This is a genomic window from Herbaspirillum seropedicae (assembly GCF_001040945.1).
Lineage (GTDB): Bacteria > Pseudomonadota > Gammaproteobacteria > Burkholderiales > Burkholderiaceae_D > Herbaspirillum > Herbaspirillum seropedicae.
The window spans coordinates 1761636-1817990 of sequence record NZ_CP011930.1; the positions used below are offsets into that span (position 1 = coordinate 1761636).

Sequence of the window (56355 nt, forward strand, 5' to 3'; positions counted from 1 at the left end):
GCCTGATGTTCGTTCTGTTCAACGCGCTGGTCGATGCGGCCTGCGCCTTTCTTGATCCGCGAGGCCGCGCATGAGTACCTTGTCGTCTTCCCTGCCGCTGCTGGAGCAGGCTGGCCCACGGCGCTGGAGCGCGGGGCAGTGGAGCGGGCTGGTCTTGCTGCTGCTGGTGGCCGGCTTTGCCTTGCTGGGGCCGCTTGTCATCGATACCGATCCGGCCCGCCAGCAACTGGCGCGCTACCTGGAAACGCCCAGCCTGGCCGAGCCGCTGGGCTTCGATCAGCTGGGGCGCAGCATGCTGGCGCGGCTGGCGCATGGGGCGCGGCTGTCCTTGTCGCTGGCGCTGCTGAGCGTGCTCTCGGCGGCCATCCCGGGCAGCCTCATCGGCCTGCTGGCGGCCTGGTGCGGCGGCTGGACCGAGCGCGTGCTGGCGGCGCTGGCCGATGCCGTGCTGGCCTTGCCGGGGCTGTTGCTGGTGCTGCTGCTGGCCGCCTTTGCACCGGGGGGATTCTGGCCCTTGTACGTGGGCATCTCGCTGGCGCTGTGGGTGGAGTATTTCCGCGTGGTCCGGGCGGCCAGCCGCATCCTGCTGGCCAGTCCGCAGGTGGAAGCGTCGCGCCTGCTGGGCTTCGGCGCGCTCTATATCGTCCGCTGCCATCTCTTGCCGGCCTTGCTGCCGCGCCTGTTGACGCTGGTGCGCTTCGGCCTGGCCGGTGCGGTGCTGGCGATGTCGGCGCTGGGCTTCGTCGGCGTCGGCCTGCAGCCGCCCACGCCGGAACTGGGCGTGATGATGATCGAACTGTTGCCGTATTACCGCGAGGCCCCGTGGCTGGTGGCCTCGCCGGTGCTGGTGCTATTCCTTGGCTTGCTGGGTCTGCTGCTGCTGTCGTCGCAAGGGGAGGCCGCATGAACGCTTCCCTGCCACTGGACGCCCTGCGCGTCGAGGACCTCACCGTCTGGCATGGCCAGCAACCACTGGTGGGCGGCGTCAGCTTTGCCGTCCCTGTCGGCGGCGTGCTGAGCTTGCTGGGCGAGAGCGGTTCGGGCAAGTCGCTGCTGGCCCAGGCCATCATGGGTAATCTGCCGGCCAGCCTGCGCGCCACCGGTTCCATTTCCCTGGCGGGTCAGTACAGTGACGCCGCCGATGGCCGCAGCCGCCAGAGCGGCTGGGGACGACGCATTGCCTTGCTGCCGCAGGAGCCCTGGCTGGCGCTGGACCCGACCATGACCGTGGCGCGCCAGGTCGCCGAGACCTATGAGCTGGTGAGCCAGAGCGCGCCTGACCAGCAGAACGAGAGCCTGCGCCGTGCGCGCAGCCAGGCCGCTGCCTCGGCCCGACGCGCCCTGGCCAGCCTGGGCCTGGAAGCCGCCGCCGACAAGTATCCCTTCATGATCTCGGGCGGCATGGCCCAGCGCGTCGCCTTCCTGGCCACCCATGCGGCCGGGGCGCCGCTGATGATCATCGACGAACCTACAAAGGGACTGGACGTGGATCGCCGCGGCGAAGTGCTGGCCCTGTTGCAGGCCGCACAGGCTGAGGGCGTGAGCCTGTTGTGCATCACCCATGATGTCTGGCTGGCGCGCGCCCTGGGTGGGCAACTGGCGGTGCTGCAAGACGGCGCGATGGTCGAGCAGGGCAGTGCAGAGGCGCTGCTGGCGCAGCCGCGACATGCCTACACGCGCCGCCTGCTGGGCGCCGATCCGGCATGCTGGCCGCTGCCCGAGGTACGTACACCCCGCGCGGATGCCGCTGTCATCGCCGAGTTGCGCGAGATCAGCAAGTCCTTCGGCGAGCAGGCCTTGTTCGCGGGCGTCAGCGCCCGTCTCCATGCCGGTGAGGTGGTGGCCGTCAGCGGTCCCAGCGGTTCGGGCAAGACCAGTCTGGGCAACATCCTGCTGGGCCTGCTGCAACCGGATAGCGGCCAGGTCCTCCGGGCGCCGGGCTTGCCGCGCACGGCCTTCCAGAAGATCTACCAGGACCCGGCCGCCGCGTTCGCGCCGAGCATTCCGCTGCGGCGCTCCCTGCAGGATCTGGTGCGCCTGCATGGTCTGCCGTGGCAGGAACTGGAAGCCTTGCTGGAGCGCATGCGCATCGCCCCGGCGCTGCTGGATCGCCTGCCGCGCCAGGTCTCGGGCGGCGAGCTGCAACGCATTGCGCTGGCGCGGGTGCTGTTGATGAAGCCGGCGCTGATCTTTGCCGACGAACCGACCTCGCGACTGGATCCGCTGACCCAGCAGGAAGTGATGGCGTTACTGGTGGAGCAGGCCAGGGCGGTGGGCAGCGCGGTACTGCTGGTGACGCACGATGCCGACATCGTGCGCTGCGTGGCCGACCGTCGCCTGACGCTGTCGCCGGCGGGCCAGTCCCAGTCCCAACCCGCCCACTGAATGCGCGGGTCTCAGGCGTCGGGGGCGGGCAGGGGCAGGTCGGCGTCTTGAGCCTCTTCACCCTGCATGAGCAGGGTGGCCCAGCGTCCCTGGGTCGAATCGAGCCCGTCGGGCAGGATCATGTAGGACAGGCTCTGCAGCCCGCAATACTGCTCCAGGTAGGCGCGCGCATGGTTCATGCGGTTGCGCAGCTGGGTGATGGTGTCATGGCCGCCAGGCTGCACCGGCAGGAATTCGTAGACCACTTCCGGATGGAGGAATTCGGTCAGGTGCAGGATCACCTGTTCCAGGTCCGGCGCGTCGGCGGTGAATTCATGGTGGGCCGGCACGTCTTCGTTGCGAAGCTGATATCGGATAAGGCAACGCATGGCTCACCTGACGGTCAAGTAATCGGACGGCGCTCCCGATGCGGCCTGGAGCGAGCTCTTTGCGGCATCCTCTGTGGCTTTCTGCGCTGGCGCTGCCGCGCTGGCAAAGGGACGTTGCACGGCGCGGTCGCGCCCTTCTTCCTTGGCGCGATACAGGGCGCCGTCGGCGCTGTCGATCAGTTCGCGCGGTTCGATCAGCAAGGACTTGCCGCTGGCCAGGCTGGCCACGCCCACGCTGATGGTCACCACGCCCATGGGGCTGCGTTCATGGGCGATCTCCAGCCCGCGCACGGCCTGCACCACCCGGTGGGCCAAGCCCTGGGCGCTGCCGGGATGGCAGTTGGGCAGGATCACGGCGAATTCCTCGCCGCCATAGCGCGCCACGATATCGCCCTGGCGGCGCGCCACCGTGCTGATGGCGGCGGCCACCTGGCGCAGGCAGACGTCGCCGGCAGCGTGGCCGTAGGTGTCATTGAACTGCTTGAAATGGTCCACGTCGATCATCATCAGGCTCAGCGATTCGCCGGTACGGTTCAGGCGCGCCAGCTCGGCGGCCAGGGCGGCGTCGAAGTAGCGGCGATTGAAGACGTCGGTCAGCCCGTCCTTCTGCGATTGCGCTTCCAGCGTGCGGTACAGGCTTTCCAGTTCCTGGCGTGCGGCAATGGCCTGCGCTTCGGCACGTTCGCGTCCCGCCACCAGCACTACCAGCCGCTTGCCGCCAAAGCAGATCACCGCCAGCAGCAGCACCACGCCAATGCCGCGCACCCAGACGTGGCGGCTCCAGTCTTCCAGGATGTCATCCTTGGCCAGCGCGACGACGGTGAAGATGGGATAGGCCTCGCCTTGCTGGAAGCAACTGATGCGCTCCACGCCATCGCGCTCGGAACGCATCGCGAAGGAGCCCCGCCGGGCCTGTTCCATATGCTTGCGCAGGGCCTCCGACATGGCCGGGCTGCGGTCGGTCATGTCCGCCAGCAGTGGACGACGCAGGATCAGCGAGCCCCCGGTCAGACCGAACAGGATGACGCCATGAGGGCCGATGTTGAATTGTTCGTAGTAGCGCTGAAAATACGCCAGGTCGATCTCTGCCACGATGACCCCGGCAAAGCTGCCATCGACGTGATTGATGCGGCGGCTGACGGTGAGGGTGCGCTGACCGGTGACGTGGCTGCGCATGGGCTGGCCGATGAAGGGGCGGTCGCTGCGGCGGTGCTGGTGGTACTGGAAATAGTCATCCTGCACCGGCGAGCCCGTTTGCACCATGCGTTGCTGCGAGCTGGCCACGGTGCGGCCCTGTTCGTCCACCACGGTCAGTTGCGCCAGTTGCGGCAGGCTGGCCACGCTGCGGATCATGAAGTCGTGGGTGCGGATGCGGGCGCTGGCGCTGCGGTCTTCGTGGTCCAGGTGTTCCTGCACGGTTTCCAGGACGATGTCGGCTTCCTTGATGGACTGCTCGGCATGCTGGATCAGCGCCAGCGCCACGTTGGAGGCATCGGTGGTCGATTCGGACAGGGCCACTTCGCGGGCGCGCCAGGCCGTCCAGGCTTCCAGCAGCAGGATCACAACGCAGACGACGACCACGAACAGCAGTGCTGTGCGCGATGTATGTGTCTTGCCGTGTTGTGCCATGTTGATGTCCCCGAAAGCGCACTTGACCCCAGTGCGCATTCTTCCCAATCGGCATCCGGCTGTCTATCAGGGAAAGCCTGAAACGTGCCGCTATTGCCCTGTTGCAAGCCCTCGGGGCGGGCTGTGGACGGGCTCAGTCGTAACGGCGGTTGAACAGGATGTTGAGGCCATTGATGGTACCCGCGCGGGCCACTACCGACCAGCGCCGCGAAATCTGCCAGGTGGCCTTGGCCACGCTGGCCGCGCCTTGCAGGCTCTGTTCGTAGCCCAGCGTGATTTTTTCGGTGATGGCCTTGCCCAGGTTGACGACCTGGTCATTGGTCAGGCCCGATTCGCTGGAGCCGATGCTGAACTGGTCCAGCCCGATATCCTTGGCGATGCGTTTGCCGCCCATGTTGCCCACCAACGCCAGCGCCTGGCTGCTGGCCGTGCGCTGGCCAATGCTGGAGTTGTCGGTGCCATGGCCGAACATCATCCAGGACAGTTTCTCGTCATCCGGCACATTGGGTTCGGACACCAGCTGCACGCGCGGCTGGTTGGCGTTGCCGGTGACCGAGACGCCGGCCTCGACGTCCTGGTTGCGGCGCATGGCCAGGATGTTGATGTTGGGATTGGCGATGGGCCCCTGGAAGTTGATGATGCCGCGCTCGATGTTGAGCTTGGTGCCAAAGGCTTCGTAGCTGCCTTCGGCCACATTGATGGTGCCGCTGGCGCGCATGGGGGAGAGCGGTTCGCTGCGCACGGCCATCTCGCCGCGCAGGCGCAGGTCCGCGCCGCTGCCGCGGAAGCGGAAGTCATTGCCCAGGTCCACGGCGATATTGATGAAGGGCGCGAACTTGCTGGCCGGCTTTTCGGTGGCGGCTTCCAGCCGCTGCTTCGAAGACGCCTGGCCACCCACCTGGTTCTTGCCGCTGCGGCTGATGATGACCACGTCATCCCCCAGCTTGGGCGCGCTGCTCTTGGGCAGGTCGAACAGGGCGTGGTCTACCGTGAACTTGCCATCCACATGCAACTGTTCGTTGACGTTGCTGATCTTGCCCTGGCCCGAGAGCATCAGGCGGCGGTCGGGACTGGCGAACAGTTCCAGCTGCTCGGCCGTGAGGGTGGCGTTGAGGTCAGGGTTGTCGGCGCCCAGCTGGATCTTGCCGCCGGCGCGCAGGGTCCCCCGGCCGCCATGGAATTCGATCTGGCGCAGGTCGATGACATTGCTGTCCATCACGATGCGCACGATGCCATCCTTCAACTGGATGCCCTGGTCGAACTGCGTCACGGCCAGGTCGTCGCCATTGACCGCGCCCGAGAGCTTGGGCTGGGCCAGCGTGCCGGCCACGTTCAGGTCGGCGCTGAGCTTGCCGTTCAGGCTCACCTGCGGACCGATCAGGTCACCGATGCGCTTGAGTTCAGGCAGCTCCAGGCGCGCGTTCAACGCCAGTGGCGATCCATCGGCCAGGGTCAGCAGCTGGTCGACCCGTTGCAGACCGATCTGTCCGCCCAGCGCCAGGGTGCCGATGCGGCTGGCGTCCACGCGTCCGCTCAGGCGCATCTGCTCGCCCTGGAAATCGCTGCGCAGCTTCAGTTCGGACAGCCCCAGCGTGGCCTCGCCATTGCTGGTGACGAGCCGCAGGTCGCCGGACTGGCGGGCGATCTGGACATAGCCGCGGGCGCTTTCGGCCAGCGAGAAATCCCAGTCGCTGTCGAGCACCAGATCGGTCTTCATCGGCGGCGCGGCGGCGCCCAGTTGTTGCGCCAGTTCCAGCAGCCGGCCGACGTCGAGGGCGCGCACCTCCCCGGCCGAGGCGATACGGCCTTGTCGCCACGACAGATGCCTGAGGTCGAGCGCGGTGCGGTCGATCTCGATGCGGGTGCTGCCGGCCTCTACGGCCTCGGGCGAGGCCTGCAGCGCCAGCGGGTGCAGCATGGCGATGCGCGGGAAGCCGTCGTTGCTGAGCTGGTCGATGCTGCCGTTCCAGCCATACTGGCCGCGGGTCTTTTCGGTGACCTGGCCATGCGCCGCCAAGGTCAGCGCCAGCGGACGGTTGAGCAGCTTGCCGTTGGCTTTCAGGCTCAGGCTGTGCTTGGCGTAGGTGCCATCGAGCTTCACCGCCAATTGCGCCAGCTCGGCCTGCGGCCCGCTGTAGCCATCGCCTTCCAGCGTCAGCGCCAGGCGGTTCTCGGGCGAGGCCACGCCGGCGGCGAGATTGCTGTGGATTTCCGCCTGTCCGGCCAGGTGCTGCAGCTTGTGCGGACCGAAGCCCAGTTGTTCGGCCTGATAGCTGGCCTGCAGGCTGGGGCGCTGGCGCGTGCCGCCAAGCTGGCCGTCCAGGCGCAACAGGCCCGACAGGCCATAGCCCAGGCGCGCCAGCTGGGGCGCATCGATCTTGAGCTTGAGCTTGTCATTGGCCGCGCCAAAGCTGCCGTTCAGATCCAGCGTATTGCCGGCCACCTGCAGATGGGCCTGGCTGGGCAGCAGGCGCATGCCGGCCAGGTCGATGTCGCCGCGTCCGGCCATGGGCAGGTCGCCATAGCTGCTGTCGTGGATGGTAAAGCCCAGCTTGAGCCGCAGTTCCGGCGAGAGCAGGCCGGCGGCGTTGAAGTCCAGGTTGATGCGAGCCGGTATCGCTGCCACGGTCTTGCCACCGCGTCGCGCGCTTGCTGCTGTCGGCGCGGTGACGGTCTGCAGCACGGCGGTCGGATCGAAGTCCACCAGACGGCCTTTGAAGGCATAGTCCATCGCGCCCACGGTCTTCATGCTGCCGGCGGCTTCCAGGCGCGACTTGCCGGCGGTCAGGCTGGCCTCGCGCAACTCCACTGTGTCAGCACGCAGGGTGCTGTCCAGATGCAGCCGCAGGGCGCTGTCTTGCAGCGTCAGCAGGAGCTGCCGGGCATCCGGGCCGAGTGTGGCCTCCACTGGGCCGGACAGGCGCGTGGGGCGAACCTGGTGATGGATCTGGCTGAGATCGAGCTCGCTGACGCGCAGCGCCAGGCGTCCGGCCATCGGCGTGGGCTGGGCGGGGTCCTGGCTGCCGGGCTGGAATTGGCCTGCGCCTTCGATACGGCCATTGCGGGGCAGCCGGATCTCCAGGCGCGTCAGGGCTTGCTGTTGCAGGTCCAGCTGCAGGTCGGCGCTGGCCGAGAGCAGCGGCAGCAGTTGCTGGTCCAGGCTGCCGGGACGGGCGTTGTTGATTTCTATCCGCCCGGCCACTTTCAGCGGCGCGTCGGCCGCCTGTCCGGCTGACGGGGCAAGGTCGGCGCGCACGCTGAGGTCGGCGGCGGGGGCGGTGGCGTGGAAGGCTTGTGGATTGAGATGCTGCAGGTCCACCCGGGCGCGTTTGAGCGGCACCGCGGCAAAGGGGGTGGCGATGATATCGGCGTCGCCCTTGAGCTTGTCGCCGCTGGCCTTGAGGGCCACGCCCAGTTCCTGCAGGGAGCCTGAAAGCTGCGCTGCCAGCTGGTATTGTTCCTTGAACTCGCCATGCTGGTAGACCCCGCCCAGCTCCAGTCCACCGCCGATGTCAAAGGGCGCCTTGCCGTTCAGGTGCACCAGCGCCGTGGCCTGGCCATAGGGTGTGACCAGGCTGTCGAGCACCAGCGTGTGCTGCACACCGTCGGAGCTGCCATGCAGGCGCAGCTTGCTGAGCTCAGTGGTGGACGTACCTTGGGTGAGGCTGAACTTGTCCAGGCTGATCTCGCCGATCTCCAGGGCCAGCGGCAGCGACAGCGAGGCCGGCAGGCTGCTGGGTTCGCTGGGCGAGGGTTGCTGGTTCAATTGCACTGTGCCGGCGCGCAGGTAGGCAAGGCTGAAACGGCGTTTGAGCAGCGACAGGCGCCAGCTGGCATCGAGCCGGTCGATATCGAGGATGCGTTGGCCATCCTGGTAATGCACGGCGCGCAGGTGCAGGCCGTCGGCCACGGTGCCGCCCAGCAACTGGCCGGAGAGCTTGCCTCCCAGCGTCTTGACGGCAGTATTCCAGAGCAGCCGGGCGCCGCTTTCGGTCTGGGTCGCGTAGAGCGCAGCGCCGGCCAGCGCCAGCACCATCACGGCCACGCTTGCGCCGCTCCAGGCGGCGATGCGGCCCGCGCGCCCGCGGCGGCGCGTATCGGGTCTGCCCGCTGGGCCCGAAGGGGGCGTGGAGGACGGCTGGGGCTGGGGTGGGGCTGCTGGCTGGTCGCTCATGCGTGTTGGTCGCTGTCTATCGTTTGTACCGTCGGTTTGTATCGTCGATATCTTTTATATCGTTATATCGCTATATCGTTTTTGGCTTGCTGGCCACGGTGTCCTGCCGGTTCTGGACGCTTGCGCTAGAAAGCGATCCCCAGCGAGATGTGAGGTCGGATCTGGCGTTTCTGGATGCCATAGGCCAGGTCCAGGTTGAGGGTGCCGACCGGACTGCGCCAGCGCGCGCCCGTGCCCACGCCATGATAGAAGGTCTTGTTGCTCCAGTTGTCCGCCGCCGCGCCCATGTCATAGAACACGGCAGCGCCCCAGTTCTCGCTGAACCAGCGCTGGTATTCGGTACTGCCCACGGCCAGGTACTTGGTGGGATAGACGGTGCCGTTCTGCTCATTGCCGATGCTCTGGTAGCTGTAGCCGCGCACCGAATCGTTGCCGCCGGTACGGAACAGCAGTGAGGCCGGCACCGAGCCGGCCCGGCCTGCCGTGAAGACGCCGCCCAGCTCGGCGCGCAAGACCACGATATCGCGCTTGCCGACCGGCACGAACTGCTTGAAGCGTCCATACAGGCGGCTGAAGCTCTGGTCGGTCAGCACCCCCTTGAGGGCCAGGCCGGCTTCCAGCGTCAGGAGGTTGCCGTGGCGGGGGAAAATGGGATTGTCCACATTGCGGCGCGACCAGGCAAAGCCCGGCACCAGCGCGCGGTGCTTGCCCGGGGTGACGATGGTGTTGGCCGGCAGGGTCACGCCGTTTTCCTGCACCAGCTCATCGCGGTAATAGGTCAGCGAATAGGTGGTGTCGTAGTTATCGCTGTTGCGGGCGCGCTTGAGGCCGACCTGCTGGGTGCGCAGGTCGATGCCTTCCAGCGTGGTGCGGTCGTACGCGGTATTGATGCTGTTGACGAAGGCCTTGCTGTCCGGCGGCATGGCCAGCGACAGCAGGCCGTACTGGCGCTTCTGCTCCAGCCGCAGCTGGCTGTCGAAGACATAGGCGCGGTTGAACACGTTGTAATGCGAATAGCGCCCTTCGGCCTGGGCCCCGGTATCGGTGCCATAGCCCACGCCGGTGCGGATGCGCTGGGTGGGGAACTCGGTGACCTGCACCTTCACCGGGGTCTGGTCGGGATGGGCGGGGTCGTCGTCGATGGCAACGATGGCGTTGGAGAAGTAGGGCGTGTTCTGGATCTGCCGTTGCAGCGCCAGGAGCCGGTCCACATCATAGGGCTCGCCTACGATCAGTGGACTGACGTTGCGGATGATCGATTCGGGGTAGCGCCTGGTGCCGGTGATCTGCAGCGCACCCAGGGTAAAGGCCGGACCGCTGTCATAGCGCACGCTCAGATCGGCCTGCTGCGCCTGCGGGGCGATGCGGGCTTCGGAGTCGGCGATGCGGGCGGCGGCGTATTTCTTCTGTTGCAGCGTTGCCAGGCCGGCATTCTTGGCCTTGTCCCAGTCCTGCTGGCGGAAGGGTTCGCCGGGGCTGAGCGACCAGTCGGTGCGCAACTGCGCCACGCGCGCCGCATCCTGGCTGGCGGCGCTGCCGGTGACGCTGATCTCGGCCGATTCGACCAGGGTGCGCGGGCCGGGATCGACGGTGACCGTGATGCGCCGCACGCCGTCCTTGCCGGCGGCGCTCTCTTCGCTGACCTTGGTCACGGGCGTGAAATAGCCTTCGGTGGCGGTCAGGTCGCGCACCTGCTCGCCGGCGGTGTCCATCATGAACTTCAGTTGCTCGTCGCTGATGTCGTCGCGGTCCTGGTAGCGGGACAAGTCAAGGAAGTCCTTGAGCAGCGACTGCACCGGCTTGGGCGCTTCGATATCCACCTGGTAGGCGGCAATAGCGGGTTCTGCGGCGCACCAGAGGAGGGTGATGGCCAGGCTGCGGGTCCATTTCATGGAATCATTGCGTCATTGTGATCGGTTCAGGCGGCCGGCCCGGCGGTGGGCATTCGGGTAGGATGAGGGCTAGGCGGCACGCGCCACCAAGCCTGACCCGTGTGCGCTGCCGATAGTTCCTGGCCACGCCGCGTCGCCGGCGGGTTCTTGCGGGCGCGTCGCAGTCAACGCCGCGCCAGCCGCCTGGGTTGCAAGCGCGTATTGTAATGCGCCGGACGTGCTTGCCGAACCGATGATTGCATTTCAGTCATGCCTCATGGCGCAGATTCAAGGAGAGTAGTGTGAGCAGTGCGAGCAATGTGAGTATTGATGCGTATTCGGAAAAGGCCAGCTGCGAGCGCCTGCTGTGGGTGCATCGCTGGACCGACAAGCTGTTGAGTTTCCGTACCACCCGGCCGGCCGGCTATCGGTTCACGGCCGGCCAGTTCGCGCGCCTGGGCCTGGAGATCGATGGCCAGGTCGTCTCGCGCGCCTATTCGATCACTTCCGCCGAGCATGAAGACGTGCTGGAGTACTACGCCATCATCGTGCCGGGCGGGCAGTTCACCAGCCGCCTGGACGCCTTGCAGCCGGGCGACCCGGTCTGGGTCGAAAAGCTCAGCTACGGCTTCATGACGGCTGACCGCTTCAGCGACGGGCGGCAGCTCTGGATGCTGGCCACCGGCACCGGGCTGGGGCCTTATGTGTCCATCCTGCAGCAGCCGGAAGTCTGGCAGCGCTTCGAGGATCTGGTGCTGGTGCATGGGGTGCGTCAGTGCGCCGAACTGGCCTATGCCGACAAGTTCGCGCAATTGCGCCAGCAGGCCGCCGCCCAAGGCTGGCCAGCGCGCCTGCACAGCTTGCGCTGCGTCACCCGCGAAGAGGTCCTGCCGTCCTCGCCGGGGCTACTGGCCGGACGCATCACCGACCTGTTGCGCGGCGGTCAGCTGGAGCAGGCCGCCGGCCTGTCGCTGACCGTGGATGACGCCCGCGTCATGGCCTGCGGCAATCCCGAGATGGTCACCGAAGTGCGGGAACTGTTGCGGCAGCGCGGCATGAGTCCTTTGCGTCGCGCCGGCGGCGGCCAGTTCGTCACCGAAGACTATTGGTGAGGTGCTCCCCGGCGACGGTTGGCGTAGGATAGGGCTTAACAAAGGTAAATGTCGGACTTGTTGAAAAGAATAGGGCCATATTTTTCGGCTTCCATGAAGAAAGAAGGCAGACTCAAGAAAAGCGGCGATGGTCATATCGAAATAATTCGATTTTTAGGTCATATATCGACGTTTTCTTCCAGTTCTGCGCTGAATTTCTCTATCACGTCTGGATAGATTTTTTTTCGATGCCGTCAGGGTATCGGAGATGGGGGAGCCGACATCGACGCAGCCAAGTCGAGGGCCATTGAGCCGAGGCGATAGAGGGGTGGGCAGCTCCGGCCGACGGCAGCCAACTGTCCGTTAATTGAACCATTTGGGGGTAGCATGAATTTGAAGAAAGTCCTGCACGTGGCCATCGCAGATGACCACCCTATCGTGCTGGGCGCGTTACGCAATGAGCTGGCTCGCTTGCCTGAGATCCGCATCGATCTCGAGGTCGATACCGGCGAAGACCTGATCAATGCACTCAAGCGTACACCGTGCGAGATTGTCATCACCGACTTCGCCATGCCCAACGAGGAAAGCGATGAGTCCGATGGTTTTGCACTGGTCAAGCGGATCAAGGCCGAGCATCCATCCACCAAGCTCATCGTCTATACCGCGATGAACAATGGCGCCGTGATCCGCAGGCTGTACCGGATGGGGGTGTTCGCCGTGATCAACAAGCGCGAGAAGCCCGACGAGCTCATCAATGCCTGCCTGGCCACGCAGAGCAGCAAGCAGTTGTACTTTCCCGTTTCGCTGCGAGGCGAACTGGAGATGAGCTGGGCCCAGGGGGACGGTTTCGCCGCCACCCGCGAGCTGACCCAGAGCGAGCTGGAAGTGGTGCGCCTGTTCGTGGAAGGGCAGTCGCTGGGCGAGATCTGCGTACGCCTCTCGCGCACGCCCAGCACCATCAGCACCCACAAGAACAATGCCATGCGCAAGCTGGGGCTGAGCTCCGATGCCGAGCTGATCAAGTATGCCTTCTCGACGGGCATGATCAACTGAGCGCAAGAAGGGGGGCGGCGAGTCGGCCCCCGCTTGGTGGTTCGCGCTCGGCTAGTCGTTGGCTACCCGGACTGGATCACGTTCCTTGAGCCACAGACCAAATTCCTTCATCACCTTGACGACAGGCTCCAGGCGCTTGCCGTCTTCGGTGACTTCATATTCCACCCTGACAGGCGAGGTCGGATACACCGTGCGTTTTACCAGGCCAGCATTTTCGAGCGCACGCAGATCCAGGGTCAGCATCCTTTGGGAAATGCCCGGCACATCGCGCCGCAGATCGTTGAACCGCTTCGGGCCTTCCAGGAGATAGGAGACCAGCAACAGCCGCCAACGCCCGCCCAGCAAGCGCATCGACTCTTCGACGGAGCAACCGCTCATGTTTTCTTTCATGACATCTCCAGCGACGGCCAGGATCAAGCGAGTACAAAACGTATGAAAATCTACAAATTTCGGTATAAAAAATGTACCTAGACGACATTATAGTGCCTTCTATATTTTCTATACCGAATCATTAAAATAGTTCGAATCGTCTCAACCCGGAAGGGGAAGCCTCCTCAACGTTATCTGGAGATTGTCTATGAAGCTTTATTACATCCCGGCCGCCTGTTCGCTGTCGCCGCACATCGTCATCAACGAACTGGGGCTGGACGTCGAACTCGTGAAGGTGGACTACAAGACCCACCAGACCGAAGACGGTCGCGACTTCCGCACGCTCAGCCCGTTCGGTTACGTGCCGTTGCTGGAACTGAAGGATGGCACCTTGCTGCGCGAGGGCCCGGCCATTGTCCAGTATCTGGCCGACCTGAAGCCGGACGCCAAGCTCGCCCCGGCCAACGGCACCCTTGAGCGCTACCGCTTGCAGGAGTGGTTGAGTTTCCTGACGTCGGAAATTCACAAAGGCTTCATTCCGCTGCTCTATGCGCGATTGTCCGGCGCCTACGGCCTGGAGACGGTCAAGCCGAAGCTGGAGCAGCGCTACGCCTGGCTCGATGAGCAATTGGCGGGTCGCGACTACCTGATGGGGGACTACACGGTGGCCGACGCCTACCTGTACGCCCTCACGCAATGGGGGCAGGCCGAATGGCTGGTGCCGACCTACCAGGCCAACATCCATTTCGACGGACTGGTCAATCTCAAGGCCTGGTATCTCCGCATGCGTGAGCGGCCCGCCGTACGCAAGGCGCTCGATGCGGAGGAATTGAAGTAAATCCTTGGAGCGGGCGGAGGGGGCGAGGTGGAGTGTTGGCGGTGCGCGCATCTGCCAATTGGATTTCCTTCCTCGCCCCCTGTTTAAAGTAAAGGCAGCAGAGCAGGAGGCCCCAGGAAGACGCGCAAAAACAAAAAGCCCGGTCGCAAGGACCGGGCTTTTCATTTGATTCTTTGGGGTGGCTGATGGGACTCGAACCCACGACGACAGGAATCACAATCCTGGACTCTACCAACTGAGCTACAGCCACCGTCGACTGTCAGACAGACTTAAGTCCGTCATCAAGTAAGCAAAAGATTATACAAAGACTTGCAGAGAATGGCAACAAAATTTCGATGCAAACAAGAAAGTCCCTCTGGCACGGCCTTCCCGGCAGCCTCAACCACCGCCTTGCGGCTGCAGCGCCTGTACCGGCGGATCGAGCTTGAGCAAACCTCGGAAGGCGTTTTCCAGCGTGGATCGGCTGGCGGTCGTAAAGCCGGCCAGCGAGCCGCTCGCGGCCCCGGTCTGCAATTGTCCTGCTTCCAGCAGGCGCTGCAATTGCCGGGTGACCGCCTGTCCGGTATCGATGATGTCCGGCGTTTCGCCCACCAGGCTTTTGCAGACGCTTTCGATGGCGGGCCGCACGAAGGGGTAGTGGGTACAGCCCAGCACCAGCGTATCGGCGCCCTGTTCCAGCAGCGGCGCCAGATAGCGCTCCAGCAGTTGCACCGTGGCCGGGGAATGCAGTTCGCCTTTCTCGATCAGGTCCACCAGGCCCACGCAGGCCTGGGGCAGGTAGCGCACCTGGTATTGCGCTTGCATCTGCGCCTGCAGCAGCGCAAAGCGCTGGCTGGCCAGCGTGCTGCGCGTGGCCAGCACACCGACGGTGCGGCTGCGGGTCAACTGCGCGGCAGGTTTCAGTCCCGGCTCGATGCCCACCACCAGCAGTTGCGGCCAGCGTGTGCGGATGGCCTGGATCGCGGCTGCGGTAGCGGTATTGCAGGCCACCACCAGCGCCTTGACCCGCTGTTCCAGCAGGAAGGAGGCGATGGCCAGCGAGCGCTCGACGATCTGCGCTTCGGTCTTGTCGCCATAGGGCGCATAGCCTGAGTCGGCGAAGTAGAGCAGCTGTTCCCGGGGCAGGGCGGCATGGATATGCCGCAGCACCGACAGGCCGCCGATGCCGGAATCGAAAATGCCGATCGCGGCATCTGCTGCGGTCGGCATGGGGCTGCTGCTGTCGGACCTCACTGCAGAAGGCGTACGGAGCTGCTTGACGGCTTCATCCATGGTGCTGCGTAGGCTCCTGCGGTGAGTCGGCCTGGATCAGGCCGTGGTGACGGGGATCTTGGACAGGGACACGCTCTGGGCGATCTTTTCCTTCCATTCGGCCGGCCCGGTGTTGTGCACCGAGACGCCATTGGCGTCCACTGCCACGGTCACGGGCATGTCCTTGACGTCGAACTCGTAGATCGCTTCCATGCCCAGGTCGGCAAAGCCCAGCACCTTGGCCGACTTGATCGCCTTGGAGACCAGGTAGGCCGAACCACCGACGGCCATCAGGTAGGCCGACTTGTGCTTCTTGATCGCCTCGATGGCGGCCGGGCCGCGCTCGGACTTGCCGATCATGGAGATCAGGCCGGTCTGTTCCAGCATCATGTCGGTGAACTTGTCCATGCGGGTCGCCGTGGTCGGGCCAGCCGGGCCCACCACTTCGTCGCGCACCGGATCGACCGGGCCGACGTAGTAGATCACGCGGTTGGTGAAGTCCACCGGCAGCTTCTCGCCCTTGGCCAGCATGTCCTGGATGCGCTTGTGGGCGGCATCGCGGCCGGTCAGCATCTTGCCGTTCAAGAGCAGGGTCTGGCCCGGCTTCCAGGAGGCGACTTCTTCCTTGGTCAGGGTGTCCAGGTTGACGCGCTTGGACTTCTCGGTGTCGGCCACCCAGTGCACTTCCGGCCAATCCGACAGCGACGGCGGTTCCATGTAGGCCGGGCCGGAACCATCCAGCACGAAGTGGCCGTGACGGGTCGCGGCACAGTTGGGGATCATCGCCACCGGCTTGGAGGCCGCATGGGTCGGATGCATCATGATCTTCACGTCCAGCACGGTGGTCAGGCCGCCCAGGCCCTGTGCGCCGATGCCCAGGGCATTGACCTTCTCATAGAGCTCGATACGCAGTTCCTCGGTCTTGTTCTGCGGGCCGCGCTTCAAGAGCTCGTACATGTCGATGTCTTCCATCAGCACTTCCTTGGCCATCAGCATGGCCTTCTCGGCCGTGCCGCCGATACCGATGCCCAGCATGCCCGGCGGGCACCAGCCGGCGCCCATGGTGGGCACGGTCTTCAGGACCCAGTCCACCAGGTTGTCGGAGGGGTTCAACATGACGAACTTGGTCTTGTTCTCGGAGCCGCCGCCCTTGGCCGCGATCTGCACGTCCACGGTATTGCCCGGCACCAGTTCCATGTGGATCACGGCCGGGGTGTTGTCCTTGGTGTTCTTGCGCTCGAACTGCGGGTCGGCCACGATGGAGGCGCGCAGCACGTTGTCCGGGTGCGAGTAGCCACGGCGCACGCCTTCGTTGACGGCGTCGGCGATCGAGCCCGAGAAGCCTTCGAAGCGCACGCCCATGCCGATCTTCAGGAAGACGTTGACGATGCCGGTGTCCTGGCAGATCGGACGCTTGCCCTCGGCGCACATGCGCGAGTTGGTCAGGATCTGGGCGATGGCGTCCTTGGCGGCCGGGCTCTGCTCGGTCTCGTAGGCGCGGGCCAGATGTTGGATGTAGTCGGCCGGGTGGTAGTAGCTGATGTACTGCAGCGCAGCGGCTACGGATTCGATGAGATCGTCTTGCTTGATGATGGTCATGGCTGGTTCTCTCGGGTTTGGATGAGGCGGGATCGGTACTTAATGCTTCTCTGAGGGCTTGTCGGAAGGTTCGTCGCCGTGCGCGCCGGGATGGATCATCAGGCGGTCGCAATAGGCAATGGCCATGGCCGAGAACAGGAAGGCGATATGGATGCCGGTCTGCGCGATGAGCGTCTTGGCGTCGTACAGGTTGGCGTTGATGAAGGTCTTGAGCAGATGGATCGAGGAGATGCCGATGATGGCCGTGGCCAGCTTGACCTTGAGCACCGAGGCATTCACATGCGAGAGCCATTCGGGCTGGTCGGGGTGGCCTTCCAGGTTCATGCGCGAGACGAAGGTTTCGTAGCCGCCCACGATGACCATGATCAGCAGGTTGGAAATCATCACCACGTCGATCAGCGCCAGCACCACCAGCATGATGGTCTGTTCATTGAGCTTTTCAGGACGGATCGCGCCCGGAATGGCCACGGCATCCAGGATGTGATCCAGCGAACTGGCGTTGCCCATGGCCGCGCCGATCAGATCCACCAGCTCCACCCAGAAGTGGTAGACGTAGACGCATTGCGCCAGGATCAGGCCCAGGTACAGCGGCAACTGCAGCCAGCGGCTCATGAAAATCAGGTTGGGCAGGATGCCGATCTTGCGGGGAGGCTTGGGGGCCTGGGGCGACGGGGTTTTCATGGGTCTCTGGAGTACGCTTGATTCTGCCGGATGGGAGCGAGATCCGATTCTGCTGCCGCGCAAAAGCGCAACGGCAAGCCGCGGATTTGGGGGCGTATTTTACACGCCCTTGGCCACAATCCGGCGAGCTCCCTTCATCCTGTGCCAGATCAAATGTGAGCAGATCCGTGCCTGCGGGAAACACGATGCTGTGCCAAAATGCATAAATGTTGTCCTGAACATAAGGGGGATATGAAGGTCTTCTTCAATGAAGCCCTTGTGGCAAGACCCGCCCAGCCCTGATGCAAGCGGCCTCCCGTGCTGGAAGGGCGCTGCTTGTGTAAGGACTGAGTAAGTGAAACGGCCTATGTTTTGCGGAAAGCAAAAACAAACCTACTGGAGACTACCGTGGCAGACATCGAGACATTCAAGCAAGAGAACCGCGTTTTCGCACCCCCGGCCGAGCTGGTCAAGCACGCCGCCATTTCCGGCATGGACGCCTACCATGCCCTGAACGCCGAATTCGCCAAGGACTACGAAGGCACCTGGGCCAGACTGGCCAAGGACAACCTGAAGTGGCACAAGCCCTTCACCCAGACCCTGGATGAATCCAACGCGCCGTTCTACAAGTGGTTCGCCGACGGCCAGGTGAACGTCTCGTACAACTGCCTGGACGTCAACCTGGAAAACGGCAATGCCGACAAGACCGCCGTCATCTTCGAATCCGATGACGGCAAGGTCACGCGCGTGTCCTATCGCGAGCTGCACCAGAAGGTCTGCCAGTTCGCCAATGGCCTCAAGTCGCTGGGCATCAAGAAGGGTGATCGCGTGGTCATCTACATGCCCATGTCGGTCGAAGGCGTGGCCGCGATGCAGGCCTGCGCCCGCATCGGCGCGACCCATTCGGTGGTCTTCGGCGGCTTCTCCGCCAAATCCCTGCACGAGCGCGTCATCGACGCCGGCGCGGTCGCCGTGCTGACGGCCGACTACCAGGTGCGCGGCGGCAAGCAGCTGCCCTTGAAATCCATCGTCGACGAAGCCCTCGACATGGGCGGTTGCGACACCTTGAAGCATGTGGTCGTCTACAAGCGCGCCGGCGCCGAGATCAACTGGGTCGAAGGCCGTGACCTGTGGCTCTCCGACGTCGTGGCCAACCAGTCCGACACCTGCGAGCCGGAATGGGTCGACGCCGAGCATCCCCTGTTCATCCTCTACACCTCCGGTTCCACCGGCAAGCCCAAGGGCGTGCAGCACGCTTCGGCGGGTTACCTGCTGTGGGCGGTGCTGACCATGAAGTGGACCTTCGACATCAAGCCCGACGATGTCTACTGGTGTACCGCCGACATCGGCTGGATCACCGGTCACACCTACATCGCCTATGGCCCGCTGGCCGTGGGCGCGACCCAGATCGTCTTCGAAGGCGTGCCGACCTATCCGAACGCGGGCCGCTTCTGGGACATGGTGGCGCGTCACAAGGCCACCATCTTCTACACCGCGCCTACCGCGATCCGTTCGCTGATCAAGGCTGCCGATGCGGATGAGAAGGTCCATCCCAAGCAATACGACCTGTCCTCGCTGCGCATCCTCGGTTCGGTGGGCGAGCCCATCAATCCGGAAGCCTGGATGTGGTACTACAAGAACGTCGGCCACGAGAACTGCCCCATCGTCGACACCTTCTGGCAGACCGAGACCGGTGGCCACATGATCTCGCCGCTGCCGGGCGCCACGCCCCAGGTGCCGGGCTCCTGCACGCTGCCGCTGCCGGGCATCACGGCGGCCATCGTCGACGAGACCGGCAATGACATCCCCAACGGCAATGGCGGCATCCTGGTGGTCAAGCGTCCGTGGCCGTCGATGATCCGTACCATCTGGAACGATCCCGAGCGCTTCAAGAAGAGCTACTTCCCCGAAGAGCTGGGCGGCAAGATCTATCTGGCGGGCGACGGCGCGGTGCGCAACAAGGAAACCGGCTACTTCACCATCACCGGCCGCATCGACGATGTGTTGAACGTCTCCGGCCACCGCATGGGCACCATGGAAATCGAATCGGCGCTGGTGGCCAACAGCATCGTGGCCGAAGCCGCCGTGGTCGGCAAGCCCGATGAAACGACCGGCGAATCGATCTGCGCCTTCGTGGTGCTCAAGCGCCCGCGTCCCACCGGTGACGAAGCCAAGCAGATCGCCAAGGAATTGCGTGACTGGGTCGCCAAGGAAATCGGCCCCATCGCCAAGCCCAAGGAAATCCGCTTTGGTGACAACCTGCCCAAGACCCGTTCCGGCAAGATCATGCGCCGCCTGCTGCGCGTGCTGGCCAAGGGCGAGGCGATCACGCAGGACGTTTCCACACTGGAAAACCCGGCTATCCTGGATCAGTTGAAGGAAGCGCAGTAACAAGCTTGGTCCAGCCGCCCAAGCCGCCGCAAGGCGCTTGCAGGTGAGCCGGCAGGGCAGGGCGTTGCAAGATGGACGCCGGCCCTGCCGGTTTTTTCATGGTCTTTTTGAAAAATTTGCAGAAAAGACTTGGTTTCGTTGAGAAGCTTGCTATAATGCATGGCTTCGCTGAACGCGAACCCGAATCCAGGAGAGGTGGATGAGTGGTTTAAGTCGCACGCCTGGAAAGCGTGTATAGGTTCATAGCCTATCGGGGGTTCGAATCCCCCCCTCTCCGCCAAACACAAATGCGTAAGTCCTTGATTATCAAGGCTTACGCATTTTTTTTGGCCATATCTCATGAGGATAGATAGGCTGACGTTGGTTTTGAAATGAGGGATTTTTTGCCAGCATTTTTCAGTGTGTCTTGGAACTTTGCTTGGCTACGATGCAATTAAGTAAAAGACGAGGGGGGCATTGTTGAAAAAGATCTCTAGTAGGCGTGCGACTTGGTTGGATCGTCACAATAGACGGACTATCGCAAAATTCCAAAGAGTCCGGCGCAGGCTCTACAAAATGCGGAATCGAAGGGAGCCTGACTGGGCGGTTTGGCATGCGCCTGCGGTTTTCACTCTGATGAGCGGCGGCAGGGAGAAATTGCTCAAGCAAATTCGTGCGTTAAGGAGACTCGTTTCCGAAGCGAAAGGACCTCTTCGCCTCGACTTTTCATCGACGTCAAAGCTGCACTCTGGAGCGATGTTGTTGTTTTCTGCAGAATTGCGGCGGCTTTTTAAGCACTTCCCTGCCGTTGCGCACTCTATAAGATGCAACGTCAGCAAAGTGCCGAAGGTGCAACAGGTTTTCAAGCAAATCGGGCTTTTAAAACTCCTCCGACGGTCTTCGTGGATCCAGCCTACTGACTCTGATGTTGTTCACTGGAAATTTACTCACGGGAACAAGGTAGAGGGTGTTAAGTTCGAAGAGGTGCTTGGTGAGCTGACTTCGAAAATCGAAGACCAAGTTCAAACTGAGCTATATGAAGGCTTTATCGAGGCCATGAATAACGTCCTTCACCACGCGTATATCGGTATAAGGCAGGATGGCCTAAATGTTCGCGATGACAACGAATGGTGGATGTTTAGCCAGCAAAAAGATGACAAAATCACTGTGGTATTTTGTGACTTAGGGTTGGGAATACCGACAACTCTGCCAGTAAAAAAAGAGGCCCTTTGGAAAAGGCTGGTCAGCCTCAATTTAACTAGCGACGCAGACGTGATTGAACATGCTCTGGAAGACAGCGTGACCCGAACGCGCAAGGAAGAGCGCGGAAAGGGGCTGAAGCAGTTGGTGGACGTTGTCAGTCAAACAGCTATTGGAGAAGTGGCAATTTTTAGCAATCGTGGCGCGCTGTTTTACAAAGTTGGCGGCGTCATAAAAAAGCAGAACTACAGTGATAGTATATTCGGCACATTGATCCATTGGACCATTCCGGTCCTAAGGACGAATGGAGTTTCGGCATCATGAGAACCATAAGCATCGCTAAACAATTTTCTCGTCACCCGGGCGGCAGATATAAAAAGGATGGCCCCTATAGCGGCGAAGAATTTAGAGCAGATCATTTAGTTCCAGCTCTCGAAGAAGGTGAGATAGTAATGATCGAAATGGATGGCGTTCGTGGCTATGGTTCGTCTTTTCTAGAAGAAGCCTTTGGCGGACTAATTCGCTTGGGATATCAACGAGATTTTCTAAAGTCTCATCTTTACTTCACCACTTCGAAACCGAGTCTTAAAGTAGAAGTTGAAGAATATATTAATGATGCCAGCGTCCGCGCGGCCAATAATGTGAAGTGAGGCTGCCATAAGCGACAATAGCTCAGCCGCTATCACTATTTTGGGATGGCTTCTCGTCGTTGTGGGATGGTTGGCTAACCATTGGCTCAGTGAAATTAGGGACCGCCGTAAGGAGGTGCGAGGTCAACTCGACGCTTTACTCGAATCTCTAGACGAATTGCGAGACGATGCGCTGCAATTCCATATGGGTAAGGAATACGATCAGCCTAAAGCTGATTCCGTTTTGATGGCCCTTCGCAAGATCGAGGGCGCGGCTCTTCGGGCGGCCATAGTTGAAGAAACTACCGTAGCAGTAGGGGTGAAAAAAATCCGCCAAGCTATAACCCTTGAAAATTTTGAAGTAGCTGTTTTCGCCACCCAGAACTACTCTGATCAGATAATTACTAAAATTCAACTGGCTGTCGAAGACTTTTCCGGCGCATTCGAGGCTGCTTACAGCAGAAAATATCCTAATCGTTTTCCATACTATTCAAGACGTTAGACGTGAGTTGTCTCCCCCAAAAAAGCTTGGATTGATACGCAACTTTTTGGGAGGCCTTCAAACAGGGGCCCTTTTTATTTTTGCAATTCCGCGCTACAAAGTCTATTTGGCAGACTCAGGCTGAGCATTATTTTCCGCCGGCGTGCCAGGCGCAGTAGTCGGCGCTGCGGCGTCAGGGTTGTGTATCTTCCGGGGGGCTTCCCTCGGTTCCCCCTGACGCGGCTGCTTTTTCTTCGCGGCCTCCTTGCCGTTCCCGGTAGGCGGCTCCTGGGTTCCGGAGTTGCCGGTCGCAGCCCGGTTATCGCCCGTGGGGCCGCGTTGCTCGAACGGTTGAGCCACTGCTACGGCCGAGATGCCTGCAAGTAAGAATGCAAGGCCATATTCTCGAGTCAGTTTCATCAGGTTCTCCTGGCGCTTGCCCTTGTTGCTGCGAAACCTTCTACCCATGAATAGCGGTAGCACGTTTGCAGCAGGGCGCTGTGGTGGAAGGGAAGAGCTACTCGACGCGGCCTTCATTGGGGCCTGGATCACTTGGCGCAGAGGCCGGGCTCTTTTCCACCAGTACGCCACCTCGTCCAACGCGCTGTATCCCGGCTGGTGCATTGAGCGGCGGCTGTCCTCCGAGGGTTCCCTCGTGGCCCTGCGCTTCCTTTTCATAATGGGTTTCGGTGGGGCCTTCCTTGGGGCGCAGCGGTTGATCGCGATCGATGTCATGCGCATGCTGGCGCTGGTCGTGGGACTGATCCTGGCTCATAGCGGTCTCCTTAAAGCATACAAGGTAGCCGCATCGCAGCGCAGACGTTATCAGACGGCCTCTCGCATTGTCGTCGGCCAGGCGCTGACAAGACCCGGCCAGTCCTTGCCGGGCTAGGGCAGATCCTGCAGCGCCCGTTCGCGCACTTTCTGCATGGCGCTCATCAATGCCTCGCGCTCGGTCTTGCTGAGCGCTTCCAGCAGGAAGGCCTCGCGCTGTTCCACCATCGGCACGATCTTGCGATACAGCTTGCGCGCCTGCGCGGTCGGCTTGACAATGCGGGCCCGGGCGTCGTGCGGGCTGGGCTCGCGCACGATCAGTCCGGCCTCTTCCATGCGCGCCAGGGCGCGGCTGACCTGCATCTTGTCCAGCGAGGCGTGCGGCCCCAGGTCGCTGCCCTGCATCTGGCCCTGCTCGGCCAGCGCCGCCAGGATGCGCCATTCGTCACGGGTCAGGCCGAAACGGTCGGCATAGACCGTGGCCACCGAGCGGCTCACCGCTTCGGCCAGCTGCGCCAGCTGGTAGGGAAAGAAGTCCTGTAGTTTCATGCGGACATGGTAACAGACGTTACCAAAACACGACATCCAGTGCCGGCTTGATGCACATCAAGAACGATAACTTTGAAGCGCTTCATCTCGTCATCGACGCATTGACCATGCCGTGGCTCACTCCATATAGTAACAAATGTTACTAATTAGGCCGCATCCGGCCATGGAGACCAATGATGAACATCGAACGCATCCACCACGTGGCCTACCGCTGCAAGGACGCCAGGCAGACCGTCGAGTGGTATGGCAAGTACCTCAACATGGGCTTTATCCTGGCCATCGCCGAAGACCAGGTCCCGTCGACGCGGCAGGCCGATCCCTACATGCACGTCTTCCTGGATGCCGGGCAGGGCAATGTGCTGGCCTTCTTCGAGATTCCCAATTCGCCGCCCATGGGGCGCGACGCCAATACCCCGGCCTGGGTCCAGCACCTGGCCTTCAAGGTCGATAGCGAAGCCACCCTCAAGGAGGTGATGCAGCGCCTGCAGGCCGATGGCATCGAGGTGGTCGGGGTCACCGATCACACCATCTTCAAATCCATCTATTTCTTCGATCCCAACGGGCATCGCATCGAATTGGCCGCCGACTGCGGTACGCCGGAACAGATGCAGCGTCTGGACGAGGTCAAGTGGGCCATGCTGGAAGAGTGGTCGCGCACGCGTCGCGCGCCCAAGCATGCGGCCTGGATGCATGAGCAGGAATTCGCCGCGCCGACCCACTGAGACTGCCTTCCCCGGGCGCCTTCGCCCATCTATTTCCCCTACAAGAATGAACAGGAGACACGCATGCACAGCACCTATACCTATCCCCGTTTTGCCTACCGGCAGTCCGACGAACAACGTGAGGCCAGGCCGTCTCGCCATCCCGTGGTGGTGATCGGCGCCGGTCCCATCGGCCTGACGGCGGCGCTGGAATGCGCCGCGCGCGGCTTGCCGGTGGTGGTGCTGGATGACAATGACACGGTGAGCATCGGCTCGCGGGCGGTCTGCTACGCCAAGCGCCCGCTGGAAATCTGGGATCGCCTGGGCGTGGCCCCACGCATGGTCGAGAAGGGGGTGAGCTGGAAGCTGGGCAAGGTGTTCTTCGAGGAGCGCGAGGTCTACCGCTTCGATCTATTACCCGAGCATGCGCACAAGATGCCGGCCATGATCAACCTGCAGCAGTATTACCTGGAGCAGTACCTGGTCGAGGCCTGCCAGGCCCAGCCGCTGATCGACCTGCGCTGGAAGCACAAGATGATCAGCCTGCACCAGGACGATACCCACGCCACGCTGGACGTGGAAACGCCCGATGGCATCTTCCGCATGGAGGCCGACTGGGTGATCGCCTGCGATGGGGCCAACAGCGATACGCGCAAGATGGTGGGCGCGGAGTTCAGCGGCCAGTTCTTCCAGGACCGCTTCCTCATCGCCGACGTCATCATGAAGGCGGATTTCCCGGCCGAGCGCTGGTTCTGGTTCGATCCGCCTTTCCATCGCGGCCAGAGCGTGCTGCTGCACAAGCAGTGCGACAACGTCTGGCGCATCGATTTCCAGCTGGGCTGGGAGGCCGATCCGGAAGAAGAGAAGAAGCCCGAGAAGGTCATCCCACGCATCCAGGCCATGCTGGGCAAGGAGGTGGAGTTCGAACTGGAGTGGGTCTCGGTGTATCAGTTCGCTTGTCGCCGCATCGACAAGATGCGCTACCAGCGCGTGCTCTTTGCCGGCGACGCGGCCCACCAGGTCTCGCCCTTCGGTGCGCGCGGCGCCAATACCGGCGTGCAGGATATCGACAACCTGGTCTGGAAGCTCAAGCTGGTCATCGACGGCAAGGCTCCGCCCAGCTTCATCGACAGCTATCACGAGGAACGCGCCTGGGCCGCCGACGACAACCTGCGCCAGTCCACCCGCTCCACCGATTTCATCACGCCCAAGAGCCGCGCCAGCAAGGCCTTGCGCGACGCTGTGCTGGGCCTGGCCGAGACCGAGGAATTCGCGCGCACGCTGGTCAATAGCGGACGCCTGTCCACGCCCACGTCCTATGTGCATTCGCCGCTCAATACCGCCGATGCGGCGCTCTTCGGTGGCCGCATGGCGCCCGGCACCGTCTGCGCCGATGCTCCGGTCTTGCGGGAGGGGCAGCCGGGATGGCTGCTGGAGTCGCTGGGGGCGGGCTTTGTCGTCCTGTTCTTCGGGGCGAGTGCGCCGCAGGCGGTGATCGAGGCAGCGGGCATCAGCGCCAGGGTGGTGACGGTGGGTGCGCCGGGCTCGGGTGCGGAACTGATTGACCGCGAAGGATTGGCTGCCTTGCGTTATGCCGCCAGTGAGGGATGCGTCTATCTGGTCCGGCCAGACCAGCATGTGGCGGCGCGCTGGAATCGTTTCCATTCGGATGACATCGCAGCCGCCCTGGCGCGCTGCGTCGGCCAGGAGATGCCGCTGGCGGCCTGAACGCGCCGGCTGCCAGCCGTCCGCGCACCCGGCGGGGCAGGGCGGCGCGGACGCTACATCGGCCCGGGCCGCCGCGCCCGGCGCATCAGCAAGGCTGGCAGGATCAGTAGATATCCATGCCGAAATACTGGCCTACGTCACCCTCGGTCCAGTCCTTGATCACGTTGCGTTCCAGCATGACGCGATATTCGGAGCGGGTGCTGCCATCGGGCAGGCTGAGCACACGGCTTTCCAGCGTATAGACGGTTTCATGAATCCGTGTGCTCATCGAGACATGCTTGAGGATGTTGCCGCTGGCCAGCTCAGGGGGATTGTCGTGGGAAGGCATGTCCATGTTCTCGCTTCCTGTTTATTGCATGTGCGCGCGGCGGGCCAGGATCTTTTCGATCTTTTCCTTGAGCGTGGTGGCGTTGAAGGGTTTGACGATATAGCCATCCGCGCCTTCCTGCGCGGCCATGACGATGTTCTCCTTCTTGGCTTCGGCCGTGATCATCAGCACCGGCAGATGCGACAGCGCAGGTGTGCTGCGGATCTTCTTGAGCAGGGTCAGGCCATCCATCACCGGCATGTTCCAGTCCGTCAGCACGAAGGTGATATTGGAGGCGCCCGATTCCAGGATCTTCAGGGCCGATGAGCCATCGTCTGCTTCCACGATCTTGGTGTATTCGAGTTCCTTGAGCAGGCCGCTGACGATGCGTCGCATCGTCGAAAAATCATCGACCACGAGGAAATGCTGTTCTGTTGCTGCCATGATTGCTTTACCTATTACGTTGTTGCGCCTGCCCTGTTACGCGGGCACGAAGCTCGTCGCGTCGCTTGCAGCCGGGGTATCCGGGCAGGCGCGGTCATGCGGCCACAGGGCGCGCGCAGGTTGGCCATCGTCCAGCGAGGCGCCTGCTATGTCAGAAGGGGGATGGGCTCAGTGCTGCCGCGCCCATTTGCCGTGCGCATTCTTGCTGTATCGCAATGCCAGCGGCTGGGTTCCCCATGTGCTGGAGAGGGCCAGGGCCATCTGGGCGCAGGACGGATTGTCCTTGTCGAGAAGAAGTCGAGGTCGGCGTGGCTGCGCGCCGGCCTCGAGAGCAGCGCCGCGCCAGGCGCAACGGTCTGCGCCGTCAGCGCCAGCAGGCGGGTGAAAGGGGGGCTTGATCATGTTGGTCCGTTACAGTGGGGGGAATGAAAAGGACTATTGAAAAGCTGTCAAAAATGCCATGACGGCCTTAGTTGTTATACCAGAAATCAAGGACGTCAAAAACCAGCGCTTGCAGAGCAATCGCGGCGCTTTTCCTCGGATGGGCAAGGACCGAGATGGGCATAATCCGGCAGGCTGCCCAGGTTCTGTGCGGCGGAAGTTTTACGTGACTGCACTTGACTATTGCTAAAGCTCATCCAGTGCTGGCGGCCCCGCCCGGCATGGCGCAGGGGTGACCGGCATTTCCCCCGCGATACACTGCGGTCCGCCGATCAGGCGGGACTCTTGCCCTCTTTTTCCGGAAGGGCGCGCACCGTGGTCGACTTATCATGAGGGCATACCAGACTGCGCATCGCCGACCAGCGAAAGCGCGGCACCGTGCCCCCCATCCCACGAACCACTCCGGAAAACTCATGAATCCTCTTCGTCGTCTGCGTCTCGGCGCGCGTCTTGCCTGCGGCTTTGCCGCGCTGTTGCTGTTGCTGGTGGTCATCACCGTCATCGGTATCACCCGCATGTCCTCCCTGGACAATACTTCCACGCAACTGAGCGCGCAGATCTATCCCAAGGTCAGCGCGGCCCAGAAGATGCAATACCTGATGATGAATATCGCCCGTTCGGCCCGTAACATCATCATCCTCTCCGACGAAGCCCAGATGGCCAGCAACAAGCAGGGCATCGACAAGGATCTGGCCGAATACGCCCGGTTGCTCGAGCAACTGCGCAGCAGCGCCATGACCGAGGAAGGTCGTCAGATGATCAACGCCGTCGCCGAGGCCAGCAAGAATTACTTCGCCTTCACCAACGACGTCGTCGCCTTGGGTTTGAAGAACCAGAACGAGGAAGGCCAGCGCCTGCTGTTCGGCCCGCGCTACAAGAGCCAGGGTGAATTGCTGGCGCGGCTGACCGAACTGGTGCAGCGTTATGAAGGCCAGATGCAGCAGGCCTCCGCACAGGCCCACGCTACCTATGTGACCTCGGCCACCATCCTGGGTGGTGCGGCTGGCGTGGCCATCTTGCTGGGCCTGCTGGCCGCGCTGGTGATCACCCGCTCCATCACCGTGCCCATGGCCGAGGCCGTGGATGCCGCGCGCAAGGTGGCCAATGGTGATCTCACCAAGGACATCCGCGACAACTCCCCCGACGAAACCGGTGAGCTGCTGGTGGCGCTGCGCGAGATGAACAGCGCCCTGGTCGATATCGTGACCAATGTGCGTACCGGCGCCGATACCATCGCAACGGCCTCGCAGGAAATCGCAGCTGGCAACCAGGACCTGTCGGCGCGCACCGAACATCAGGCCAGCTCGCTGGAAGAAACTGCCTCGTCGATGGAAGAACTGACCTCGACCGTCCAGCAGAACAGCGCCAACGCCCGCCAGGCGGCCGAGATGGCGCAGTCGGCATCGGGTATTGCCGGCCAGGGCGGTGAATTGGTCGGTGACGTGGTGGCGACCATGGACGATATCGACGCCTCCGCCCGCAAGATCGTGGACATCATCGGCGTCATCGATGGCATCGCCTTCCAGACCAACATCCTGGCCCTGAATGCAGCCGTGGAAGCGGCCCGCGCCGGTGAACAGGGACGAGGCTTCGCGGTGGTCGCCACCGAGGTGCGCAGCCTGGCGCAGCGCTCGGCGGCAGCGGCCAAGGAGATCAAGGTCCTGATCGGTGATTCGGTGGAGAAGGTGGATTCGGGCGCGCACCTGGTCAAGAAGGCCGGCCAGACCATGCAGGAGATCGTCAAGAGCGTGGCCCAGGTCAATGCCGTGATCAACCAGATCAGCAATGCCGGCGAAGAGCAGCGCGCCGGCATCGAACAGGTCAATCAGGCCATCACGCAGATGGATGAAGTGACCCAGCAGAACGCCGCCCTGGTCGAACAGGCCGCAGCGGCTTCGCGCGCCATGCAGACCCAGGCCGCAGACCTGGCCGAGAAGGTCAGCATCTTCCGCCTGCCGGCCCAGGCCCGCAGCGCCATGTCCTGATCCGCTGCCCGTAAGGTAGTCGCCCGCAAGCCCGGCCGCCTGGAAACAGGCCGCCGGGCTTGTTGCTGATAGCGGGGAGGGAAGGCAGGATGCGCGCTGGCGCCGTGACGCATCACTGCGCCATCCGTTGACGATGGCGCAGCAGCAGAATCAGTGCGGGAACAGCGGGGGCAGCAGGAGCGGCGGGAACGACGACAACCGCGGGAGCAAACTCAGTCCTGGCCTTTGGCGGCGATATCGATGGCGCGCACGATGGCCACGGCCTTTTCGATCACTTCGGCCTGGCTGGTCACGCGCATGCTTTTCTTGAGATGATGGATGGCGTCGCGGGTCTTTTTGCTCACCGGCACATTGATGTAACCATCGGGTTCGGTGAGGAAACGGGGCGGGGTGACGACGACGGCTTCCTGAATCTTGCTACGTTTGGGCATTAGAGTCTCCCTCATTCATGGGTAGATTGTGACTGCGCGAATATAACTTTTATCTCCAAAAAGTTAGAACACATTTTTTCTATTTTACGCATTTTCTTTGCTGGATCTTATTTGGTGAGAACGAATATCTTCTGATTCGGCAGGATCGCAACAGAAATTTTTTATATTTATTCCCCTGGAAGGGCGTTGGCCGGCGCTGGCAACGGGCGTCAGCGAGAGGCGCGGCGCGAGGGAGATTTGTTAGGTTTTCACTCTATGGGAAAAATATATGCTTGCGCTGTCCTGCAGCATTTCCCTATGAGAAGCGCCATCCTCTTGCATCCTCACCACGTTTGGGCAAGGACGCTTTACTAAATGCCGGCGAGTCGCCGCGTGTGCTCTGGCGCTGCTGGCTGCCGTGCTTGCAGGGCAGCGGCCTGCGCCTCGGGAGGGCGCTCATTCATGATGCGGCGCACCTGCTGGCATAGTCCTTGCAGTCTCGGTAGGCATGATGAGCGGCTGGCAAGCCAGGGGCGACTGAGGCATTTTGTTAGTCCTGACGTTCCGGTGTTGCGGTGTTTCGGTGTTGCAGTATCCCGGTGATGCCAGGTGATGCTTGTCATGTCAGCTTGTCACTCCCTTACCCGACCATTTCTCGACCTCAAGGAATCCGCATGAATTTCATCAAGACCGCAATCGCCGCTTCTCTGGGCCTCATGGCTGTCGCTGTCCACCCGGCCATGGCCGATACCCTGGCTGATATCCAGAAAGCCGGCGTGGTCAAGATCGGCGTGCCGCAAGACTTCGCTCCCTATGGTTCGGTCACCTCCGACCTGCAGCTGCAGGGGCTGGACATCGACGTGGCGCGCCTGGTGGCCAAGGGCATGGGCGTGAAGGCCGAGCTGGTGCCAGTCCCCATTTCCAGCCGCATGGCCTTCCTGCAGACGCACAAGATCGACCTCATCATTTCCACCCTGGGCAAGAACGCCGAGCGCGAAAAAGTCATCGATTTCTCACAGGGCTATGCCCCCTATAACAACAGCGTCTTTGGCGTGGCCGCCATCAAGGTGGCGGGGCCCGCCGACCTGGCCAACCAGACCGTGGGCGTGGCGCGCAGCACCTTCGAGGACCTGATGCTCACCGACAGCGTTCCCAAGAGCACCGTGATCAAGCGTTACGAAGACAACAATGGCCTCATCGCCGCCTATGTCTCGGGGCAGGTGCAACTGGTGGGGACGGGCGACTTCGTGGCGTATGCACTGGCCGAGAAGACGCCTGCCAACAAGCCGCTGCTGAAGTACATCATCAATGTCTCGACCTGCTATGTGGGCATGAACAAGGGCGAGCCCGCGCTCATGGCCAAGGTCAATGAGGCCCTGACCGCGTCCAAGAAGAGCGGTGAACTCAACGGCATCGTCAAGAAGTGGCTCAACGTGCCGCTGCCGGAAAAGATCGCCACCACGTACCAGTGAGCTTCCGGTCAGGAGAGGCAGCGTGCCTCAATCACATCACGTAGACGTGATGTAACGGTTGCGTGATTATCACGTAATCGAGAATGGATGAAAAAAAGCCACGGATCGCTCCGTGGCTTTTCAACATTCGCAGCGCCGTCATACCGGCGCTGTCATGCCAACGACTCAAAAGGCCGGGACGATAGCGCCCTGGTACTTCTCTTCGATGAACTTCTTCACGTCCGGCGAGTTCAGGGCAGCGGCCAGCTTCTTGATGGCCGGGCTGTCCTTGTTGTCTTCGCGCGCCACCAGCAGGTTGGCGTAGGGCGAATTGGCGTCTTCGATGAACAGCGAATCCTTGACCGGGTTCAGCTTGGCTTCCAGCGCATAGTTGGTGTTGATCAGGGCGACATCGACCTGGTTCAGCACGCGCGGCAGGGTAGCCGCTTCCAGGGCGCGGAACTTCAGCTTCTTGGGGTTCTCGACGATGTCCTTCTGGGTCGCGGAGATGTTGGTGTTGTCCTTGAGCTTGATGAGGCCGTTGCGGGCCAGCAGCAGCAGGGCGCGGCCCGAGTTGGACGGATCGTTGGGGATGGCGATGGTGGCGCCATTGGGGATGTCAGCGATCTTCTTGTACTTCTGCGAGTAGGCGGCGAAGGGCTCGACGTGGACCTTGGCGACCGGTACTTCGATATCGTTCTTGTGGCTCTTCTTGAACTGGTCCAGGTAGGGTTGGTGCAGGAAGAAGTTACCGTCCACCTGTTTCTCGTTGGTCTGCGCGGCCGGCTGCACGTAGTCGGTGAAGACCTTCACCTGCAGGTCGATGCCTTCCTTGGCCAGGGCCGGCTTGATGTGTTCCAGGATCTCGGCATGCGGCACCGGGGTGGCGGCGATGACCAGCTTGTCGGCAGCGTGCGCGCCCACGGAGAAGGCCAGGGCGGCGCCAGCGAAGAGGTGAGGGATCAGTTTGCGGATCATGTGTTTCTCCATTCTTGTAGTGACAATCAATTCGACGTCGGTTGACGCATGAGCGGGCTCGTCCTTCATGGGGGCCGAGCCCGGGAACTTGCTTGCGGAACTTACTTGCGGGTAAAGCGCAGCACCAGGCGGTCGCCAAAGAACTGCAACAACTGCACCAGTACCACCAGGATGGCGACCGTGACCACCATCACTTCGGTCTGGAAGCGCTGGTAGCCGTAGCGGATGGCCAGGTCACCCAGGCCGCCGCCGCCGATCACGCCCGACATGGCGGCATAGGACATGAGCGTGATGGCCGTGATGGTCACCGCAGCCAGCAGTCCTGGCAGGGCTTCCGGCAGCAGCGCGCCGAAGATGATCTGGCGGCGTCGCGCGCCCATGGCGGTACAGGCTTCGAGGATGCCGCGATCGATCTCGCGCAGCACGCTTTCGGTCAGGCGCGCAAAGAAGGGCGCGGTGCCGATCACCAGCGGCGGGATGGCGCCGGTCACGCCCAGCGAAGTCCCCACCAGCCACAGCGTGAAGGGGATCAGCATGATCAGCAGGATCAGGAACGGCACCGAGCGCAGCACATTGACCACCAGCGACAGCACCAGGTAGAGGCCGCGCTGCTCCAGCAGCTGGCGACGGTTGGTGAGGAACAGCAGGATGCCCAGGGGCAGTCCCAGCAGCACCGTGAAGAACAGCGAGCCGCCGGTCATGGCCAGGGTTTCCAGGGTGGCGTCGCCCACCTCGCCCCAGTCGATCACCGACAGATCGATCTGGCTGAACAGGGAAGACAGTGCGCTCATGCCAGCACCTCATGCTCGATGTCCGATGTCTGCAGGCGATCGAGCACCTGTGCCAGCGCATCGGCGTCGCCGGAAAACTCCACCAGCAACTGCCCGTAAGGCGTGTCCTTGATGCGCGAGACGGTGCCGCGCACGATGGTGGCCAGGGCCGAGGTGGCCGCAGTCAGTTGCGAGAGGATGGGTTGTGCGGCGATATCGCCGGCATAGGTCAGGCGCACCAGCTTGCCATCGGGACGGCGCTGGTAGAGGCTCTCGCCGGCGTCCCAGGCGTGGCTCTGGGTCAGCAGGGAACGCGTGACCGCATGTTGCGGACGCAGGAATATATCCACCACGCGTCCCTGTTCGGCCACTGCGCCGCCATCCAGCACCGCCACGCGGTCGCAGATGCTGCGGATGACTTCCATCTCGTGGGTGATGAGTACGATGGTCAGGCCCAGCTTGCGGTTGATTTCCAGCAACAGGCGCAGGATGGACTGGGTGGTTTCGGGGTCCAGGGCCGAGGTGGCCTCATCGCAGAGCAAGAGACGCGGGTGGTTGGCCAGGGCGCGGGCAATGCCCACGCGTTGTTTCTGGCCGCCCGACAGTTGCGAGGGATATTGGTCGCGATGCGCATCCAGCCCCACCAGTTGCAGCAGCTCATCGACGCGCGCGGCGCGTTCTTCGCGGCTGTAGCGGCCGGTGATCTTGAGCGGCCAGTCGATGTTCTGCGCCACCGTCTTGGCATTGAGCAGGTTGAAATGCTGGAACACCATGCCCACCCGCTGGCGCAGGCCGAGCAGGGCTTCGTGGCCGAGGCCGGTGATGTCTTCGCCATCGATGAGGACGCGCCCGCTGTCGGGGCGCTCCAGCACGTTGAGGGTGCGGATCAGGGTGCTCTTGCCGGCGCCGGAGCGGCCGATGATGCCGAATACCTCACCCTGGGCGATATCCAGGTTGATGTCGCGCAGCGCGATGATGTCACGCTGGCCGGCACGGTAGGTCTTGTGGAGTTGCTCGATGCGAATCACGATGGTCAGTGTTAAGGGAACTGCGGAAGTCTAACTTTTAGTTATTAGGCGGGAAACGAAAATGAAGTTACTAGCTTATGAGATAAAGGCATGATGATACCCCCTCCCGTCCTCGCCGGCTGGGAGGAAGGAAAGGGGAGGGAGGAGGGGCCAGTCTCAGGCAGCGCTGGCCAGGGCTGCGGTTCTTGCCTGGGAGGCCTGGTAGGCCTCGTGGGCCAGCACTTGCCGCACTGTCGCCACGACGTAATCGATCTCGGCCTCGGTGGTGCCGCGCCCCAGCGAGAAGCGCACGGCATTGCGCGCCACGTCCGGCGAGCGGCCGATGGCCAGCAGCACGAAGGAGGGGGCAGCGGCGGCGGAATTGCAGGCCGAACCGGCCGATACGGCAATGCCCAGCAACTGGCTGCCCAGCGTGCCGTGACGGGTCGGCGGGAAGCTGACATTGAGATTGTGCGGCACGCGCTGGCGGGCGCAGCCATTCAACTGCACGCCGGGCAGATCGGCCAGCCCGGCCCAGAGCCGGTCGCGCAGCGCGCCGATGCGGCGGCTTTCTTCTTCCAGCAGGCGGCCTGCCAGGGCGAAGGCCTCGCCCATGCCGACGATCTGGTGGGTGGCCAGGGTGCCCGAGCGCATGCCGTTTTCATGGCCGCCGCCGTCGATCTGGGCTTCCAGCTTGAGCTGCGGATTGTGGCGCACATAGAGCGCGCCGATTCCCTTGGGACCGTAGACCTTGTGCGCCGAGAAGGACATCAGGTCCACCTTCAGCCGGGTCAGGTCGATGGCGATCTTGCCCGCCGCCTGTACCGCATCGACGTGGAACACCACGTCGTGGGCCGCGCAGATCTCGCCCAGCTCGGCAATGGGCTGGATGACGCCGATCTCGTTGTTCACGTACATCACCGACGCCAGCAGGGTATCGGGCCGCAGCGCGGCGCGCAGCTGTTGCGGCGTGATCAGGCCATCCGCTCCGGGCTGCAGGTAAGTGACCTCGAAGCCCGCCTTTTCCAGGGTATGCATGGTATCGAGCACGGCCTTGTGCTCGGTGGGCACGGTAATGAGGTGATTGCCGCGCCCCTGCGCGCGCAGCGCATAGGCTGCGCCCTTGAGGGCCAGGTTGTTGGATTCGGTCGCGCCGGAGGTCCAGACGATCTCGCCTGGTTGCGCCCCGACCAGGCCCGCCACCTGGGCGCGCGCCTGTTCCACCGCGCGTCGCGCCTCCCAGCCGAAGGGATGGGAGCTGCTGGCGGCATTGCCGAACTTGTCCGTGAGGAAATCGCACATCACCCGCGCCACCTGGGGATCGACCGGCGTGGTCGCGCCATAGTCCAGGTAGATGGGAAAACGAAGATCAGCCGGCGGGCGACAGGGGGCAGGGGCGTTCATGATGCGATCCGGAGAATGAGGTGATACAGGGCGCAGCGGGTACGACAGGCCTACATTACGTCGCTTGCCTTATCTGGAAAACGAATTTGCCGCTATTTGTATATACGGTTTACGTGTTTCTTTCAAGCAATCGATGCAAAGGCGCCGGCGGCAAGGCTTCCCGGCCTTGGCGCTAGCGGCGCATTAGCTTATACAAAATTATTATACTGAAATAGAATACAGACAAACCTATAATTCGAAAAACATATGCAAGCACTTTGATCAAGGAATGCGATTTCGATGGACCTGAACCAGCTGGAAGCCTTTGCAGCGGTAATGACCCTGGGGAGCGTGACCGGCGCCGGGCGCAGCCTGGGCCGTTCGCAGCCGGCGGTCAGCAAGGCCATCGGCGACCTTGAGAGCGAGCTGGGCTATGCCCTGTTCGACCGCAACGGTCCGCGCGTGACGCCCACGGCCAAGGCCTTCCTGCTCTATGAAGAGGTGGAGCGCTCGTTGGTGGGCCTGCGCAGCATCCGCGAACGCGCGCTGGAAATCGCCCGCGAAGAAGTCCATCCGGTCCACCTGGTGGCCACGCCCGCGCTGGCCTCGACCATCGCCCCGGCGGCCCTGCAATTGCTGGCGGCCGATGGGCAGCATGCCTTTCCCGAACATGTCCACCTGCGCAGCGCCTCGGCCGAGCAGGTCGTGCATGCGGTCCTGCATCGCACCGTCAGCCTGGGCCTGACCTCGCTGCCGGTAGCCCATCGCGGGCTGGACCTGCACTGGATCGGCGAAGCGCCCTGTGTGGCCGTGGTGCGCGCCGATCATCCCCTGGCCAGCAAGGACAAGCTGACCCGCGCCGCCCTGCGCGGCCAGCGCGTCATCACCATGTCCAACCGCTATCGCCTGCGCCAGCGCGTGGAACTGGCGCTGGGTGAAGACAGCCAGCTGGATGTGGCCATCGATACCAATACTTCCTTCAACGCCATCATGGCCGCCCGCGCCGGACTGGGGGTGGCGCTGGTGGAGCCGGCCACGGCCTATGGCATGCCCATCGAAGGCATGGTGGTCAAACGCCTGGCGGTGGAGATTCCGTTTTACTTTGGCGTGGTCACGCCCTATGGCAAGCCGGTCGAAGGCGTCACCGAGCGCCTGATCGACGCGGTCGAACAGGCCGCGCGCACGACCTTGCAGGGCTTCGTCAAGCGCGACGCCAGCCTGCATGATGAATTGTTATAAATGATTTCGCAGTAAGCAGTACCGCAGCAGGCAGCAGCGTCAACCGGGAAGGGCGTTGCATCACAAAACCCGAAACCAGACGATCTCAGGCCATGGCCTGTGACGTCTTTTCATGCTTTTGACGAGGCGATATGCAAGACACCGAACCGACCCCAACCGACGCCACTTGCGCCACCTACGCTGCGCCCCCGCAAGGGCTGGCGGCACTGGAGGCGCGCCTGCGCCAGGACCTGCAATGGCTGGCCCTGCCGGGAAAGTCGTGGACGCCGCAGATCGAGCGCGAGGGCGTGCCGGTGCTCGACGTGGCCATCATCGGTGGCGGCCAGGCTGGCATGGCCGCTTCGGTGGCGCTGTCGCACCTGGGCATTCCCAATGTGATCTACGACCAGTCGCCCAAGGACTTCGAAGGCCCCTGGGCCACCACGGCGCGCATGGAAACCCTGCGCTCGCCCAAGACCCTGACCGGCCCGGCGCTGGGCTTCCCGGCGCTGACCTTCCGCGCCTGGTTCGAGGCGCAGTTCGGGCTGGCTGCGTGGGAGGCGCTGGACAAGATCCCGCGCCTGCAATGGATGGATTACCTGCGCTGGTTCCGTCGCGTGATGCAGCTCGATATCCGCAACGAGCATCGCGTGCTGGCCGTGCAGCCGCGTGCCGACGGCATCGTGGCATTGCAATTGCAATCGCCGTCGGGCGCCGCCACCGTGCTGGCGCGCCGCGTGGTGGTGGCGACCGGCCGCGATGGCCTGGGCGGCGCCTATCTGCCGCCGCTGGCCGGGCAACTGCCGCGGGACCGCTGGGCCCATTCCTCCGACCTGTTCGACTATGCCAGCCTCAAGGGCAAGCGCGTGGGCGTGATCGGCGGCGGCGCCTCGGCCATGGATAGCGCCGCGACCGCACTGGAAGAGGGCGCGGCCCGCGTGGACATGCTGATCCGCCGCAAGGACCTGCCGCGCATCAACAAGGGCAAGGGCTCGGGCAGCCCCGGCCTGGTCAATGGTCACCTGCATCTGCCGGATGAATGGAAATGGCGCATCCGCCATTACGTCAATGCGCAGCAGGTGCCGCCGCCCTCGGGCAGCACCCGCCGCGTCTCGCGCTTTGCCAATGCGCGCTTCCTGCTGGGCACGGCGATCGAGTCGGTGCAGATCCAGCCAGATGGCGCGCTGCTGCTGCACACCAATCGCGGCCCGCTGGAGCTGGATTTCCTGTTCTTCTCCACTGGCTTCAAGATCGACTGGAGCCTGCGCCGCGAATTCAGGGACATCGCCCCGCACATCCTCAACTGGAGCGACCGTTACACCCCGCCCGCCGGCGAAGAAGACCAGGAGCTGGCCGACTCGCCCTACCTGGGACCGGTGTTCGAATTCCAGCAAAAGACCCCGGGCAGCCTGCCGGGACTGGAGCGTGTGCATTGCTTCTGCTATCCGGCCGCGGCCAGCCATGGCACCGTCTCCGGCGACATCCCTGCCATCAGCGATGGCGCCTATCGCCTGGCGCAGGGCATTGCCGCGTTGATGTACAGCGAAGATGTGGAATACCACTACCGCAATATCCAGGCCTATGAAGAGCCCGAACTGGAAGGCGACGAGTGGACCGAGTCGCCATGGGAGCTGCCGGCATGAGTGGCGCCATCGCCCGGAGCGTGGTGCAGGCGCTGATGGTGGTGCTGTTGATGACGGTGATCGTCTTCTTCGGCCTGCACATGATCGGCAATCCGGTCGATATCCTGATCGGCCAGGATGTCGACCAGGTCGACCGTCTGCGCATCATCCAGGAGCTGGGGCTGGACCAGCCGGTCTGGCGTCAGTACCTGGCCTTCCTCAATGGCGCGCTGCATGGCAACCTGGGCAACAGCTTCGTCTATAACACCCCGGCCATCCTGCTGATCTTCCAGCGTCTGCCGGCCACCCTCGAGCTGGCCTGTGCGGCGCTGTTGCTGGCCTTGGTGGTGGGCGTGCCGTTGGGTCTCTTCGCGGGCATGAAGCCGGATCATCCCTTCTCGCGCCTGGTCATGACCACCAGCATCTTCGGCTTTTCGCTGCCGACCTTCTGGATCGGCCTGATGCTGATCATGGCCTTTTCGGTCACGCTGGGCTGGCTGCCCTCGGGGGGACGCGGCCAGACCGCTGAACTGTTCGGCGTGCAATGGTCGTGGCTGACGGCCGATGGCTGGCGTCACATGATCTTGCCGGCGATCAATCTGTCCTTGTTCAAGATTTCACTGGTCATTCGCCTCACCCGCGCCAATGTGCGCGAGGTGCTACCGATGGACTTCGTCAAGTTCGCCCGCGCCAAGGGACTCTCGCCTGCGCGCGTGGTGCTGATGTACGTGCTGCGCAATACCCTCATTCCGCTGGTGACGGTGGTGGGGCTGGAGTTTGGCTCCACGATTGCCTTTGCGGTCGTCACAGAAAGCATCTTCGCCTGGCCCGGCGCGGGCAAGCTGATCCTTGACAGCATCAATGCGCTGGATCGCCCGGTGATCGTGGCCTACCTGATGGTGATCGTCTGCATGTTCGTCACCATCAACCTGGTGGTGGATGTGCTCTACAAGTTACTGGACCCGCGCGTGCGGGTGGAGGCCAAGCCATGAGCGCGCCGCAGACCGAAGTGGGCATGACGCAAGAACAGGTGCGCGCCCGCGTGGCCGAGCTGTCGGCCTTCCAGGCCCCGCGCCGCGAATCGCCCTGGCGGCGCGTGATGCGCCACTTCGTGGCCTCGCGCTCGGCCATGCTGGGGCTGGTGATCGTGCTCTTGCTGATCGTCGGTGCCATCGCCGCGCCCTGGATCACCCCACAGAATCCCTATGACCTGATGCAGCTCGATGTGCTCGATGCACGCCTGCATCCCGGCACGCTCAATGGCGCCGGCACCTATACCTATTGGCTGGGTACCGATGGACAAGGTCGCGACCTGGTCTCGGCCATTCTCTATGGCCTGCGCATCAGCGTAGGCATCGGCGTGGGCTCGGCCCTGATCGCTGGCGTGATCGGCACGCTCATCGGCCTCCTGGCTGCGTATGCCGGCGGCAAGCTCGATACGCTGCTCATGCGCTTTGCCGACCTGGTGCTGTCCTTCCCCTCCATCCTGGTGGCGATGCTGATCCTGGCCTATGTGGGCAAGGGCATCTTCAACGTGATGGCCACGCTGGTAGTGCTGGAGTGGGCTTATTACGCCCGTACCGCACGCGGCCAGGCGCTGGTGGAGCGACGCAAGGAATACGTGGAGGCCGCGCGCGGGCTGAACCTGTCGTCCTGGCGCATCATGGTGCGCCACATCCTGCCCAACTGCCTGCCGCCGCTCATCGTCATCGGCACCTTGCAGGTGGCGCGCGCCATCACGCTGGAAGCGACCTTGTCCTTCCTCGGCCTGGGCGTGCCCATTACCGAACCCTCGCTGGGCCTGCTCATTTCCAATGGATACCAATACATGCTCTCGGGCGAATACTGGATCAGCTTCTATCCCGGCATCACGCTCTTGGTGGTGATCGTGGCCATCAACCTGGTCGGCGACCGCCTGCGCGACATCCTCAATCCACGGTGGCAGAAATGAGCGCGCTCACGCTGGAAGTGCGCAATCTGCGCACGCATTTCTTTACTCCCGAAGGCGTGCTGCCGGCGGTCGATGACGTCTCCTTGTCGGTCGGTCGTGGCCGCATTCTGGGCCTGGTCGGCGAATCCGGTTCGGGCAAGAGCGTGACCGGTTTTTCCATCCTCGGCATGGTCGATGCACCGGGCCGCATCGTCGGCGGCGAGATCCTGTTCCAGGGCCGCGACCTGGTGCGCATGGACAAGACGTCCCTGCGCGAATTGCAGGGCAATCGCATCGCCATGATCTTCCAGGACCCGATGATGACCCTCAACCCGGTCCTGAAGGTGGAGGCGCAGATGGTCGACGCCGTGCTGGCGCACAGCAAGGTGAGCCGCCAGCAGGCCCGCGAACTGGCCCGCGACACCCTGGGCATGATGGGCATCGCCAGTCCGGAAGAACGGCTGCAGGCCTATCCGCATCAGTTGTCCGGTGGCATGCGCCAGCGCGTAGCCATCGCCATTGCGATGCTGCACAAGCCCGACCTGATCATCGCCGATGAACCGACTACCGCGCTGGATGTGACCATCCAGGCGCAGATCCTGTCGGAAGTGCAGAAGCTGGCGCGCCAGCATGGCACCGCGCTGATCTGGATCACGCACGACCTGTCGGTGGTGGCCGGCCTGGCCGATGAAGTGGCGGTGATGTACGCCGGGCGCATTGTCGAACAGGGCAGTGTGGATGCGGTGCTGGATGCGCCGCTGCATCCCTACACGCAAGGCCTGATCGGCAGCCTGCCCAGCAACAACCGGCGCGGTGCGCGCTTGCGCCAGATTCCCGGCATGACGCCCAATCTGTTGCACCTGCCGCCGACCTGCGCTTTTGCGGCCCGCTGTGAGCGCCTCTCCCAGCAATGTCTGGTGGCCCCTGCGATCAGCGAACCGTTGCCGGCGCACCGGGTGCGCTGCTATCACCCCACCCCGAGTACACAGAGCAGCGAGCAACATGGATAAGGCCGTCATTCCCCTGATCGAAACCCGCGCCGTCAGCCGCCGCTTCGGTGAGCGCCGCCAGGGCTGGCTGCAGCGCCAGCTGCAAGCGCGCGGCTGGAGCCGTCCGCCCGCCATCACGCATGCGCTGGATAAGGTGGATCTGAAAGTCTTGCCTGGCGAGGTAGTGGGCCTGGTGGGCGAATCCGGCTGTGGCAAGTCCACCCTGGGCCGGGTAGCCTGCGGTCTGCTCGATCCCTCCGATGGGCAGGTGCTGGTGAACGGCCGTGACCGCGCCAGCCTCAGCAGCAGGGAAGAAGCCGAGGCGCGTCTGCAGGTGCAGATGATCTTCCAGAATCCCTATGCGAGTCTGAACCCGCGCTTGCGCATCGACCAGATCGTCGGCGAGGCGGCGCAGGTCAATGGCAAGGTCGAGGGCGATCTTGATGACTACGTGTGCCAGCAGTTGCTGCGCGCCGGTCTCGATCCGGCCCTGCGCGACCGTTATCCGCACCAGTTCTCCGGCGGCCAGCGCCAGCGCATCGGCATCGCCCGCGCCCTCGCCGTGCAGCCGCAGATGCTGGTCTGCGATGAAGCGGTGGCGGCGCTGGATGTGTCGATCCAGGCGCAGATCCTCAACCTGTTCATGGACCTGCGCGCAGAGCTGGGTCTGACCTATCTCTTCATCAGCCATGACCTGGGTGTGGTAGAGCACGTCTCGGACCGCGTGGTCATCATGTACCTGGGCCGGGTGGTGGAGAGTGCGCCGGTGGCCGAGCTGTTCGGCCAGCCCAATCATCCCTACACGCAGGCGCTGCTGGCCGAAGTGCCGCGCATGGGCGCGCGCAAGAAGGAATTCACCGCCATCAAGGGCGAGATCCCCAGTCCGCTGAACCCGCCCACCGGTTGCCACTTCAACCCGCGCTGCCCGCATGCCACGCAGCGCTGCCGTGAAGAACAGCCCTTGCTGCGCGAGATCGCGCCGGGGCATATGAGCGCCTGCCATCTCAACGATGGCCGTTGATGAGGTTTATTGAAATGTTCTCCCTCCCGTTCGGACTGAGTAGGCCCCTTGGGGCCGTATCGAAGGCGCTGATGCCGCTGATGCCTCGGCAGCCACGCCTTCGATACGCAGCTGCGCTGCTACTCAGTCCGAACGGGAGCAGGGGGGCAATTCAGAAAAAGCCATTCAGGAAACCCCATCCAGAAAACCGCAAGTTGATGTATCCGCAGTGCTTCCAATAAGGTTTGTTGAGATGTTCTATTTTCCGTTCGGACTGAGTAGGCCCCTTTGGGGCCGTATCGAAGGCGCTGATGCCGCTGATGCCTCGGCAGCCAGGCCTTCGATACGCAGCTGCGCTGCTACTCAGTCCGAACGGGGGCAGGGGTGCAATTCAGAAAAAGCCATTCAGGAAACCCCATCCAGAAAACCGCAAGTTGATGTATCCGCAGTGCTTCCACTTTGACCACAGAGGAACCCGATCATGAAGAAAACCCTCCTGACCCGCCTGCTGGCCATCGCCCTGACCGGCGCAGCCCTGGCTGCCGCCGCCGATGCCGCGCATGCGCAGAACCTGAATATCGCCTTTGCCGATCCGCTCTCGTCGCTGGACCCGCAGTTGAACAACCACGCCGGCGACCGCTCGGTGGATCTGCATTTCTGGGACCTGCTCGTCCAGAACGACTACAACAAGCTGGTGCCGGGCCTGGCCGTGAGCTGGAAGAACATCGACCCCAAGACCTGGGAGTTCAAGCTGCGTCCCAACGTCAAGTGGCAGGACGGCAAGCCCTTCACTGCGGACGACGTGATCTTTTCCTACCAGCGCGCCCGTGCGGTGCCGGGCAGCGTAGCGACCTTCGCCGGCTACCTGCGCACGGTCGAATCGGTGACCGCCAAGGACCCGCTGACCCTGGTCATCAAGACCAATATCCCTAACCCGGACCTGCCGCTGAACCTGGCCTCGGTGCACATCGTCAGCAAGCACATTGGTGAAAAATCCACCACCGAGAACTACAACAGCGGCGCAGCGGTGATCGGCACCGGCCCCTACAAGTTCGTCTCCTACACCCCGGGCGACCGCGTGGTGATGCAGCGTAACGACGACTACTGGAACGGCAAGCCGCTGTGGGAAAAGGTCAACTACCGCTACATCAACAACGGTGCAGCGCGCACTGCAGCGCTGCTCTCGGGCGATGTGGACGTGATCGACAAGGTCTCGGTGTCCGACCTGGCCAAGCTGAAGCAGTCGCCCAACGTCAAGGTCTATCCCTACAACGGCCTGCGCGTGCTGCTGATCCAGCCGAGTTTCCATCAAGGCCCCAGCCCCTTCATCACCGACAACAACGGCAAGCAGCTGGACAAGAACCCGCTGCTGGATGTGCGCGTGCGCCGCGCCATGTCGCTGGCCATCAACCGCAAGGCCTTGATCGACCGCATCCTGCAGGGCGCAGCCACCGAGGCCAACCAATGGATGCCGGCCGACACCTTCGGCTACAACCCGGAGATCAAGAACATCCCCTTCGACGCCGCACAGGCCAAGAAGCTGCTGGCCGACGCCGGCTTCCCCGACGGTTTCAAGCTGACCATCCACGTGCCCAACGACCGCTATCCGCAAGCGCCGGAGACCATGCAGGCCGTGGCCCAGTTCTGGACCCGCATCGGCATCAAGACCCAGGTCGAAGTACTGCCCTGGGCGGCGTATTCCTCGCGCGCCAACAAGAACGAGTTCGCCGTCTCGGTGCTGGCCTGGGGTAACGGTACGGGCGAAGCCAGTTACGCGCTGGTCAACGTGCTGGGTTCGGTCGATCCCAAGAAGGGCATCGGCGCTTCCAACTGGAACCACTACAGCAGCCCCGCCGTGGACAAGGCCCTGGCCGATTCCACCGCTGAATTCGATGCGGCCAAGCGCGAAGCCATCCTGCGCGGCGCCGCCAAGACCGTCTCGGAGGAAGTGGGCGTGATTCCGCTGTACCACTACCAGAACATCTGGGCCGCCAAGAAGGGCCTGAAGGTCACCCCCATCAGCAGCGACCGCACCACCGCCATGATGGTGACCGAGGACAAGAAGTAAGGCCATGCCCAACTTCTCCATCGACGTCAGCCCGGCCGACGACCTGATCGACGTGCCTCGCCGCATCATCGTGCGGGGTGCGCATCCGGGCGAGCCGGTGCGGATTTCTTCCGCCACGCTGCGCAATGGAACGCAGTGGCGCAGCACGGCCTGCTACATCGCGGACGCCCATGGCAATGTGGATGTGAGCATGAACCCGGCCATCGACGGCGACTACTACGGCATCGACCCGATGGGTCTGCTGTGGTCGCAGAAGCCGGTGCAGGCCGGGCGGCGCGATCAGTTCCATGCCGATGTGATGGCGCCGCTGGAAACCACGCTGACCGTTTCTGCACTGGAGCAGCCGGGACTGCCACCCTGCACCCCGGCCAGCACGAGGCTGGTGCAGCGCCTGGCCGGCGCGGGTGTGACCCGCCGTGAAGTGCGCGAACTGGGCCTGGTCGGCACGCTCTTCCTGCCAGCCACGCCCGGGCCGCATCCCGCCGTGATGATCCTCAACGGATCGGGTGGCGGCATCAACGAGCCACGCGCGGCGCTGTATGCGTCGCGCGGTTACGCAGCCTTTGCACTGGCCTACTTCAAGGCGCCGGGCCTGTCGGATTACATCTCCAACACACCGCTGGAATATTTCGAGCGCGGCCTTGACTGGTTGCGCGCCGAAGTCAGTCCCTTGCATGACTTCGTCGCCATCAGCGGCCAGTCGCGTGGCGGCGAACTGGTCTTGCTGCTGGGGGCGACCTTCCCGCAGAAGGTCTCGGCGGTGTTGGCCTATGTCCCCAGCGCACTGGTACACAGCGGCCAGAACGCCGCCGATCCGACGATCGGCCGCGAAGGCCCGACCTGGCTGCTGCGCGGCCAGCCGCTGCCACACCAGTGGCAGGACAATCGGACCGCCAGCTGGGCGCCCTTCGACGAGGGCCCCGCACCGCATCGTCATGAACTGGCCATGCTGACCGCCTTGCAGGACGAAGAGGCGGTGGCGCGTGCGCGCATTCCGGTCGAAAAAATCGCCGCGCCCGTGTTGCTGCTGTCGGCCACCGATGACGGCTCCTGGCCTTCCAGCCTGTATTGCGGCATGGTGCGCGACAAGCTCGCCGAAGTCGCCCATCCGTGGCCGGTGCTGTGGCGCAATTACGCCAATGCCGGCCATTCCATCCTGTTCCCGTTCGTGCCGACCACGCAGACCACCTATGCCCACCCGGTATCCGGGCGCATCAGCACCGGTGGCGGCGAGGCGGCGGCGAACGCTCGCGCTGATCTCGACTCCTGGCAGCAGGCGCAGCATTTCCTGCGCGACGCGCTGACCAGGCATTCATCCCCCAAGGAGACTTCATGACTACCCCCGTCTACGACATCCACGCCGATGTCATCGACCAACTCGCCGGCCTGTCCGTCGGCAGTGCGCTGCATAGCCTGCGGCACCAGCGCGACAAGGTCGCGGTGGCCTCGCAAGGCAGCTACGACACCCTGTTCGATCCGGCCCTGGAAGGCATCGGCCTGGACGAACGCCTGCTGGTGGCGCTGTACGCCTGCCGCCTGGCCGGTGCAGACGACCTGGTGGCCCACTATCGTGCGCGCGCGTTGGTGATCTCGGTGGAGGCGGCGCAACTGGCCGCCGCCGAGACCGGCGAGCCCGAACAACTGCCCGAAGGTCGCCTGCGCGCCATGCTGGTCTTCACGCGCGCGCTCACGCAGCGTCCGGTGGAAGGCGACAAGGCCGCCATCGAAAAGCTGCCCGCTGCCGGCATCAGCACGCCCGCCGTGGTGGCGTTGTCGCAGCTGATCGCCTTCGTGTCCTATCAATTGCGCGTGGTCGCTGGCCTGAAGGCCATGCGTGCTGCCGCTGCCCAGTAAGGAGAGCCGCATGAGCGACATCATCAAGGCCAACGGTTTTACCAATGAAACCCTGGAGTGGGATGCCTGGCTGGACGTGATCCAGCTGGAGGCGGCCAGTGCAGACCAGATCAAGGTGCTGGAAGAAAGCCATCCCAAGGCCAAGACCTCGGACTACTACCTGTTCCTGGCGCACCAGCCCGACATCCTGCGCCAGCGTTCGGCCGCCTTCAACGCCATCATGTACGCGCCCGGCGGCCTGCCGCGCGCCGAGCGCGAGCTGGGCTCGCTGGTGGTCTCGCGCATCAATGGCTGCGTGTATTGCGCCTCGGTGCATGCACAGCGTTTCGAACAGTTGGCCAAGCGTAACGATACGGTGCGCCAGGTCTTCGACACGCCTTATGGCGCTGGCGTGGATGCGCGCGAGCGGGCCATCGCCAAGTTCTCTGCCGAGCTGACCGAGACGCCGGGTGATGTCAGCGCAGCGCAGATCAAGGCGCTCTATGACGTCGGCCTGAGCGAGCTGGAAGTGCTGGACCTGATCCATTCGGTGGCCATTTTTGCCTGGGCCAATCGCCTCATGCTCAATCTGGGCGAGCCGGTGTTTGCCGATGGCAGCAAGGCCGAAGCGAAGTAAGGCATTTGCGTGCTGACGCAATCATGTTGACGCAGTCATTTCCATAAGGAGACAGGGATGCACATTCCGGATCATCTGGTCTATGCCCAGACCCATGAGTGGGTCAAGCTCGAAGACGATGGCACGCTGACCATCGGCATTACCGATTTTGGCCAGGAGCAGTTGGGGCCGCTGGTGTATGTGGACATGCCGGCGGTGGGCAAGGTCTTGGCGCGCGGCGCGGAGTCGGGCATCGTCGAATCCAACAAGACGGCGTCGGACCTGCATGCGCCGGTCGATGGCGAGGTTGTCGCCGTCAACGAGCTGCTGGTAGAGACGCCCGACGCCATCAATGGCGCGCCGTATGAGCAATGGATCTTCAAGCTCAAGCCGGCCGCGCCGTTCTCGGCAGAGGGCTTCCTCGATGCGGCGGGCTATCTCAAGCTCATTTCCTGACGCGCTGGTTCGTTCAGGAAGCCGAAGCGGCGGCGCGGATATCGAAGGCGCCGCCGGTCTGTGCGCGGTCACGCAAGGTGACGGCGTTCTTGCCCAAGAGCGGGAAGACCAGTTCGGCGAAGCGGATCGCTTCTTCCAGGTGCGGGTAGCCGGACAGCACGAAGGTATCCACGCCCAGGTCCGCATATTCCTGCAGGCGTTCGGCCACCGTGGTGGCGTCGCCCACCAGCGAGGTGCCGGCCCCGCCGCGCACCAGTCCCACGCCGGCCCACAGGTTGGGGGCGATTTCCAGCTTGTCGCGGCGGCCGCCGTGCAGGGCGGCCATTCTCTGTTGTCCGACTGAATCCATCCTGGCGTAGTTCTGCTGGGCGCGGGCGATGTCTTCGTCGGTGAGTTTGCTGATGAGGCGTTCGGCTGCCGTCCAGGCTTCGGCGGTGGTTTCGCGCACGATGGCGTGCAGGCGTACGCCGAAGCGCACGGTGCGGCCTTGTCTGGCGGCGCGTTCGCGCACGTCGTCGATCTTCTGTCTGACCGCGGCTGGGGGTTCGCCCCAGGTGAGGTAGGCGTCTACGTGTTTGGCGGCGAGGTCGTGGGCGGCGGGGGAGGAGCCGCCGAAGTAGAGCGGTGGGTAGGGCTGTTGCACGGCGGGGTGGAACAGCTGGCCGTTGCGGATGCGGAAGTGTTTGCCTTCGTAGTTGACGGTTTCGCCCTGGAGCAGCTTGCGCCAGATGGTGAGGTATTCGTCGGCGGCTTCGTAGCGTTCGTCGTGCTTGAGGAAGACGCCGTCGGCTTCGAGTTCGGTGGCGTCGCCGCCGGGGACGACATTGAGCAGCAGGCGGCCGTTCAAGGCCTGGTCCAGGGTGGCGGCTTGTCTTGCTGAGGGGCCGGGGCCGCCTAGCGATGTTCTTAGCGCTACCAGCAGTTTGATGCGCTGGGTCACGGGGACCAGGCTGGCGGCTACTACCCATGGGTCCAGGCAGGAGGCGCCGGTGGGAATCAACAGGCCGTCATAACCCAATGTCTCGCTGGTGACGGCGATCTGGCGCATGTACTCCAGCGTGGGGGCGCGGCCGAAGTCGGATTTGCCCAGGTAGCGGGTGTCGCCTGAGGTGGGGAGGAACCAGAAGAGTTCTAATGACATGCCGTGTTTCCTTTTGCATAGATTTGGGACGTTGGCGTTATTAGAGCGCTCTGGTTCGATTGTGGCTAAGAATGTTTTCTTCTTTTCTTAGTTGGTTTTTGGTTGATGTGGGCTTGGCGGGGTGTTGTTGTGGTTGTTAGGTTTTGGGTAGTCTGCACGGAATTTCTTCCTGCGCTCTAGCTTAATGTTTATCTTTCTCCGGTCGTGAGGACGCGCCGGGAGCGGCCCGGCAGCCGCTCACTTTTCTTGTCTCGCCAAGAAAAGTAAGCAAAAGAAGGCGACCCCTAAGATCCAGCCCTCCTTCGGAGGGTTCCCGCCGCAGTGGAGCGAAAAGTGGGAAAAATAGAGTCGCTTCGCTCCGACTATTTTTCTGATCCACTTTTCGCTCCACTGCGGCGGCTGGCTCTAAGGGGAAAAACCTGAACGGGCTCGCCTTCGGCCTCGCACTTCTCCTACTCGCCTTCGGCTTTGGCTGGGGACGGTGCGCCTTCGATACGTCGCTTCGCGACTACTCAGTCCGAACGGGGGGAAATAATTTAGAAGAAAAACAAAGGCTGGAAAGCGAAAGAGAAAGAGAAGAGGAAGAGGAAGAGGAAGAGGAAGAGGAAGAAAAACTAAAAAGTACGGAAAGTATGTGATCGAAGAGAGTCGATGCGTCAGCGAGCCCCCGGCGATGCCGAAGGCGAGCCGGACCGGCCGTCCGCTTCTGACCCGCCGCGTCAGCGCGCATAAAAACGGATCAGAAAAATAGTCGGAGCGAAGCGACTCTATTTTTCCCGTTTTTATGCGCGCTGACGCGGGGACCCTCCGAAGGAGGGCGGGGCAGTAGCGGTCGCCTTCTTTTGCTTACTTTTCTTGGCGAGACAAGAAAAGTGAGCGGCTGCCGGGCCGCCCCCGGCGCGTTCTCCCGACCGGAGAAAGAAAGTAATTAAGCTAGAGCGCAGGAAAGCATTCTGTGCAGACTACCCAAAACCTAACAACCACCAAACCACTCCGCCAAGACAAGACAAGACAATACAAGACAAGAGCAAGCATCAACCACCAGCAAACATCAACGAAGCCCCCCGATATTCAGCCAGCCATCTGGCAAACAGCTGAGCCTCAGAACCAGCCTGAGCATTGATCCCGAGATAGTAGGGCGCCAAGGTCAAGCGCAAGTCAGGGAAGGGACACACCAGTCGCCCGGAACGAAGATCATTGTCCGCCAGCGAAACAGGCGACAAGGCCACCCCCAGCCCATCCACCACCGCCTGCAACACAAAATGCACATGATCGAAATGCAGCATCGCCTGAGAACGCGACCGCTTCAATCCCGCCAGCTTGCGCCAGTCCTCCCAGTCATTGCGCCGACTGCGCGAGAGTAGCACCGTATGCCTGGCCAGCCCGGACACATCTTCCAGCGGCATCGCCTGCAACAGTGCAGGAGAAGCCACCAGCACCAGCTCATCCTCCATGAAGCGCTGCACCTTCAGCGTCTCCGGCCAGTTGGTCTCCCCCCGGCGGACCGCGATATCAAACGAAGAACCCGCCTTGCCCACCGTCGCCGTACTGGTCACCACCTGCGGCGCAATGCCCGGATAACGCTCCACGAAATCGGAAAGATGCGGAATCAGCCAGCGCACCGCAAAGGAAGGCCGCACATTGATCACCACCGTGCGCGTCGGTGCGTCGCGCATCACCCGCCGCGCGGCATTGGCCAGGATCTCCAGCGCCGGGCTGGCCTCCTCGAAGAACTGCCGACCCCGCTCCGTCAGCAACACCTGCCGCGTGCGCCGCTCAAACAGCGGCATGCCGAGATAGCCTTCGAGATTCTTGATCTGGCGACTGATGGCGCCATGCGTGACATTGAGCTCGTGCGCCGCAAGCGTAAAACTCTGGTGACGGGCCGCAGCCAGAAACGCGCGGATGGCGTTGAGCGGAAGGGTGAGATCGGCCATGCGTCAGATATTATCACGCATGCCCGGAATTAATATCGGTTGTCAGCCCCCGCGCGCGCGGCGCATCATCAGCGCCATGACCACGCCAGACCTCCGCCAGGCCGACCTCCACTCGCGCCACGCCGCCATGTCGCTCTCGGCCGCCTTGCCCTGCGATATCGTCCTCTACCTGCTCCTGCCGATGTACGCCGACCAGTTCCACATCAGCCTGGCCGAGGCCGGTGTGCTGCTGGCGGCCAACCGGCTGGTGCGCATCGCCGGCTATCGCTGGGTCGCGCGCTTCTACGCCCAGCGCGGTGATCGTCCCACCTGCACCTTGGCGGTCTGCGCCGCGATCGTGTGCGCCCTCGGCTATACGGCGGCCAGCGGTTTCTGGGCATTGCTGCCGCTGCGCCTGCTGTGGGGCATGGCCTTCGCCGGCCTCAATCTTTCCACCCAGGCCATGTCCACCTCCAACCCGCAAGGCGCGGCGCGACGCTCGGGGCGCTCGCGGGGCGTGATCGCCATCGGGCCCATGCTGTGGCTGCCGACGGCGGCGCTGCTGGCGCCACACATCGGGCCGCGCCTGGTGTTCGCGCTGGTGGCGGCGACGGCGCTGCTGGGCCTGCTGGCCGCGCGGCGCCTGCCGCAGCACGCCTACGCACCGCCGCAGCCGCGCCGCTGGAAGCTGCCCAATGCGCTGGACTGGTGGTCTTTCCTGGAGGGCTTGACGCTGGATGGACTCTTCATCGTGGGCCTGGCCTACATGAGCAAGCAGTCTTTCGGCGCCGATGGCGAACTGGTGGCCGGGGTGCTGATGGCCTTGCGCTATGCCGGAGAGATCGTCCTCAGTCCCCTGGGCGGATGGCTGGCCGAACGTTTCGGGGCGGTCAAGGTGCTGGTGACGCTGTCGCTGGCCACCTGCGTGGCCCTGGTCGGTTTCGGGGGTGGGCTGCTATGGCTGTTCGCCGGGGTGATCGTGATCCTGCGGGCTCTGCAACTGCCGCTGCTGGCCCCCATCGTGGCTGCCCGTACGGCGCCGGAGCAACGCGTGCACGCCCTGGCGGGACGGGCGATCTGGCGCGATATCGGCGCGGGGATGGGACCGATGCTGGCCGGTTTGCTGTTGCCGGTGATGTCTTCCCTGTGGCTCTACAGCCTGGCCGCCTCGGCGCTGGCGCTCGCGGCCATCGCTTGCGGGGGGGCGCCGGCGCCGGTCCCTTCAGTCTCCGTGTCGAGCCAGGGCTGAGCAGGCGCAGCGCCTTATGCGCGCTACGGATATCGATCTGCTCATTGCTTCGTTCACAGGCGGGCCCGGCTTGACTAGCATGCTCCTGATCCCTTCCTTGCCGTTGTCAGGAGCGCTCATGAACGATCATCACATCTACCAGGAGCTCGGCCACTTTGCGACCGAGCCGCTGCTTCCTGCGGAAGGCTGGACCATCGGCGCTGCCTTCCTGCTCGGTCTGTCGGTGCTGGGCCTGTTGTTCCTGCTGCAACACTGGCTGGGCCTGGGCGGCTGAAGCCGGCCAGGTTCAGGGCTGGCGGCAGTCGCTGAGCATCTCCGCCTGCGAGACATTGCTGCCGGCCGGCACGCTGTGGGTCAGCCAGACGTTGCCGCCGATCACCGAGCCCCGGCCGATGGTGATGCGGCCCAGCAGGGTCGCGCCGGCATAGACCACCACATCGTCTTCCACGATGGGATGGCGCGGAATGCCCTTGACCAGCGAGCCATCCGGTTCCTGCGGGAAACGCTTGGCGCCCAGCGTCACCGCCTGGTACAGGCGCACGTTGCGGCCAATGATGGTGGTCTCGCCGATGACCACGCCAGTGCCGTGGTCGATGAAGAAGCTGGGGCCGATCTGGGCAGCCGGATGAATGTCGATGCCGGTGGCCGAGTGCGCGATATCGGCAATCAGCCGCGCCAGCAAGGGCGCGCCCAGTTGATGCAGGGCGTGCGCCAGGCGATGGTAGATGATCGCCGTCGTGCCGGGATAGCACAGCAGGATTTCCGAAATGCTCGAGGCTGCCGGGTCGCCGTGATAAGCCGCCTGGATATCGCTGACCAGCACGTCGCGCACGGCCGGCAACTGGTGCGCGAAGTCGCGCGTGATGCGGGCGGCCTGCTCGCGCAAGGGCGCATCTTCCTGCAGGTCGCTGCTGAAGTAGAGGCTGCGCCGCACTTGCTCCTTCAGGATGCTCAGGCCAGTATTCAACTGGCTGCCGACGAAATAATCAATGGTCTCGTCCGACAGGTCCGTATGGCCGTAATGCGTGGGGAACAGCGCTGCCTGCAGGTGTTGCAGCAGCTTGTGCATGGCCTCGCGCGAGGGCAGTTCGCGAATTTCGCCGCGATAGCGGATCTTGTTGGTCACTTCGCGCGAGGTACGCAGCCCGGCCACGACGGCTGACAGGCCCAGTCCGGCCGTGTCGACCAGGGCGCTCAATTCGGGGGTGTTCGAGGTATCCATGTGCGCATGCTATCAAAAATGCCGCCATGGTGTTGGATCGTGCTGCGGGTAGAGGGCAGGCCGCTGTGGCCCGGTGCGGGCAACTGGCTGGAAAGCAAGGGGGCGGGGAGCAAGGCAGAGAGATTCGCGGCGCCCAGTTCTATCTGAAAAGTGGCGCCGCCTGGTGAATCTGCTCTGGAAATGACTTTAACCCTTCCCGCACCATGTTGCAAACAATCATTGCGTCTATCCATATGCACTCTCTGCGCCATTTGATCTGCAGCAAAATCCGCCCGCCACGGCAGCTAGGGAATTTCCTGAGTCCGAATGCGGCCTCATCAGGAAGCTCCTGATATCGACCATCCGCGCAGGAAGTTAAAGTTCTCCCATGCCAGCTGCCCGTCAAAGTCTGCGCCCATGGCGCACTTCGGGCAGTGCGGTTACCGGGAGCCCTGAGGGGGGCTGACGTTTGGGCGCACTTTCGCAAGGAGGTGCGCCCCCTTTTCGTTGGCACGGCGTTTGTGTTGCAATAGGGGACTTATCGTTCCTCTCACGGAGTCTCGCCATGCGTCTGGCCCGGTCCATTCCATCCTCGCTGCTGCTGGCGGCGCTGCTGCTGGGGCTTGCGCCCATGTCCGCCTCGGCCCAGGTGGCCGCGCCGGGACCGGCGGCAGTGCCAGTGCCGGCCGGCAGTGCTGCGCCCACCCCGGTGGCCAGCGATATCACCCGCAGTTGCAGCAACGGGGCCGGCTGCGTGCTGACCTGCCTGAACATGACCGGCGATACGGTCTTGACCGAGGCGGCCTCGCGGGCGGTGCGCATCATTTCCTTGTCCAATGGCAACAGTGAATTCCGTCTCGACAATGGCGCGGCGGGCATCAATGTGGTGCTGGTCTCGCGGGATAACCTGATGTGCAAGCTCAGCGGCGGCGTCTGACGCGCCGACGTGACTTCAGCTTAACCGCCCAGCAATCTTTCCCTGACCGATTCTTCTTCGGCATGCGCGGCGCTGGCGCGGGCCAGGTCCGACAGGGATAGCACGCCCACCAGCTTGCGCCGCTCCGGTCCTGCCACCACCGGCAGGCGCGCCACGCCCAGGCGGGCCATCATCCCCGCTGCGCTGCGAGCGCTCATGTGCGGCAGCAGATAGTGTTCATGTCCCTGGGCAAGGGTGTCGCAGGGCTGGGAGGCATCGGCATGTTCCAGCGCGCGCAGCGCCAGCATGCCCACCAGGTGCACGCCATCGGTGACCGGATAATAGCGATGCACATGTTCCTGCGCCCGGCACCAGGCCAGCGCCTCGGCGGCGGGCAGGGCGCCGGCCAGCGTCTGCGGAGCGGCGGTCATCAGCTCTTCCACATGCATGCGTTCGAGCGGATCGACGCCATATTCACGATGGACGTGCAGGCCGCGACGGGCGATCTTCTCGGTCATGATGGAGCGTTTCATCAGCAGCACATTCACGCCATAGGCCACGGCGGTGGTAGCGATGAGGGGCAGCAATGCCTGGCTGGCGTGGGTCAGGCCAAAGGCGAAGACGATCGCCGTCAACGGCGCACCCAGCACACTGCCCAGCACCCCGGCCATGCAGACCAGCGGCCACAGGCCATCGGACCCGCCCGGCAGCCAGGGCGAGAGCACCAGCCCCAGGCCGGCGCCCAGCATCAGCAACGGCGCCAATACCCCGCCCGAGGTGCCCGAGCCCAGCGCCAGCAGCCAGATCACGGCCTTCACCAACAGCAGGGCCAGCGCCGCCGACAGCAGCATATGCTGGTGCAGCAGGTCGCCGATGACGTCATAGCCCACCCCCAGCGCGCGCGGTTGCAACAGGCCGCCCAGGCCCACCGCAATGCCGCCCAGCGCCGGCCACCACATCCAGTGCAGCCGCAGGCGGTGGAAGCCATCTTCAATGCGATACAGGGCCAGCGTCAGGGCGGCGGCCAGCACGCCGCTGGCCAGGCCGGCCACCAGGCAGGAGAGCAGCGCCACCGGGGTGGGCGCAGCGACGTCCAGGGGAAACAAGGGGCCTGCCTCCACCAGCCAGGGCCGCACGAACCCGGCCACCGCGCACGCCAGCGCCACCGGCAAGAGGCTGCGCGGCTTCAGTTCGAACAGCAGCAGTTCGACGGCCAGCAGCACCGCCGCCAGCGGCGTGCCGAAGATGGCCGTCATGCCGGCGCAGGCGCCGGCCACCAGCAAGGTCTTGCGCTCGGCGGCGGTCAGGTGCAGCAACTGCGCCAGCAGCGAGCCGATGGAGCCGCCCGTCATGATGATCGGACCTTCCGCACCGAAGGGTCCGCCACTGCCGATCACGATGCCCGATGACAAGGGCTTGAGCAGCGCGACCTTGGGCGACATGCGGCTCTTGCCGAAGAGGATGGCTTCAATCGCTTCAGGAATGCCGTGGCCGCGGATCTTGTCGCTGCCATAGCGCGCCATCAGGCCCACGATGAGCCCGCCGGCGATGGGCAGCAGGGCGGCGATCCAGCCCAGTGTATGGGTGGCGGGCGTGCTGGCGGCCAGTGACAGGCGCTGGAAATAGAACAGATTGGTGAACAGCGCAATGAGCTTGAGCAGCAGCCAGGCCGCGCCGGTGGACAGCAGGCCGATCGGCAGGGCGATCGCGCACAGGTAGGGCAGCCGCCGGTCGGCTGTGTAGTCGCGTTTATGTTTCATCGTGGAGAAGCGGGTGGGCGCTTTCTTTGGATCTTGTTGATCGATCAAGAAGTCGCCATGGTAAAGGGATAAAGCGCAAATATATCACAACGTGATATAAATGGATGTGACTGGGTTTCAGTACGTGCGCAGCCATGCCGGATGGCTTATCCGCTTTTCTTCTATGCACTGGCGGAACAATTCGTTCGCATCACTGGCCGGCATGGCTAATCTCATCGCTCAGACTTTTCCCTGACCAACGAGATTTCCGGAGCCCGCATGCCGCATGACCAAGCACAAAGAAACAAGGCCATCCAGACCGCCGTAAGGAGCCCACGCCGCCGCCGTCTCATCGCCGGCGCGGTGACGCTCGGGGCTGCTGCCGCCGCAGGGGCGAGCTTGCCCGCATGGGTGCATGCGGCTGCGCCCCGTCAGTTGCGGGTGGGCTATCAGAAAGGCGCGCTCAGCCTCATCCGCGCCCACGGCGTGCTGGAGCAGCGCCTGGCGCCCCTGGGGGCCACGGTGAAGTGGGTGGAATTCAGTGCCGGCCCGGTGCAGCTGGAGGCCTTGGGCGCGGGTTCGATCGACTTTGGTGATGTCGGAGAAGCGCCGCCCATCTTTGCGCAGGCGGCAGGCACGCCGCTGGTGTATGTGGGCGCGACGGTGCCGCGGCCTTACGTGGAAGCGGTGCTGGTGAAGGACGACAGCGAGCTGCAGCGACCGCAGCAGTTGAAGGGCAAGCGCATCGCCTTGAACAAGGGCTCCAATGTCCATTACTTCCTGGTCAAGCTGCTGGAAAAGCATGGCTTGAAATACGGCGACGTCACGCCGGTCTGGCTGGCTCCGGCGGATGCCCGCGCCGCTTTCGAGCGGGGCGCGGTCGACGCCTGGGCGATCTGGGAGCCCTACCTGGCCGCCGCCCAGCAGGGTTTGAAGGCGCGCATCCTGGCCGATGCCGACGGCGTGGTCAAGAATCGCGCCTACTATTTCTCGACCCGGGACTATGCCCGCGACCACGCCGACCTGCTGCGCATTGCACTGGAAGAGCTGGGCAAGATCGATGCATGGGCCCAGGCCCGGCCCGATGAATACGCCAGCGAGCTGGCCGGCATCCTGGGCTTGCCCAGGAGCGTGCTGGACGTGGTGGTGCGGCGTTATCACTATGGCACGCTGCCCATCACCCGCGCCATCCTCGACGAGCAGCAGCAGATCGCCGACACCTTCCTGGACCTTCGGCTCATTCCCCGCAAGATCAGCTTGCTGGAAGCTGCGCCGCCCTGGCTGGCGTGAGCCCGAGATCAAGAGGGGCGCCATGAAGAACGCCGTCGCGGATTGCTCCGCGACGGCGTTGTCAGTTCTGCTGCCAGGAAGGATCAGGTCCGTATCGGGTCCCTATCGGGTCCGTATCAGACCTTCAATTGCAGCGCATTGGTCAAATCCCCCATAGGCTGCTGCCCACGCGCGATCATGGCCTCGTCGCGCTGCTTGAGACCGTCCAGCTTCTCGAGGTCGAAGGTGCGGGTGATCAGGCGCAGGATGGACGCCGTGTCATAGACCGTGTGGTC

The 56355-nt window shown here is 63.4% G+C and carries 52 protein-coding genes and 2 tRNA genes (2 of these 54 running past the window's edge); 30 read left to right on the forward strand and 24 right to left on the reverse strand.

The features are described 5' to 3' along the window. The 3 genes in view from ACP92_RS07660 to ACP92_RS07670 are tightly spaced (each overlapping or abutting the next) and all read left to right on the forward strand, a layout consistent with a single transcriptional unit that may run on beyond the window. Window positions 1-74: the 3' end of an ABC transporter permease gene (locus tag ACP92_RS07660; protein WP_013233546.1), read on the forward strand. 901 nt of this gene lie to the left of the window's left edge; the window shows 74 of its 975 coding nt (coding positions 902-975); the start codon falls outside the window, past its left edge; its stop codon occupies window positions 72-74. Next, window positions 71-907 (forward strand): ABC transporter permease, encoded by an 837-nt coding sequence (locus tag ACP92_RS07665; RefSeq protein WP_013233547.1) that lies wholly within the window; start codon window positions 71-73, stop codon window positions 905-907. The genes ACP92_RS07660 and ACP92_RS07665 overlap by 4 nt, the downstream gene beginning before the upstream one ends. Further along, on the forward strand, window positions 904-2385 hold the full coding sequence (locus ACP92_RS07670; RefSeq protein ID WP_013233548.1) for an ABC transporter ATP-binding protein: 1482 nt from the start codon (window positions 904-906) through the stop codon (window positions 2383-2385). The genes ACP92_RS07665 and ACP92_RS07670 overlap by 4 nt, the downstream gene beginning before the upstream one ends. A gap of 11 nt (window positions 2386-2396) precedes the next feature. Here ACP92_RS07670 and ACP92_RS07675 read toward each other — a convergent pair whose 3' ends face one another. The 4 genes from ACP92_RS07675 to ACP92_RS07690 all read right to left on the reverse strand — a co-directional run bounded on the left by ACP92_RS07675 (window position 2397) and on the right by ACP92_RS07690 (window position 10448). Then, entirely contained in the window at window positions 2397-2753 is a 357-nt protein-coding gene (locus ACP92_RS07675) for a hypothetical protein (protein ID WP_013233549.1), read from the reverse strand. 3 nt (window positions 2754-2756) lie between these two features. Further along, on the reverse strand, window positions 2757-4382 hold the full coding sequence (locus tag ACP92_RS07680) for a diguanylate cyclase (protein ID WP_081441934.1): 1626 nt from the start codon (window positions 4380-4382) through the stop codon (window positions 2757-2759). A gap of 133 nt (window positions 4383-4515) precedes the next feature. Beyond that, window positions 4516-8556 carry a translocation/assembly module TamB domain-containing protein gene (locus ACP92_RS07685; protein WP_041310439.1) on the reverse strand — a complete coding sequence of 1347 codons (4041 nt, stop codon included), beginning with the start codon at window positions 8554-8556 and terminating at the stop codon, window positions 4516-4518. 125 nt (window positions 8557-8681) lie between these two features. Beyond that, window positions 8682-10448 carry an autotransporter assembly complex protein TamA gene (locus tag ACP92_RS07690; protein ID WP_013233552.1) on the reverse strand — a complete coding sequence of 589 codons (1767 nt, stop codon included), beginning with the start codon at window positions 10446-10448 and terminating at the stop codon, window positions 8682-8684. 281 nt (window positions 10449-10729) lie between these two features. Between ACP92_RS07690 and ACP92_RS07695 the strand changes: the two genes are divergently transcribed. After that, on the forward strand, window positions 10730-11539 hold the full coding sequence (locus ACP92_RS07695; RefSeq protein WP_013233553.1) for a ferredoxin--NADP reductase: 810 nt from the start codon (window positions 10730-10732) through the stop codon (window positions 11537-11539). 366 nt (window positions 11540-11905) lie between these two features. Continuing rightward, on the forward strand, window positions 11906-12571 hold the full coding sequence (locus tag ACP92_RS07700; RefSeq protein ID WP_013233554.1) for a response regulator: 666 nt from the start codon (window positions 11906-11908) through the stop codon (window positions 12569-12571). 51 nt (window positions 12572-12622) lie between these two features. Here ACP92_RS07700 and ACP92_RS07705 read toward each other — a convergent pair whose 3' ends face one another. Further along, on the reverse strand, window positions 12623-12961 hold the full coding sequence (locus ACP92_RS07705) for a winged helix-turn-helix transcriptional regulator (protein ID WP_013233555.1): 339 nt from the start codon (window positions 12959-12961) through the stop codon (window positions 12623-12625). A gap of 187 nt (window positions 12962-13148) precedes the next feature. Here ACP92_RS07705 and gstA point away from each other — a divergent pair, with 187 nt between their 5' ends. After that, the gene (gene gstA / locus ACP92_RS07710; RefSeq protein WP_013233556.1) at window positions 13149-13778 is read left to right on the forward strand and encodes a glutathione transferase GstA; all 630 of its coding nucleotides are present in this window, start codon (window positions 13149-13151) and stop codon (window positions 13776-13778) included. Between the two features lie 174 nt (window positions 13779-13952). Here gstA and ACP92_RS07715 read toward each other — a convergent pair. The 4 genes from ACP92_RS07715 to ACP92_RS07730 form a co-directional block, all read right to left on the reverse strand. After that, window positions 13953-14028: transfer RNA gene (locus tag ACP92_RS07715), tRNA-His, on the reverse strand. Window positions 14029-14156: 128 nt separating this feature from the next. Continuing rightward, complete coding sequence (gene murI, locus ACP92_RS07720) at window positions 14157-15050, reverse strand: glutamate racemase (RefSeq protein ID WP_013233557.1); 894 nt, start codon at window positions 15048-15050, stop codon at window positions 14157-14159. Window positions 15051-15086: 36 nt separating this feature from the next. Then, window positions 15087-16628, reverse strand: a complete 1542-nt coding sequence (locus ACP92_RS07725; RefSeq protein WP_013233558.1) for a fumarate hydratase — start codon at window positions 16626-16628, stop codon at window positions 15087-15089. A 39-nt stretch (window positions 16629-16667) separates the two neighbouring features. After that, complete coding sequence (locus tag ACP92_RS07730; protein WP_013233559.1) at window positions 16668-17309, reverse strand: YqhA family protein; 642 nt, start codon at window positions 17307-17309, stop codon at window positions 16668-16670. A gap of 387 nt (window positions 17310-17696) precedes the next feature. Here ACP92_RS07730 and acs point away from each other — a divergent pair, with 387 nt between their 5' ends. From acs to ACP92_RS24535, 5 genes are all read left to right on the forward strand, one after another. Then, window positions 17697-19679 (forward strand): acetate--CoA ligase, encoded by a 1983-nt coding sequence (acs, locus tag ACP92_RS07735; RefSeq protein ID WP_013233560.1) that lies wholly within the window; start codon window positions 17697-17699, stop codon window positions 19677-19679. Between the two features lie 189 nt (window positions 19680-19868). Further along, window positions 19869-19959: transfer RNA gene (locus ACP92_RS07740), tRNA-Ser, on the forward strand. 179 nt (window positions 19960-20138) lie between these two features. After that, window positions 20139-21182: a hypothetical protein gene (locus ACP92_RS07745; RefSeq protein WP_156181756.1), complete on the forward strand. Its 1044-nt coding sequence runs from the start codon at window positions 20139-20141 to the stop codon at window positions 21180-21182. Further along, window positions 21179-21508: an STAS-like domain-containing protein gene (locus ACP92_RS24225; protein WP_013233562.1), complete on the forward strand. Its 330-nt coding sequence runs from the start codon at window positions 21179-21181 to the stop codon at window positions 21506-21508. The genes ACP92_RS07745 and ACP92_RS24225 overlap by 4 nt, the downstream gene beginning before the upstream one ends. Before the next feature lie 184 nt (window positions 21509-21692). Beyond that, window positions 21693-21989 carry a hypothetical protein gene (locus ACP92_RS24535; protein WP_156181758.1) on the forward strand — a complete coding sequence of 99 codons (297 nt, stop codon included), beginning with the start codon at window positions 21693-21695 and terminating at the stop codon, window positions 21987-21989. A gap of 496 nt (window positions 21990-22485) precedes the next feature. Here the strand turns inward: ACP92_RS24535 and ACP92_RS24230 are convergent, their stop codons facing one another. Continuing rightward, window positions 22486-22743, reverse strand: a complete 258-nt coding sequence (locus ACP92_RS24230; RefSeq protein WP_081441891.1) for a hypothetical protein — start codon at window positions 22741-22743, stop codon at window positions 22486-22488. Window positions 22744-22856: 113 nt separating this feature from the next. Further along, a complete protein-coding gene (locus tag ACP92_RS07765; RefSeq protein WP_041310450.1) occupies window positions 22857-23291 on the reverse strand; it encodes a MarR family winged helix-turn-helix transcriptional regulator in 435 nt (144 codons plus the stop codon). Window positions 23292-23467: 176 nt separating this feature from the next. Between ACP92_RS07765 and ACP92_RS07770 the strand changes: the two genes are divergently transcribed. Both ACP92_RS07770 and ACP92_RS07775 read left to right on the forward strand, forming a co-directional pair. Beyond that, window positions 23468-24013 (forward strand): VOC family protein, encoded by a 546-nt coding sequence (locus ACP92_RS07770; protein ID WP_041311648.1) that lies wholly within the window; start codon window positions 23468-23470, stop codon window positions 24011-24013. A 63-nt stretch (window positions 24014-24076) separates the two neighbouring features. Then, window positions 24077-25720: an FAD-dependent oxidoreductase gene (locus ACP92_RS07775; protein WP_013233567.1), complete on the forward strand. Its 1644-nt coding sequence runs from the start codon at window positions 24077-24079 to the stop codon at window positions 25718-25720. 103 nt (window positions 25721-25823) lie between these two features. Here the strand turns inward: ACP92_RS07775 and ACP92_RS07780 are convergent, their stop codons facing one another. The 3 genes from ACP92_RS07780 to ACP92_RS24540 form a co-directional block, all read right to left on the reverse strand. Then, window positions 25824-26054 carry a hypothetical protein gene (locus ACP92_RS07780; RefSeq protein WP_013233568.1) on the reverse strand — a complete coding sequence of 77 codons (231 nt, stop codon included), beginning with the start codon at window positions 26052-26054 and terminating at the stop codon, window positions 25824-25826. A 15-nt stretch (window positions 26055-26069) separates the two neighbouring features. Then, on the reverse strand, window positions 26070-26471 hold the full coding sequence (locus ACP92_RS07785; protein ID WP_013233569.1) for a response regulator: 402 nt from the start codon (window positions 26469-26471) through the stop codon (window positions 26070-26072). 168 nt (window positions 26472-26639) lie between these two features. Next, complete coding sequence (locus ACP92_RS24540; protein WP_156181760.1) at window positions 26640-26873, reverse strand: hypothetical protein; 234 nt, start codon at window positions 26871-26873, stop codon at window positions 26640-26642. A 452-nt stretch (window positions 26874-27325) separates the two neighbouring features. Here ACP92_RS24540 and ACP92_RS07790 point away from each other — a divergent pair, with 452 nt between their 5' ends. After that, window positions 27326-28897, forward strand: a complete 1572-nt coding sequence (locus tag ACP92_RS07790) for a methyl-accepting chemotaxis protein (RefSeq protein WP_041310452.1) — start codon at window positions 27326-27328, stop codon at window positions 28895-28897. 212 nt (window positions 28898-29109) lie between these two features. On the opposite strand, the gene ACP92_RS07795 is transcribed toward ACP92_RS07790, so the two are convergent. Then, on the reverse strand, window positions 29110-29328 hold the full coding sequence (locus ACP92_RS07795; protein ID WP_041310454.1) for a hypothetical protein: 219 nt from the start codon (window positions 29326-29328) through the stop codon (window positions 29110-29112). A gap of 653 nt (window positions 29329-29981) precedes the next feature. Here ACP92_RS07795 and ACP92_RS07800 point away from each other — a divergent pair. After that, complete coding sequence (locus ACP92_RS07800; protein ID WP_013233571.1) at window positions 29982-30779, forward strand: transporter substrate-binding domain-containing protein; 798 nt, start codon at window positions 29982-29984, stop codon at window positions 30777-30779. 165 nt (window positions 30780-30944) lie between these two features. On the opposite strand, the gene ACP92_RS07805 is transcribed toward ACP92_RS07800, so the two are convergent. The 4 genes from ACP92_RS07805 to ACP92_RS07820 all read right to left on the reverse strand — a co-directional run bounded on the left by ACP92_RS07805 (window position 30945) and on the right by ACP92_RS07820 (window position 34917). Further along, window positions 30945-31736: a MetQ/NlpA family ABC transporter substrate-binding protein gene (locus tag ACP92_RS07805; RefSeq protein WP_013233572.1), complete on the reverse strand. Its 792-nt coding sequence runs from the start codon at window positions 31734-31736 to the stop codon at window positions 30945-30947. A 101-nt stretch (window positions 31737-31837) separates the two neighbouring features. Next, window positions 31838-32527, reverse strand: a complete 690-nt coding sequence (locus ACP92_RS07810) for a methionine ABC transporter permease (protein WP_013233573.1) — start codon at window positions 32525-32527, stop codon at window positions 31838-31840. Next, window positions 32524-33534 carry a methionine ABC transporter ATP-binding protein gene (locus ACP92_RS07815; RefSeq protein ID WP_013233574.1) on the reverse strand — a complete coding sequence of 337 codons (1011 nt, stop codon included), beginning with the start codon at window positions 33532-33534 and terminating at the stop codon, window positions 32524-32526. The genes ACP92_RS07810 and ACP92_RS07815 overlap by 4 nt, the downstream gene beginning before the upstream one ends. A 156-nt stretch (window positions 33535-33690) precedes the next feature. Then, window positions 33691-34917: an aminotransferase class V-fold PLP-dependent enzyme gene (locus ACP92_RS07820; protein WP_013233575.1), complete on the reverse strand. Its 1227-nt coding sequence runs from the start codon at window positions 34915-34917 to the stop codon at window positions 33691-33693. A 279-nt stretch (window positions 34918-35196) separates the two neighbouring features. Between ACP92_RS07820 and ACP92_RS07825 the strand changes: the two genes are divergently transcribed. The 11 genes from ACP92_RS07825 to gcvH all read left to right on the forward strand — a co-directional run bounded on the left by ACP92_RS07825 (window position 35197) and on the right by gcvH (window position 46628). Continuing rightward, window positions 35197-36135, forward strand: coding sequence for a LysR family transcriptional regulator (locus tag ACP92_RS07825; RefSeq protein WP_013233576.1), 939 nt, complete (start codon window positions 35197-35199; stop codon window positions 36133-36135). Window positions 36136-36266: 131 nt separating this feature from the next. Further along, complete coding sequence (locus tag ACP92_RS07830) at window positions 36267-37757, forward strand: NAD(P)-binding domain-containing protein (RefSeq protein WP_013233577.1); 1491 nt, start codon at window positions 36267-36269, stop codon at window positions 37755-37757. Further along, complete coding sequence (locus ACP92_RS07835) at window positions 37754-38728, forward strand: ABC transporter permease (protein ID WP_013233578.1); 975 nt, start codon at window positions 37754-37756, stop codon at window positions 38726-38728. The genes ACP92_RS07830 and ACP92_RS07835 overlap by 4 nt, the downstream gene beginning before the upstream one ends. Next, a complete protein-coding gene (locus tag ACP92_RS07840) occupies window positions 38725-39687 on the forward strand; it encodes an ABC transporter permease (protein WP_013233579.1) in 963 nt (320 codons plus the stop codon). The genes ACP92_RS07835 and ACP92_RS07840 overlap by 4 nt, the downstream gene beginning before the upstream one ends. Then, window positions 39684-40676: an ABC transporter ATP-binding protein gene (locus tag ACP92_RS07845; protein ID WP_013233580.1), complete on the forward strand. Its 993-nt coding sequence runs from the start codon at window positions 39684-39686 to the stop codon at window positions 40674-40676. Before ACP92_RS07840 ends, ACP92_RS07845 begins: the two co-directional genes overlap by 4 nt. Then, window positions 40669-41676 carry an ABC transporter ATP-binding protein gene (locus ACP92_RS07850; protein ID WP_013233581.1) on the forward strand — a complete coding sequence of 336 codons (1008 nt, stop codon included), beginning with the start codon at window positions 40669-40671 and terminating at the stop codon, window positions 41674-41676. The genes ACP92_RS07845 and ACP92_RS07850 overlap by 8 nt, the downstream gene beginning before the upstream one ends. Before the next feature lie 460 nt (window positions 41677-42136). Further along, window positions 42137-43723 carry an ABC transporter substrate-binding protein gene (locus ACP92_RS07860; RefSeq protein WP_013233582.1) on the forward strand — a complete coding sequence of 529 codons (1587 nt, stop codon included), beginning with the start codon at window positions 42137-42139 and terminating at the stop codon, window positions 43721-43723. Between the two features lie 4 nt (window positions 43724-43727). Then, a complete protein-coding gene (locus ACP92_RS07865; RefSeq protein WP_013233583.1) occupies window positions 43728-45059 on the forward strand; it encodes an acyl-CoA thioesterase/BAAT N-terminal domain-containing protein in 1332 nt (443 codons plus the stop codon). Then, a complete protein-coding gene (locus ACP92_RS07870) occupies window positions 45056-45577 on the forward strand; it encodes a CMD domain protein (RefSeq protein WP_013233584.1) in 522 nt (173 codons plus the stop codon). Before ACP92_RS07865 ends, ACP92_RS07870 begins: the two co-directional genes overlap by 4 nt. Window positions 45578-45587: 10 nt before the next feature. Then, window positions 45588-46193, forward strand: coding sequence for a peroxidase-related enzyme (locus tag ACP92_RS07875; RefSeq protein ID WP_013233585.1), 606 nt, complete (start codon window positions 45588-45590; stop codon window positions 46191-46193). A 57-nt stretch (window positions 46194-46250) separates the two neighbouring features. Continuing rightward, window positions 46251-46628, forward strand: a complete 378-nt coding sequence (gene gcvH, locus ACP92_RS07880; RefSeq protein WP_013233586.1) for a glycine cleavage system protein GcvH — start codon at window positions 46251-46253, stop codon at window positions 46626-46628. A 13-nt stretch (window positions 46629-46641) separates the two neighbouring features. Here the strand turns inward: gcvH and ssuD are convergent, their stop codons facing one another. Together ssuD and ACP92_RS07890 are read right to left on the reverse strand one after the other, a co-directional pair. Then, complete coding sequence (gene ssuD / locus ACP92_RS07885) at window positions 46642-47769, reverse strand: FMNH2-dependent alkanesulfonate monooxygenase (RefSeq protein ID WP_013233587.1); 1128 nt, start codon at window positions 47767-47769, stop codon at window positions 46642-46644. Window positions 47770-48803: 1034 nt separating this feature from the next. Further along, the gene (locus ACP92_RS07890) at window positions 48804-49706 is read right to left on the reverse strand and encodes a LysR substrate-binding domain-containing protein (RefSeq protein ID WP_013233591.1); all 903 of its coding nucleotides are present in this window, start codon (window positions 49704-49706) and stop codon (window positions 48804-48806) included. Between the two features lie 76 nt (window positions 49707-49782). Here ACP92_RS07890 and ACP92_RS07895 point away from each other — a divergent pair, with 76 nt between their 5' ends. Both ACP92_RS07895 and ACP92_RS24830 read left to right on the forward strand, forming a co-directional pair. Continuing rightward, entirely contained in the window at window positions 49783-50934 is a 1152-nt protein-coding gene (locus ACP92_RS07895) for an MFS transporter (RefSeq protein WP_013233592.1), read from the forward strand. A gap of 118 nt (window positions 50935-51052) precedes the next feature. Next, window positions 51053-51208: a hypothetical protein gene (locus tag ACP92_RS24830; protein WP_167578383.1), complete on the forward strand. Its 156-nt coding sequence runs from the start codon at window positions 51053-51055 to the stop codon at window positions 51206-51208. A 12-nt stretch (window positions 51209-51220) separates the two neighbouring features. On the opposite strand, the gene epsC is transcribed toward ACP92_RS24830, so the two are convergent. Next, a complete protein-coding gene (gene epsC / locus ACP92_RS07900) occupies window positions 51221-52156 on the reverse strand; it encodes a serine O-acetyltransferase EpsC (protein ID WP_013233594.1) in 936 nt (311 codons plus the stop codon). 544 nt (window positions 52157-52700) lie between these two features. On the opposite strand from epsC, the gene ACP92_RS07905 reads away from it, so the two are divergent. Beyond that, window positions 52701-53072: a hypothetical protein gene (locus ACP92_RS07905; protein WP_041310459.1), complete on the forward strand. Its 372-nt coding sequence runs from the start codon at window positions 52701-52703 to the stop codon at window positions 53070-53072. A gap of 20 nt (window positions 53073-53092) precedes the next feature. On the opposite strand, the gene ACP92_RS07910 is transcribed toward ACP92_RS07905, so the two are convergent. Then, entirely contained in the window at window positions 53093-54811 is a 1719-nt protein-coding gene (locus ACP92_RS07910; RefSeq protein WP_013233598.1) for a chloride channel protein, read from the reverse strand. A 258-nt stretch (window positions 54812-55069) separates the two neighbouring features. Between ACP92_RS07910 and ACP92_RS07915 the strand changes: the two genes are divergently transcribed. Beyond that, a complete protein-coding gene (locus tag ACP92_RS07915; RefSeq protein ID WP_013233600.1) occupies window positions 55070-56080 on the forward strand; it encodes a sulfonate ABC transporter substrate-binding protein in 1011 nt (336 codons plus the stop codon). A gap of 116 nt (window positions 56081-56196) precedes the next feature. Here the strand turns inward: ACP92_RS07915 and ACP92_RS07920 are convergent, their stop codons facing one another. Continuing rightward, window positions 56197-56355: the 3' end of an acid phosphatase gene (locus tag ACP92_RS07920; RefSeq protein WP_048348517.1), read on the reverse strand. 1554 nt of this gene lie beyond the right edge of the window; only the last 159 of its 1713 coding nucleotides appear in the window; the start codon falls outside the window, past its right edge; the stop codon is at window positions 56197-56199.

Bases quoted from the DNA above. Each gene is read 5' to 3' on its own strand.
- ACP92_RS07780 (WP_013233568.1), bottom strand. From the start codon at position 26,054: ATGGACATGCCTTCCCACGACAATCCCCCTGAGCTGGCCAGCGGCAAC.
- ACP92_RS07835 (WP_013233578.1), top strand. From the start codon at position 37,754: ATGAGTGGCGCCATCGCCCGGAGCGTGGTGCAGGCGCTGATGGTGGTG.
- ACP92_RS07890 (WP_013233591.1), bottom strand. From the start codon at position 49,706: ATGGCCGATCTCACCCTTCCGCTCAACGCCATCCGCGCGTTTCTGGCT.
- ACP92_RS07770 (WP_041311648.1), top strand. From the start codon at position 23,468: ATGAACATCGAACGCATCCACCACGTGGCCTACCGCTGCAAGGACGCC.
- ACP92_RS07670 (WP_013233548.1), top strand. From the start codon at position 904: ATGAACGCTTCCCTGCCACTGGACGCCCTGCGCGTCGAGGACCTCACC.
- ACP92_RS24830 (WP_167578383.1), top strand. From the start codon at position 51,053: ATGAACGATCATCACATCTACCAGGAGCTCGGCCACTTTGCGACCGAG.
- ACP92_RS07845 (WP_013233580.1), top strand. From the start codon at position 39,684: ATGAGCGCGCTCACGCTGGAAGTGCGCAATCTGCGCACGCATTTCTTT.
- ACP92_RS07860 (WP_013233582.1), top strand. From the start codon at position 42,137: ATGAAGAAAACCCTCCTGACCCGCCTGCTGGCCATCGCCCTGACCGGC.
- ACP92_RS07730 (WP_013233559.1), bottom strand. From the start codon at position 17,309: ATGAAAACCCCGTCGCCCCAGGCCCCCAAGCCTCCCCGCAAGATCGGC.
- ACP92_RS07820 (WP_013233575.1), bottom strand. From the start codon at position 34,917: ATGAACGCCCCTGCCCCCTGTCGCCCGCCGGCTGATCTTCGTTTTCCC.
- ACP92_RS07790 (WP_041310452.1), top strand. From the start codon at position 27,326: ATGAATCCTCTTCGTCGTCTGCGTCTCGGCGCGCGTCTTGCCTGCGGC.
- ACP92_RS07915 (WP_013233600.1), top strand. From the start codon at position 55,070: ATGCCGCATGACCAAGCACAAAGAAACAAGGCCATCCAGACCGCCGTA.
- ACP92_RS07725 (WP_013233558.1), bottom strand. From the start codon at position 16,628: ATGACCATCATCAAGCAAGACGATCTCATCGAATCCGTAGCCGCTGCG.
- ACP92_RS07865 (WP_013233583.1), top strand. From the start codon at position 43,728: ATGCCCAACTTCTCCATCGACGTCAGCCCGGCCGACGACCTGATCGAC.
- ACP92_RS07705 (WP_013233555.1), bottom strand. From the start codon at position 12,961: ATGAAAGAAAACATGAGCGGTTGCTCCGTCGAAGAGTCGATGCGCTTG.
- ACP92_RS07905 (WP_041310459.1), top strand. From the start codon at position 52,701: ATGCGTCTGGCCCGGTCCATTCCATCCTCGCTGCTGCTGGCGGCGCTG.
- ACP92_RS07690 (WP_013233552.1), bottom strand. From the start codon at position 10,448: ATGAAATGGACCCGCAGCCTGGCCATCACCCTCCTCTGGTGCGCCGCA.
- ACP92_RS07680 (WP_081441934.1), bottom strand. From the start codon at position 4,382: ATGGCACAACACGGCAAGACACATACATCGCGCACAGCACTGCTGTTC.
- ACP92_RS24225 (WP_013233562.1), top strand. From the start codon at position 21,179: ATGAGAACCATAAGCATCGCTAAACAATTTTCTCGTCACCCGGGCGGC.
- ACP92_RS07870 (WP_013233584.1), top strand. From the start codon at position 45,056: ATGACTACCCCCGTCTACGACATCCACGCCGATGTCATCGACCAACTC.
- gcvH (WP_013233586.1), top strand. From the start codon at position 46,251: ATGCACATTCCGGATCATCTGGTCTATGCCCAGACCCATGAGTGGGTC.
- gstA (WP_013233556.1), top strand. From the start codon at position 13,149: ATGAAGCTTTATTACATCCCGGCCGCCTGTTCGCTGTCGCCGCACATC.
- ACP92_RS07765 (WP_041310450.1), bottom strand. From the start codon at position 23,291: ATGAAACTACAGGACTTCTTTCCCTACCAGCTGGCGCAGCTGGCCGAA.
- ACP92_RS24230 (WP_081441891.1), bottom strand. From the start codon at position 22,743: ATGAGCCAGGATCAGTCCCACGACCAGCGCCAGCATGCGCATGACATC.
- ACP92_RS07840 (WP_013233579.1), top strand. From the start codon at position 38,725: ATGAGCGCGCCGCAGACCGAAGTGGGCATGACGCAAGAACAGGTGCGC.
- ACP92_RS07775 (WP_013233567.1), top strand. From the start codon at position 24,077: ATGCACAGCACCTATACCTATCCCCGTTTTGCCTACCGGCAGTCCGAC.
- ACP92_RS07785 (WP_013233569.1), bottom strand. From the start codon at position 26,471: ATGGCAGCAACAGAACAGCATTTCCTCGTGGTCGATGATTTTTCGACG.
- murI (WP_013233557.1), bottom strand. From the start codon at position 15,050: ATGGATGAAGCCGTCAAGCAGCTCCGTACGCCTTCTGCAGTGAGGTCC.
- ACP92_RS07665 (WP_013233547.1), top strand. From the start codon at position 71: ATGAGTACCTTGTCGTCTTCCCTGCCGCTGCTGGAGCAGGCTGGCCCA.
- ACP92_RS07675 (WP_013233549.1), bottom strand. From the start codon at position 2,753: ATGCGTTGCCTTATCCGATATCAGCTTCGCAACGAAGACGTGCCGGCC.
- ACP92_RS07805 (WP_013233572.1), bottom strand. From the start codon at position 31,736: ATGATCCGCAAACTGATCCCTCACCTCTTCGCTGGCGCCGCCCTGGCC.
- ACP92_RS07910 (WP_013233598.1), bottom strand. From the start codon at position 54,811: ATGAAACATAAACGCGACTACACAGCCGACCGGCGGCTGCCCTACCTG.
- ACP92_RS07685 (WP_041310439.1), bottom strand. From the start codon at position 8,556: ATGAGCGACCAGCCAGCAGCCCCACCCCAGCCCCAGCCGTCCTCCACG.
- ACP92_RS07895 (WP_013233592.1), top strand. From the start codon at position 49,783: ATGACCACGCCAGACCTCCGCCAGGCCGACCTCCACTCGCGCCACGCC.
- ACP92_RS24540 (WP_156181760.1), bottom strand. From the start codon at position 26,873: ATGATCAAGCCCCCCTTTCACCCGCCTGCTGGCGCTGACGGCGCAGAC.
- ACP92_RS07700 (WP_013233554.1), top strand. From the start codon at position 11,906: ATGAATTTGAAGAAAGTCCTGCACGTGGCCATCGCAGATGACCACCCT.
- ACP92_RS24535 (WP_156181758.1), top strand. From the start codon at position 21,693: ATGGGTAAGGAATACGATCAGCCTAAAGCTGATTCCGTTTTGATGGCC.
- ACP92_RS07850 (WP_013233581.1), top strand. From the start codon at position 40,669: ATGGATAAGGCCGTCATTCCCCTGATCGAAACCCGCGCCGTCAGCCGC.
- ACP92_RS07875 (WP_013233585.1), top strand. From the start codon at position 45,588: ATGAGCGACATCATCAAGGCCAACGGTTTTACCAATGAAACCCTGGAG.
- epsC (WP_013233594.1), bottom strand. From the start codon at position 52,156: ATGGATACCTCGAACACCCCCGAATTGAGCGCCCTGGTCGACACGGCC.
- ACP92_RS07810 (WP_013233573.1), bottom strand. From the start codon at position 32,527: ATGAGCGCACTGTCTTCCCTGTTCAGCCAGATCGATCTGTCGGTGATC.
- ssuD (WP_013233587.1), bottom strand. From the start codon at position 47,769: ATGTCATTAGAACTCTTCTGGTTCCTCCCCACCTCAGGCGACACCCGC.
- ACP92_RS07830 (WP_013233577.1), top strand. From the start codon at position 36,267: ATGCAAGACACCGAACCGACCCCAACCGACGCCACTTGCGCCACCTAC.
- ACP92_RS07825 (WP_013233576.1), top strand. From the start codon at position 35,197: ATGGACCTGAACCAGCTGGAAGCCTTTGCAGCGGTAATGACCCTGGGG.
- ACP92_RS07795 (WP_041310454.1), bottom strand. From the start codon at position 29,328: ATGCCCAAACGTAGCAAGATTCAGGAAGCCGTCGTCGTCACCCCGCCC.
- ACP92_RS07800 (WP_013233571.1), top strand. From the start codon at position 29,982: ATGAATTTCATCAAGACCGCAATCGCCGCTTCTCTGGGCCTCATGGCT.